Origin of the sequence: Shewanella kaireitica (assembly GCF_023284045.1) — a bacterium.
Lineage (GTDB): Bacteria > Pseudomonadota > Gammaproteobacteria > Enterobacterales > Shewanellaceae > Shewanella > Shewanella kaireitica.
Window position 1 is genome coordinate 1 of the sequence record NZ_JAKIKQ010000024.1, and the last position, 57,671, is coordinate 57,671.

General features: G+C 43.4%; 48 protein-coding genes (1 of these 48 running past the window's edge). 27 read left to right on the plus strand and 21 right to left on the minus strand.

Translation table 11 applies throughout. From position 1 onward, the window contains the following. Positions 1-220: 220 nt before the first annotated feature. Entirely contained in the window at positions 221-2,266 is a 2,046-nt protein-coding gene (locus L2730_RS20280) for a putative bifunctional diguanylate cyclase/phosphodiesterase (RefSeq protein WP_248976242.1), read from the minus strand. 198 nt (positions 2,267-2,464) lie between these two features. Here L2730_RS20280 and pnp point away from each other — a divergent pair, with 198 nt between their 5' ends. The 10 genes from pnp (at position 2,465) to deoD (ending at position 16,239) form a co-directional block, all read left to right on the plus strand. Further along, a complete protein-coding gene (pnp, locus tag L2730_RS20285; protein WP_248976243.1) occupies positions 2,465-4,570 on the plus strand; it encodes a polyribonucleotide nucleotidyltransferase in 2,106 nt (701 codons plus the stop codon). A 203-nt stretch (positions 4,571-4,773) separates the two neighbouring features. After that, positions 4,774-5,667, plus strand: a complete 894-nt coding sequence (nlpI, locus tag L2730_RS20290) for a lipoprotein NlpI (RefSeq protein ID WP_248976244.1) — start codon at positions 4,774-4,776, stop codon at positions 5,665-5,667. Positions 5,668-5,820: 153 nt separating this feature from the next. Then, complete coding sequence (gene prfC / locus L2730_RS20295) at positions 5,821-7,401, plus strand: peptide chain release factor 3 (protein WP_248976245.1); 1,581 nt, start codon at positions 5,821-5,823, stop codon at positions 7,399-7,401. Positions 7,402-8,006: 605 nt separating this feature from the next. Further along, entirely contained in the window at positions 8,007-8,771 is a 765-nt protein-coding gene (locus tag L2730_RS20300; RefSeq protein WP_248976284.1) for a TatD family hydrolase, read from the plus strand. Between the two features lie 177 nt (positions 8,772-8,948). Next, the gene (locus tag L2730_RS20305) at positions 8,949-10,223 is read left to right on the plus strand and encodes a NupC/NupG family nucleoside CNT transporter (RefSeq protein ID WP_248976246.1); all 1,275 of its coding nucleotides are present in this window, start codon (positions 8,949-8,951) and stop codon (positions 10,221-10,223) included. 340 nt (positions 10,224-10,563) lie between these two features. Further along, entirely contained in the window at positions 10,564-11,412 is an 849-nt protein-coding gene (locus L2730_RS20310; RefSeq protein ID WP_248976247.1) for a nucleoside-specific channel-forming Tsx family protein, read from the plus strand. Positions 11,413-11,925: 513 nt separating this feature from the next. After that, positions 11,926-12,699, plus strand: coding sequence for a deoxyribose-phosphate aldolase (gene deoC, locus L2730_RS20315; protein WP_020911401.1), 774 nt, complete (start codon positions 11,926-11,928; stop codon positions 12,697-12,699). Between the two features lie 163 nt (positions 12,700-12,862). Beyond that, entirely contained in the window at positions 12,863-14,194 is a 1,332-nt protein-coding gene (gene deoA, locus L2730_RS20320; protein WP_220735940.1) for a thymidine phosphorylase, read from the plus strand. 13 nt (positions 14,195-14,207) lie between these two features. Further along, the gene (locus tag L2730_RS20325; protein ID WP_248976248.1) at positions 14,208-15,425 is read left to right on the plus strand and encodes a phosphopentomutase; all 1,218 of its coding nucleotides are present in this window, start codon (positions 14,208-14,210) and stop codon (positions 15,423-15,425) included. A gap of 103 nt (positions 15,426-15,528) precedes the next feature. After that, positions 15,529-16,239, plus strand: a complete 711-nt coding sequence (deoD, locus tag L2730_RS20330) for a purine-nucleoside phosphorylase (RefSeq protein WP_020911404.1) — start codon at positions 15,529-15,531, stop codon at positions 16,237-16,239. 122 nt (positions 16,240-16,361) lie between these two features. Here the strand turns inward: deoD and L2730_RS20335 are convergent, their stop codons facing one another. Then, the gene (locus tag L2730_RS20335) at positions 16,362-17,066 is read right to left on the minus strand and encodes a YtjB family periplasmic protein (protein ID WP_248976249.1); all 705 of its coding nucleotides are present in this window, start codon (positions 17,064-17,066) and stop codon (positions 16,362-16,364) included. A gap of 78 nt (positions 17,067-17,144) precedes the next feature. On the opposite strand from L2730_RS20335, the gene serB reads away from it, so the two are divergent. Continuing rightward, complete coding sequence (gene serB, locus L2730_RS20340) at positions 17,145-18,116, plus strand: phosphoserine phosphatase SerB (protein ID WP_248976250.1); 972 nt, start codon at positions 17,145-17,147, stop codon at positions 18,114-18,116. Positions 18,117-18,362: 246 nt separating this feature from the next. Next, positions 18,363-19,271, plus strand: a complete 909-nt coding sequence (locus tag L2730_RS20345; RefSeq protein ID WP_248976251.1) for an alpha/beta fold hydrolase — start codon at positions 18,363-18,365, stop codon at positions 19,269-19,271. Here L2730_RS20345 and L2730_RS20350 read toward each other — a convergent pair. Next, complete coding sequence (locus L2730_RS20350; protein ID WP_248976252.1) at positions 19,268-19,876, minus strand: response regulator transcription factor; 609 nt, start codon at positions 19,874-19,876, stop codon at positions 19,268-19,270. The two genes, L2730_RS20345 and L2730_RS20350, sit on opposite strands and share 4 nt — an antisense overlap. Positions 19,877-20,033: 157 nt before the next feature. Between L2730_RS20350 and L2730_RS20355 the strand changes: the two genes are divergently transcribed. The 4 genes from L2730_RS20355 to nrfD all read left to right on the plus strand — a co-directional run bounded on the left by L2730_RS20355 (position 20,034) and on the right by nrfD (position 26,043). Then, a complete protein-coding gene (locus L2730_RS20355) occupies positions 20,034-21,818 on the plus strand; it encodes a sensor histidine kinase (RefSeq protein WP_248976253.1) in 1,785 nt (594 codons plus the stop codon). Between the two features lie 419 nt (positions 21,819-22,237). Further along, positions 22,238-24,514 (plus strand): thiosulfate reductase PhsA, encoded by a 2,277-nt coding sequence (phsA, locus tag L2730_RS20360; RefSeq protein WP_248976254.1) that lies wholly within the window; start codon positions 22,238-22,240, stop codon positions 24,512-24,514. 12 nt (positions 24,515-24,526) lie between these two features. Further along, positions 24,527-25,099 carry a 4Fe-4S dicluster domain-containing protein gene (locus L2730_RS20365; protein ID WP_248976255.1) on the plus strand — a complete coding sequence of 191 codons (573 nt, stop codon included), beginning with the start codon at positions 24,527-24,529 and terminating at the stop codon, positions 25,097-25,099. Then, complete coding sequence (gene nrfD, locus L2730_RS20370; RefSeq protein WP_248976256.1) at positions 25,096-26,043, plus strand: NrfD/PsrC family molybdoenzyme membrane anchor subunit; 948 nt, start codon at positions 25,096-25,098, stop codon at positions 26,041-26,043. The genes L2730_RS20365 and nrfD overlap by 4 nt, the downstream gene beginning before the upstream one ends. Before the next feature lie 60 nt (positions 26,044-26,103). On the opposite strand, the gene L2730_RS20375 is transcribed toward nrfD, so the two are convergent. Continuing rightward, entirely contained in the window at positions 26,104-28,512 is a 2,409-nt protein-coding gene (locus L2730_RS20375) for a PilZ domain-containing protein (RefSeq protein ID WP_248976257.1), read from the minus strand. A gap of 152 nt (positions 28,513-28,664) precedes the next feature. Here L2730_RS20375 and radA point away from each other — a divergent pair, with 152 nt between their 5' ends. After that, positions 28,665-30,038: a DNA repair protein RadA gene (gene radA / locus L2730_RS20380; RefSeq protein WP_248976258.1), complete on the plus strand. Its 1,374-nt coding sequence runs from the start codon at positions 28,665-28,667 to the stop codon at positions 30,036-30,038. A gap of 51 nt (positions 30,039-30,089) precedes the next feature. Here radA and L2730_RS20385 read toward each other — a convergent pair whose 3' ends face one another. The 3 genes from L2730_RS20385 to L2730_RS20395 all read right to left on the minus strand — a co-directional run bounded on the left by L2730_RS20385 (position 30,090) and on the right by L2730_RS20395 (position 32,470). Then, complete coding sequence (locus L2730_RS20385; protein WP_248976259.1) at positions 30,090-30,461, minus strand: PilZ domain-containing protein; 372 nt, start codon at positions 30,459-30,461, stop codon at positions 30,090-30,092. Positions 30,462-30,592: 131 nt separating this feature from the next. Then, entirely contained in the window at positions 30,593-31,138 is a 546-nt protein-coding gene (locus tag L2730_RS20390) for a YgjV family protein (RefSeq protein ID WP_248976260.1), read from the minus strand. Positions 31,139-31,282: 144 nt separating this feature from the next. Next, a complete protein-coding gene (locus tag L2730_RS20395) occupies positions 31,283-32,470 on the minus strand; it encodes a BamA/TamA family outer membrane protein (protein ID WP_248976261.1) in 1,188 nt (395 codons plus the stop codon). A 161-nt stretch (positions 32,471-32,631) separates the two neighbouring features. Between L2730_RS20395 and L2730_RS20400 the strand changes: the two genes are divergently transcribed. Then, entirely contained in the window at positions 32,632-33,861 is a 1,230-nt protein-coding gene (locus tag L2730_RS20400) for a DEAD/DEAH box helicase (protein ID WP_248976262.1), read from the plus strand. 103 nt (positions 33,862-33,964) lie between these two features. Here the strand turns inward: L2730_RS20400 and L2730_RS20405 are convergent, their stop codons facing one another. From L2730_RS20405 to L2730_RS20425, 5 genes are all read right to left on the minus strand, one after another. Then, entirely contained in the window at positions 33,965-34,423 is a 459-nt protein-coding gene (locus L2730_RS20405; protein WP_248976263.1) for a hypothetical protein, read from the minus strand. Positions 34,424-34,689: 266 nt separating this feature from the next. Then, positions 34,690-35,151, minus strand: a complete 462-nt coding sequence (locus tag L2730_RS20410; protein ID WP_248976264.1) for a lipoprotein — start codon at positions 35,149-35,151, stop codon at positions 34,690-34,692. A 151-nt stretch (positions 35,152-35,302) separates the two neighbouring features. Then, positions 35,303-36,460, minus strand: coding sequence for a BamA/TamA family outer membrane protein (locus L2730_RS20415; RefSeq protein ID WP_248976265.1), 1,158 nt, complete (start codon positions 36,458-36,460; stop codon positions 35,303-35,305). Positions 36,461-36,510: 50 nt separating this feature from the next. Continuing rightward, the gene (locus tag L2730_RS20420; RefSeq protein ID WP_248976266.1) at positions 36,511-36,864 is read right to left on the minus strand and encodes a YMGG-like glycine zipper-containing protein; all 354 of its coding nucleotides are present in this window, start codon (positions 36,862-36,864) and stop codon (positions 36,511-36,513) included. Positions 36,865-37,127: 263 nt separating this feature from the next. Beyond that, positions 37,128-37,307 (minus strand): hypothetical protein, encoded by a 180-nt coding sequence (locus L2730_RS20425; protein WP_248976267.1) that lies wholly within the window; start codon positions 37,305-37,307, stop codon positions 37,128-37,130. A 385-nt stretch (positions 37,308-37,692) separates the two neighbouring features. Here L2730_RS20425 and L2730_RS20430 point away from each other — a divergent pair, with 385 nt between their 5' ends. Further along, complete coding sequence (locus L2730_RS20430; RefSeq protein ID WP_248976268.1) at positions 37,693-37,899, plus strand: hypothetical protein; 207 nt, start codon at positions 37,693-37,695, stop codon at positions 37,897-37,899. Between the two features lie 62 nt (positions 37,900-37,961). On the opposite strand, the gene L2730_RS20435 is transcribed toward L2730_RS20430, so the two are convergent. Continuing rightward, positions 37,962-38,834, minus strand: a complete 873-nt coding sequence (locus L2730_RS20435) for a LysR family transcriptional regulator (RefSeq protein WP_248976269.1) — start codon at positions 38,832-38,834, stop codon at positions 37,962-37,964. Positions 38,835-38,939: 105 nt separating this feature from the next. Between L2730_RS20435 and L2730_RS20440 the strand changes: the two genes are divergently transcribed. Together L2730_RS20440 and L2730_RS20445 are read left to right on the plus strand one after the other, a co-directional pair. Continuing rightward, positions 38,940-39,629 carry a hypothetical protein gene (locus L2730_RS20440; RefSeq protein WP_248976270.1) on the plus strand — a complete coding sequence of 230 codons (690 nt, stop codon included), beginning with the start codon at positions 38,940-38,942 and terminating at the stop codon, positions 39,627-39,629. A gap of 409 nt (positions 39,630-40,038) precedes the next feature. Then, positions 40,039-41,397 carry an NCS2 family permease gene (locus L2730_RS20445; RefSeq protein WP_248976271.1) on the plus strand — a complete coding sequence of 453 codons (1,359 nt, stop codon included), beginning with the start codon at positions 40,039-40,041 and terminating at the stop codon, positions 41,395-41,397. An 84-nt stretch (positions 41,398-41,481) separates the two neighbouring features. On the opposite strand, the gene olsF is transcribed toward L2730_RS20445, so the two are convergent. From olsF to L2730_RS20465, 4 genes are all read right to left on the minus strand, one after another. Next, positions 41,482-43,221, minus strand: a complete 1,740-nt coding sequence (olsF, locus tag L2730_RS20450) for a bifunctional ornithine lipid synthase OlsF (RefSeq protein WP_248976272.1) — start codon at positions 43,219-43,221, stop codon at positions 41,482-41,484. 29 nt (positions 43,222-43,250) lie between these two features. Then, positions 43,251-44,174 (minus strand): UDP-2,3-diacylglucosamine diphosphatase, encoded by a 924-nt coding sequence (locus tag L2730_RS20455; protein WP_248976273.1) that lies wholly within the window; start codon positions 44,172-44,174, stop codon positions 43,251-43,253. A 140-nt stretch (positions 44,175-44,314) separates the two neighbouring features. Then, on the minus strand, positions 44,315-45,670 hold the full coding sequence (locus tag L2730_RS20460) for a YjiH family protein (protein ID WP_248976274.1): 1,356 nt from the start codon (positions 45,668-45,670) through the stop codon (positions 44,315-44,317). Positions 45,671-46,035: 365 nt separating this feature from the next. Then, complete coding sequence (locus L2730_RS20465; protein ID WP_248976275.1) at positions 46,036-47,580, minus strand: methyl-accepting chemotaxis protein; 1,545 nt, start codon at positions 47,578-47,580, stop codon at positions 46,036-46,038. Between the two features lie 380 nt (positions 47,581-47,960). Here L2730_RS20465 and L2730_RS20470 point away from each other — a divergent pair, with 380 nt between their 5' ends. After that, the gene (locus tag L2730_RS20470; protein ID WP_248976276.1) at positions 47,961-48,650 is read left to right on the plus strand and encodes a DUF998 domain-containing protein; all 690 of its coding nucleotides are present in this window, start codon (positions 47,961-47,963) and stop codon (positions 48,648-48,650) included. On the opposite strand, the gene L2730_RS20475 is transcribed toward L2730_RS20470, so the two are convergent. Continuing rightward, positions 48,647-49,513: a U32 family peptidase gene (locus L2730_RS20475; RefSeq protein WP_248976277.1), complete on the minus strand. Its 867-nt coding sequence runs from the start codon at positions 49,511-49,513 to the stop codon at positions 48,647-48,649. The two genes, L2730_RS20470 and L2730_RS20475, sit on opposite strands and share 4 nt — an antisense overlap. A 28-nt stretch (positions 49,514-49,541) precedes the next feature. Continuing rightward, entirely contained in the window at positions 49,542-50,543 is a 1,002-nt protein-coding gene (gene ubiU / locus L2730_RS20480; protein ID WP_248976278.1) for a ubiquinone anaerobic biosynthesis protein UbiU, read from the minus strand. A 133-nt stretch (positions 50,544-50,676) separates the two neighbouring features. Here ubiU and ubiT point away from each other — a divergent pair, with 133 nt between their 5' ends. Beyond that, entirely contained in the window at positions 50,677-51,189 is a 513-nt protein-coding gene (gene ubiT, locus L2730_RS20485; protein ID WP_248976279.1) for a ubiquinone anaerobic biosynthesis accessory factor UbiT, read from the plus strand. A 65-nt stretch (positions 51,190-51,254) separates the two neighbouring features. On the opposite strand, the gene rdgC is transcribed toward ubiT, so the two are convergent. Continuing rightward, on the minus strand, positions 51,255-52,166 hold the full coding sequence (gene rdgC / locus L2730_RS20490; protein WP_020911434.1) for a recombination-associated protein RdgC: 912 nt from the start codon (positions 52,164-52,166) through the stop codon (positions 51,255-51,257). A 291-nt stretch (positions 52,167-52,457) separates the two neighbouring features. Between rdgC and L2730_RS20495 the strand changes: the two genes are divergently transcribed. From L2730_RS20495 to L2730_RS20510, 4 genes are all read left to right on the plus strand, one after another. Then, positions 52,458-53,408: a porin gene (locus L2730_RS20495; protein ID WP_248976280.1), complete on the plus strand. Its 951-nt coding sequence runs from the start codon at positions 52,458-52,460 to the stop codon at positions 53,406-53,408. Positions 53,409-53,855: 447 nt separating this feature from the next. Further along, positions 53,856-54,545, plus strand: coding sequence for a phosphate regulon transcriptional regulator PhoB (phoB, locus tag L2730_RS20500; protein WP_020911436.1), 690 nt, complete (start codon positions 53,856-53,858; stop codon positions 54,543-54,545). A 69-nt stretch (positions 54,546-54,614) separates the two neighbouring features. Further along, on the plus strand, positions 54,615-55,937 hold the full coding sequence (gene phoR, locus L2730_RS20505) for a phosphate regulon sensor histidine kinase PhoR (protein WP_248976281.1): 1,323 nt from the start codon (positions 54,615-54,617) through the stop codon (positions 55,935-55,937). 189 nt (positions 55,938-56,126) lie between these two features. Beyond that, positions 56,127-57,098 carry a PstS family phosphate ABC transporter substrate-binding protein gene (locus L2730_RS20510; RefSeq protein ID WP_248976282.1) on the plus strand — a complete coding sequence of 324 codons (972 nt, stop codon included), beginning with the start codon at positions 56,127-56,129 and terminating at the stop codon, positions 57,096-57,098. 52 nt (positions 57,099-57,150) lie between these two features. Here L2730_RS20510 and L2730_RS20515 read toward each other — a convergent pair whose 3' ends face one another. Then, positions 57,151-57,671, minus strand: the 3' portion of a protein-coding gene (locus tag L2730_RS20515; RefSeq protein WP_428848480.1) for a collagenase. The gene runs 328 nt beyond the window's last position; only the last 521 of its 849 coding nucleotides appear in the window; the start codon falls outside the window, past its right edge — the gene reads right to left on this strand; the stop codon is at positions 57,151-57,153.

Here is a 57,671-nt window from a genome sequence, read left to right on the forward strand (position 1 = left end):
TAGAATAATGCAGGAGCAATTATCGAGAGCGAAGCAGGATGCCAGAGCCGAGAATAACTATTAGCTCAAATTCCACTACTTGCCTACAGCGTTTTGAATTCCCGCTGAATGATCAAATACTTAATGCAATTGGTATTATACTGCTAGCGCAAAATGAGTGTTTATACAGATCAGTATAAACTCTTGTTGCAGCTGCGAGAATTTATACTGATGGGTATAATTAGCTTACCGTTTTCGCCTCAGCGCTATATTGCTTAACATATTTATCTTCAAATATTTCTAGCGGCAGGGGTTTACTGAAGTAATAGCCTTGTCCAATTAAGCAGTCGCGTTCTTGCAACCACTCTAGCTGAGCTTCGTTTTCAATGCCTTCAGCGACTATCTTCAAATCCAGTTGTTTTCCTAACATCAATATTGTTGAGGCTATAGCACTTTCTTGTGGAAGATCAGAGACAAAACAACGATCTATTTTCATAGTGGTGATTGGTAAATGACGTAGATATGACAATGAAGAGTAGCCAGTGCCAAAGTCATCTACAGCAATGCCAAAACCAGCTGCACGTAACTCTTCTAGCTTCTTTATCGCTAATTGAACGTCATCCATTAATGAGGTTTCAGTGATCTCAATCTCCAATAGCTCTGGTGCTATTTGATAGCGCAGTGCTGCCTTTTTAATATCGGGTACTAGGCTTGAATGTTCGAACTGTTGTGAAGCAACATTGACAGCAATAGGTAAAGAAAAGTTGTATTCATTTTGCCATTTCTTGATGGTACGACAACTCTCTTCTATTACCCATTGCCCCAGTGGGATAATAATACCAGTCTCTTCTGCGACAGGTATAAATGACATAGGGCTAATTAATCTGCCATCTTTCTGCCATCTTATTAAGGCTTCACAGCCAATTAGTTGCCCTGTTTGAATGTCGAGCTTAGGCTGAAAGTGTAGAACGAACTCGTTATTTACTAGCGCATCATGCAGTGATGCTTCGGTTCTTAATCGCACTGCAGCGCGCTCAGTCATCTGCTGCTTGAAAAAGGCCCACTGGTTAGTTCCTGCCGCTTTGGCGCTATACATGGCGATATCAGCGTGGCGAATAAGATCTTCTGCTGCTAGGCCATCATCAGGAAAAATAGAGATACCTATAGATGCTGCAGGATGGATTGCATGCTCATTCAACTGCATTGGTGTGTTGAGTTTTAGCAATAATTTACTCACAAAATCGGCGGCTTGACATGGTGTGGTCAGGCCGTCAGCTAGAATAACGAACTCATCCCCTCCTAAGCGGGCCACAGTGCCTTTTTCAGCTACAGAATCTTCTAAAATCCGAGCTATCCTCACCAGAAACTGGTCACCTAAGGCATGCCCAAGGGAGTCATTGATATTTTTAAACCTATCCAAATCAATAAATAACAATACAAACTGCCTTTCTTGAACTTTAGCTCTTTGTATCGTAACCCCAATGGTTTCAAGTAGTAGTGCTCTATTAGGTAAGCCTGTTAACGCATCTCTTGTCGCCATCTTTCTAAGCTTGTTTTGTGTTCTAGAGAACTGTACCAATATTTGATTAAGCTTGCTGGTTACTAGGCCAAGTTCGTCGTCTCTATGAGCTCGTGATGTTGGAAGCAGGTTTTCAGCTGGCGATTCGGGATCTATTCTATCAATTGCTTCACTTATCCTAGCAATCGGTTGAGTTAGAAATCGATGGAAAACAATTGATAGTAACAGCGTAAGTAGAAAGGCGCGGGTTAAGGTTGCCCACAAACTGTAGCGTAAAGTTGAAAATAACGAGAGGGTTAACTCTTGTACATCATAATGGACCGTTAGCTGGCCTATTAGCTCTTGTTTATAATCATTGTTTGTGAAAATAGGTCGGTATAATAAACGGGATACTTGGCTTAAGTCGCCAAACAGTTCTGTGCTTATTTTTGTGAACAATCCAGAAACTTCCATATCGTTCGAATTTTTGACTGCAACAAAAAGGCTTTTATCATCAAGCTCAATGGTTGCTGAACCAATATTATCAACCTTTAATAAACCTTGTATGGTTTGAGCTGCTAATGTCTCGTCCATCGCCCAGACCGCATTTGTTGCTGGTTGTTCAACAGAGTTAAGTAATTCTTGCTGAGTGGAGATCAACTGTTGGCGTTCATTGACAAAAACTAGCGAGATTTCAACTAGAAAAATTGCAACCGCAAAAAATAACGTTGAAGAAACAACAAGAATTGTTTGCTTCCACGTTAGTGATTTAAAATTTTCCTTTCTCAACTTTATTCCTTTATTTTAATAGCTTATACATGCTTAGGTAGGTATTTAGTTGTGTTTAGGGAAGCATTGGTATCGTAATATGCCCACTTTAGAGAAAAGATTCGGCTTTGTCATTAATCTATTCTCTTTATCTATTGAATAAACTTGCAGTATACTTACGCGCGTAATTAAGGTAATTAAATTTAAGGAATGGTTCACGTGAATCCAATCGTAAAGAGTTTTGAATATGGTCAGCACACAGTTACATTAGAAACTGGTGTTATCGCACGTCAAGCAGACGCTGCTGTTTTAGCAAGTATGGGTGATACAACAGTCCTTGTTACTGTTGTCGGAAAGAAAGCTGAAGAGCCAGGTCGTGACTTTTTCCCGCTAACCGTTAATTACCAGGAAAAGACATACGCTGCTGGTAAGATCCCGGGTGGATTTTTCAAACGCGAAGGTCGTCCTTCTGAAAGCGAAACATTGATTGCACGCCTAATTGACCGTCCAATTCGTCCACTATTCCCAAATGGTTTCAAGAATGAAGTTCAGGTAATTATCACAGTAGTTTCTGTTGATCCTGAAATCAATCCGGACATTATTTCGATGATTGGTACTTCTGCTGCACTAGCAATTTCTGGTCTGCCTTTTAACGGCCCATTGGGTGTTGCGCGTGTTGGTTACACAAACGGTGAATACGTTCTTAACCCGGATGTCACTCAGCTCGTTGATAGTGAGCTAGATCTAGTTGTTGCGGGTACTGAAGGCGCGGTTCTGATGGTTGAATCAGAAGCGGCTTCTCTACCTGAAGAAGTGATGCTTGGTGGTGTTGTTTATGGCCATGATCAACAGCAAGTTGTTATCAATGCTATTAGTGAATTAAAAGCTGAAGCTAGCAAGCCAGCGTGGGATTGGACTGCTCCAGTTCAAGATCAAGAGCTTGTCGCTAAAATTAAAGACTTGGCTGAATCAGGTCTTACTGAAGCTTACCAAATCGAAGTTAAGCAAGATCGTTACATTCAAGTAGGCGTTGTTAAATCTGCAGCTAAAGAAGCATTACTGGCCGAAAATCCAGACGCTGATTTGCGCGAAATCGACGGCCTTCTTGGTAGCTTAGAGAAGAAAGTTGTTCGTAGCCGCATCATTGCGGGTAACCCACGTATCGATGGTCGTGAGCCAGATATGGTTCGTGCACTAAACGTAATGGCTGGTGTACTTCCACGTACACACGGTAGTTCACTGTTCACTCGTGGTGAAACTCAAGCACTTGTTACTTGTACTCTTGGTACAGAACGTGATGCACAGAAAGTTGACAGCATCATGGGCGAATACACAAACCGCTTTATGCTGCACTATAACTTCCCTCCATACTCAGTGGGTGAAACTGGTTTTGTTGGTTCACCTAAGCGCCGCGAAATCGGTCACGGTAAACTCGCATGGCGTGGTATTAACGCTGTTATGCCTTCAGCAGAAGAGTTCCCTTACAGCGTTCGTGTTGTATCTGAGATCACTGAATCAAATGGTTCAAGCTCTATGGCTTCTGTATGTGGTACTTCACTTGCGCTTATGGATGCAGGTGTACCGATCAAAACATCGGTTGCAGGTATCGCAATGGGTCTAGTTAAAGAAGGCGACGACTTCGTTGTTCTTTCTGACATCCTAGGTGATGAAGATCATCTTGGTGATATGGACTTTAAAGTAGCGGGTACTCGTGACGGTATTACTGCATTGCAGATGGATATCAAGATCGAAGGTATCACTAAAGACATCATGCAGATTGCTCTACAGCAAGCCTATGGCGCGCGTGTACACATCCTAAACGTAATGGACCAAGCGATTGGTTCACATCGTGAAGATATCTCTGACCACGCACCACGTATCACTACTCTTAAGATTAACCCTGAGAAGATCCGTGACGTTATTGGTAAAGGTGGTGCAACAATTCGTGCACTTACTGAAGAGACTGGCACTACGATTGAACTTGAAGATGACGGTACCGTTAAGATTGCTTCTTCAAATGGCGAAGCAACTAAAGAAGCTATTCGTCGTATTGAAGAGATCACTGCTGAAGTTGAAGTTGGCACTGTTTACAACGGTAAAGTTGTTCGTATCGTCGATTTCGGTGCATTCGTGACAATTCTTCCTGGTAAAGATGGTCTAGTACATATTTCTCAAATCGCTGAAGAGCGTGTTGCGAATGTGTCTGACTACCTAGAAGTTGGTCAAGAAGTAAAAGTTAAAGTTATGGAAGTTGACCGCCAAGGTCGTGTGCGTCTTTCTATGAAAGAAGCTGCGCCAAAAGCTGAAGCTCCTGCTGCAGAGTAAACGTTAATCGTTTATTCAAAAGGAGGCCCATGTGGCCTCCTTTTTTGTGGGCGCTAATAACTTCCTCTACTGGAAGTAGAAGGTTTATTGTTGTCGTTGGTAATTATTTACTGTAAATGAGACTATTTTTCAATTCCTTGATAGCAGTAGTAACAGGGGATTGCTATGATTGGAGCTATTGCTGAACTCAAAAGGTTAAATGGATGAATCAAAAGATGCGTACCACTGCAATTGCAGTGATGGCTGGGATCAGTATATTGCTGACCGGATGTGTATCAACCCAAGCAGGTAGTAACCAACCTGAGGCTATTAAAGTCGCTCCAGTTTCCCCCGACTATAAGCTTGAGATAACGTTAGCCAAGCTAAATGAAATCCTATCTAGTGTAGAATTAACCCAGGAGCAGCGTGCGCGTTTCCATTATGATCGCGGAGTTATTTATGACCGAGTTGGCTTACGTATTTTAAGCCGAATCGATTTCCATCAGGCATTGAAGTTACAACCTAACCTTGCCGATGCGTATAATTTTCTCGGTATTTACTATACCCAAGAAAATGAATTCGAAAGCGCTTATGAAGCATTTGATGCAGTGCTTGAGTTGTCTCCCGAGTACGACTATGCCTATCTTAATCGCGGAATCTCGCTTTATTATGGAGAGCGCTCTGAGTTAGCTGTATCAGATATGGATATGTTCTATAAGCGTGACCCATCTGATGGTTATCGCGTGTTATGGCTTTTCCTTGCTGAACGAGAGATCGATGAGCAAGCAGCTACCGTCAGAATGATTGAGAACCGCGCTAAGTTGAACCCCGATGCTTGGTCAAGTACCTTAGTTGATTACTACCTAGGTAAAAAAGATAAAGAAGCGGTATTCGCGTTAGCGAAAGAGGGCTTAAAACATCCGAATGAGTATGCTGAACGTTTATGTGAAGCCTACTTCTATATGGCAAAAATAGCCCAGCAACGTGGTGATAATGCCGAGGCCGCGAATTACTTCCGTTTAGCATTAGCGACAAACATCTATGATTTTGTTGAGCATAGATATGCACGTCTCGAGCTTGCACGAGTAGCCGCTGCAATGGCGCCTGTAGTTAACTAGCTATTATTGATCTTGTGAAAGCCTCCTTTAAGGAGGCTTTTTTATTGCTTGAATGCGATTTTGAATTCGTTTTAAGCTGCCGCACTGGTAGCCAAAATTTAGGTGAACAGCTATAATTGCCGCCTTTGTGAACTCCCAGAATTACAGGTATACATGTCAGGCTATAAAGTTGAGGTCGACAAACGTCGCACTTTCGCCATCATCTCTCACCCAGATGCGGGTAAAACCACCATTACTGAAAAGGTTCTTTTATTCGGCAACGCGTTACAAAAAGCGGGCACAGTAAAAGGCAAAAAATCAGGTCAGCATGCTAAGTCTGACTGGATGGAGATGGAAAAAGATCGTGGTATATCGATTACTACTTCTGTCATGCAGTTTCCATACAATGATGCGTTAGTTAATCTTCTCGACACACCTGGTCATGAAGATTTCTCTGAAGATACCTACCGTACGCTTACTGCCGTTGACTCCTGTCTAATGGTGATTGACTCGGCTAAAGGTGTAGAGCAACGTACCATTAAGCTGATGGAAGTTACTCGTCTGCGCGACACGCCAATTGTCACCTTCATGAACAAACTTGATCGCGATATTCGTGACCCTATTGAGTTGATGGATGAAGTTGAAGAGGTGCTTAACATAAAGTGTGCACCTATTACTTGGCCAATTGGTGCTGGTAAAGAGTTTAAAGGGGTTTACCATCTTTTGCGTGACGAGGTGATCTTGTACCAAAATGGTATGGGTCACACCATTCAAGATTCCAAAATTATTAAAGGCCTCGATAACCCAGAACTTGACGAAGCAATCGGCAGTTATGCTGACGAAATTCGTGATGAGATGGAGCTCGTGGCTGGTGCGTCTCACGAATTTGATCGTGAGCAGTTCCTTAAAGGTGAGTTGACGCCGGTTTATTTTGGTACTGCTTTGGGCAACTTTGGTGTTGACCATATTCTTGACGGTATCGTTGAGTGGGCGCCGATCCCACAAGCGCGTGAAACTGAAGCGCGAGATATTGAACCAACAGAACCAAAGTTCAGCGGCTTTGTATTTAAGATCCAAGCTAATATGGACCCTAAGCATCGTGACCGTGTTGCATTTATGCGGATCTGTTCTGGACGTTATGAGCAGGGTATGAAGATGCATCATGTGCGTTTGGGCAAAGATGTAAACGTCAGCGATGCGTTAACGTTTATGGCGGGCGATCGTAATCGTGCTGAGGCAGCCTATCCAGGTGATATTATTGGTTTGCATAACCACGGTACAATTCGCATTGGTGATACCTTTACTCAAGGCGAGAAGTTACGCTTTACCGGTGTACCTAACTTTGCGCCAGAAATGTTCCGCCGCATTCGCCTTAAAGATCCATTAAAGCAAAAGCAGCTGTTAAAGGGCTTAGTACAGCTTTCTGAAGAGGGCGCTGTACAGGTATTTAGACCATTAGACAGCAATGATTTAATTGTAGGCGCCGTTGGTGTGCTGCAGTTTGAAGTAGTTGTAGGTCGCCTGAAGACTGAGTATAAGGTCGAAGCTATTTATGAAGCTATTAGCGTTGCAACTGCGCGTTGGGTTTATTGTGATGATCATAAGAAGCTGGACGAATTTAAGCGTAAGTGCAGCATGAACTTAGCCCTTGATGGTGGTGATAACCTTACTTATATCGCACCGACAATGGTCAATCTTAATCTTTCGATGGAACGTTATCCTGATATTGAGTTTGCTAAGACACGTGAGAATTAACCTTCGCCACTAATACTCGATACTAAAACCCAAGCCATGGCTTGGGTTTTTTATTGGCTGTTTATTGTTAGGCTGAATGAACTGGAACGATACCCTGCAAGGGGACATGCGCAATCATGTTCAATGAGTAATACCAATTGCATTAAAAGTTTGACCATTCAGCGGGAATTCAAAACGCTGCAGGCAAGTAGCGGGATTTGAGCTAATAGTTATTCTCGGCTCTGGCATCCTGCTTCGCTCTACCTCCTAAATCCATTTAGTCGTATATCCAAATCCCATAGCGAAGCATAAAGCGTTTTGCCAATTTGTTTAACCTCAGCCGCACTACGTGAGCCCCTCAGTCTTTCCACTTCTGCTTTGCATAGGCTTAAAAGGGAATAACCATTTCTTTACCGATGCGCTTTGAATTGAAAAGACTGAGGGGTTCTGAACTGGCCAAATACTTAATGCAATTGGTATAAAAGTTAAATTTGGCAAAGATTTGATTCATGAGAGCGAGTATTACAATAATAGGGGGACTTGTTAAATTGACCTTCGATTGTGAGCGAGCATTGAGGTAAGCCATGACATTATTAGTGAATGATGAGCAGTTTAAAGTATTTCCAATGATAGATAGTCACGCTCATTTGGATTTCAGCGAGTTTGATCACGACAGAGGAGAACTGTTCCAACAGATGAGGGCGCAGGGGATAGAGCAAGTTGTGATCCCTGGGGTTTCAGAAGACAAATGGGAAAACCAAATTCGTATTGCCAAGCAGTTTGATTGCCCTTTTTCTTTAGGTATACACCCCTGGTTTTGTGATTCGATGACAGCGCAAACGTTACCTAATCTCAGGGAATGGTTATTGGGATCGCAGCAAGATGCAAAGCTTGTCGCTATTGGTGAGTGTGGTTTAGATAAGTTACATAAAAGTAATTTCGCAACACAATTATCGGTATTTAGAGCTCAAATTTTGCTCGCTGAAGAGTTTGAGCTACCTCTCATTATTCATTGTGTTAAAAGTCATGAAGAGATGCTTAATTTGCTCAAAGGCAGTGGCAATACCAGAAAAGGGGTGATCCATGGCTTTTACGGAGGACCTGAACTGGCATCACGTTATATTCAGTTGGGATACAAGTTAGGAATAGGTGGATTACTTTTAAATGAGAATGCTCATAAATTGCAACGAACAGTGGCTGAATTACCTCTCAGTGCGTTCGTATTAGAAACCGATTCACCTGCTATGAGGCCTAAAAATAGTGATAATGATCGTAATTCACCACTTATTTTGCCTTTATTACTCAAAAAAATGGCAAGTTTGCAGAAAAAAACTAATGTTCTTGTATCAGAACAGCTGTATTTGAATGTTTCGCAACTCTTTGACCTTTAGTTTTATTTTGTTTGAACAGATGTAACTCGCACCATAATAACTAACGAAATCATTGAAATAAAACTTCAAAAATTTGATCAAGACGACGCTTTTGAGCGTCTGGTCGGGTATAATCGACCGCGGAAAAAGGTTGGTTAACAACATAATTAAAAAGTATTAACAATAGGGTGATGGTTAATGGATATTTTAATGAGTTTAGTAGGGGTGGTCACCTTACTAGCGATCGCTTTCGGGCTTTCAAATAATAAAAAAGCAATTAACAAACGTACTGTTCTAGGTGCACTAGCAATTCAAGCCGCTTTCGGTGGTTTCGTATTGTATGTTCCAGTTGGACAAGAAGTACTTGGTGGCGTTTCAATGGGTGTTGCCAGTGTTATTGGTTACTCTCAAGCAGGTATCGACTTCCTATTTGGTGGTCTAGGTACTGACGCTATGTTCGCAAACGGTGTTGGCTTCGTCTTCGCTATCCGCGTACTTCCAGTTATTATCTTCTTCTCTTCTTTGATTGCTGTTCTTTACTACCTTGGCATCATGCAGATGGTAATTAAGTTCATCGGTGGTGGTCTTCAGAAAGCATTGGGCACAAGCCGTACTGAGTCTATGTCTGCTACTGCAAACATCTTCGTAGGTCAAACTGAAGCGCCATTGGTTGTACGTCCATTTATTGCGACTATGACTAACTCAGAGCTATTCGCTATCATGGTTGGTGGTCTTGCATCTATCGCTGGTGCGGTACTTGCTGGTTACGCTGGTATGGGCGTTAAGATTGAGTACTTAGTTGCTGCATCTTTCATGGCTGCTCCTGGTGGTCTAATGATGGCTAAGCTTATCCATCCTGAGACTGAAGAAACTAAAAACGAAATGGGCGACCTGCCTGAAGACACTGACAAGCCAGCTAACGTCATTGACGCTGCTGCTGCAGGTGCTGCTTCTGGTATGCATTTAGCACTTAACGTTGGTGCAATGCTTCTAGCATTCGTTGGTCTTATCGCAATGCTTAACGGTATGTTGGGTGGCATCGGTGGCTGGTTTGGAATGGAGAATCTTTCTCTAGAACTTATTCTAGGTTACCTGTTCATGCCTTTAGCATTCCTAATCGGTGTGCCTTGGAGTGAAGCGATGGTAGCTGGTTCTTTCATTGGTCAGAAGATCATTGTTAACGAATTCGTTGCTTACCTAAACTTTGCCCCATACCTAAAAGATATTGCTGATGGCGGTATGGTTGTTGCTGAAACTGGTGTTGCTATGACTGATAGAACTAAAGCTATCATCTCATTCGCACTATGTGGATTTGCTAACCTATCTTCAATTGCAATTCTACTTGGTGGTCTAGGCGCTATGGCTCCAAGCCGTCGTCATGACCTTGCTAAGCTTGGTGTACGTGCGGTTATCGCAGCATCGCTAGCAAACCTTATGAGTGCAACACTTGCAGGTCTATTCCTAGCATTGTAAGCCTCAATTAGACTGAGTGGCATGTGTTGCTCAGTCTTGGTTCTGCTCACTCGGAGCAGAACCACAATTAAGTCAATCGTTTTCCAGCTTTAAAGTTTTACGAAATGATCAATAACTAAGATTAGGGATTATTTCGACTTAAATACGACAATAACAATGGTAAGGCAGAATAATCTGTCGATAAATCATGACTTTGTTCTAATGTTAAAACTTAGTGTTCGCATTTTTACATAAATAGTGTTGAAATTTGACTTAAATTAAGTAGAATGCGCGCCATAAAAAAGAAACGCTGACTCTTCATAAAGTAGAGCGGCAAAACCATAAATAAATGGGGTTGATGATGAAAAACGTTAAAACTATCGCACTAGCTACAGCACTAGCAGCTACAGCAACAATGGCAGCACCTACTTTCGCAGCAGATCGTACAGACCTTCGTGCTGGCGATTACAGCTGGATGCAGTTCAACGCTATGTACGCGTTCAACGAATTACCTTCAGACGGTGATGGCGATGGCCATGATTACCTAGAGATGGAATTTGGCGGCCGCGCTGGCATCGTTGACCTTTATGGTTACGTTGATGTATTCAACCTAACTAACAGCAGCTCAGGCGATAAGACTGGCAGCGACAGCAAAATGTTCATGAAGTTTGCTCCTCGTTTCTCTATCGATGCGATGACTGGTTGGGACCTTTCTGCTGGTCCTATCCAAGAAGTTTACTTCTCGACTCTATTTAACTGGGGTGGCGGAGCATTCAACAAAGACGGGAAAGGTGATGTAAACGCTTCTTTCTGGGGTATCGGTGCTGACGTTATGGTTCCATGGTTAGGTAAAACTGGCATGAACTTATACGCTCACTACGACATGAACATTAAAGAGTGGAACGGTTACCAATTCTCTATGAACTGGTTCAAGCCTTTCATGAACTTTGATAACGGTTCATTCGTTTCTTTCCAAGGTTATGTTGACTACCAGTTCGGCGCTGATGAAAAATACGGCAACGAATTTGTACCACAAACTACTAGCGGTGGCGCTGCATACTTCGGTCTACACTGGCATTCAGAGAACTACGCTCTTGGTTACGGTCTAAAAGGCTACAAAGACGTATACCTTCTTGAAGATGGTGCAGGTATCGTTGGTCTAGAAACTACTGGTTGGGCACATTACCTAACTGCTACTTACAAGTTCTAAGCAACGCTTAAAGAACAGTTAAGTATCTGTCAGAGCCGCGAAATATCGCGGCTCTAACTATCTTCTAAATATATTGATGTTGAATCTCTAATTTTTATTTCGATTTTTAGCCATTTGGTAACGCAAACAGATTAATTTTTACTTAAGCATGAACTATATTTAATTAGCTTGTTTAGGTAAGTATTAATTGAAAGTGATATAAGATTTATTACGCGCTAAAAAGGACTTTTCGCGGAAAGGCAGACATAAGCAGTATCTATCTCCCTTCCCGGTCTTCATGGATTCAAGTCGTGACACTAGTGTCAAGATTATTGCGATGCAAAGACGTTGCAATGTTGGATACCTGAATATTGACCTTAAGTTGAGCATCATCAATCGATGCCCATCAATAAGGTTTGGCAATGCTCGAAGGCCCGGCCCATAACTATAATCAAAACCAGCCACCTCTAAGCGCAGCTATACGACAATTTTCTATTAAAATTTTACTATTTGAATATGTCTCGGAGAGCTATTATGAGCGACTTAAAAAAAGCAGCACAACAAGCCATTAATTTAATGGATCTTACTACGCTAAATGACGACGATACCGACCAGAAGGTTATCGATTTATGTCATAAAGCTAAGACGCCAGCTGGCGACACTGCTGCTATTTGTATCTACCCTCGCTTTATTCCTATTGCACGTAAAACGCTAAATGAGATTGGCGGCGATGATATCAAAATCGCAACAGTGACTAACTTCCCACACGGTAACGACGATATTGCGATTGCAGTATTAGAGACGCGTGCAGCTGTCGCTTACGGCGCAGATGAAGTTGATGTTGTTTTCCCATACCGCGCATTAATGGCGGGTAACGAAACTGTCGGTTTTGAGCTAGTTAAAGCTTGTAAAGAAGCTTGTGGCGATGAAGCCATCTTGAAAGTTATTATCGAGTCAGGTGTTTTGGCTGATCCAGCACTTATCCGTAAAGCATCTGAGCTATCAATCGATGCGGGTGCTGACTTCATTAAGACTTCAACAGGTAAAGTTGCTGTAAACGCAACACTTGAAGCTGCTGAGATAATGATGACTGTGATCAGCGAAAAGAACACTAAGGTTGGCTTTAAGCCTGCTGGTGGCGTAAAAGATGCTGCAGCTGCGGCAGAGTTTTTAGGTGTTGCAGCACGTCTTCTAGGCGATGACTGGGCGACTCCTGCTACATTCCGTTTTGGCGCTTCTAGCTTATTAACTAACTTACTTCATACATTGGAGTTAGGTGACGCACCTAAAGGACCACAAGGTTACTAATCTTTACTGATTTAGCTTGTTGTTAAGTGTGATCTAAATCTAATTAGGTGTATCAAAAGTCCGTTATTATGTAACTATATTACGGCTTTTGATTCCCCCTTAGCAGATTGCTAACTGAAAGTTACCTTAAGTGGAAACTCAGTTACATTCTTGGAGGTAGTACATGTTTTTAGCTCAAGAAATTATTCGTAAAAAACGTAATGCTGAAGTCCTTTCAACTGAAGAGATCCAATTCTTCGTTAATGGCATCACCAATAACACTGTATCTGAAGGGCAGATCGCTGCACTAGGTATGGCGGTTTATTTCAACGACATGAACATGGATGAGCGTATCGCGCTTACCACGTCTATGCGTGATTCTGGTACGGTTCTCGACTGGAAATCTCTTGACCTTAATGGTCCAATTATCGATAAGCACTCAACCGGTGGTGTGGGGGATGTCATTAGTTTGATGTTAGGCCCTATGGCTGCAGCTTGTGGTGGTTATGTTCCGATGATCTCAGGCCGAGGCTTGGGTCATACTGGCGGCACACTCGATAAGTTTGACGCCATTCCTGGTTACAATACTGAGCCTGATAGTGCACTGTTTCGCAAAGTGGTTAAAGAGGCTGGCGTAGCAATTATTGGTCAGACAGGTGATCTAGTCCCTGCTGATAAGCGCTTTTACTCTATTCGCGATAATACCGCGACAGTAGAATCTATCTCACTTATTACCGCCTCTATTCTTTCTAAAAAGCTTGCCGCAGGCCTTGATGCCCTCGCAATGGATGTCAAAGTTGGTACTGGCGCCTTTATGCCAACCTACGAAGCATCTGAAGAGCTTGCCCGCAGTATCACTGCTGTTGCTAATGGTGCAGGAACTAAAACAACCGCTCTATTAACTGACATGAACCAAGTTTTGGCTTCATGTGCAGGTAATGCTGTTGAGGTTAAAGAAGCTGTCGACTTCATGACTGGTGCTTACCGTAATCCACGTCTTTACGAAGTGACTATGGGACTTTGCGCAGAAATGCTTACCCTTGGTGGTATTGCAAGCAATGAAGCGGAGGCACGTGCCAAGCTAAATGAAGTGCTCGATAACGGTAAAGCTGCTGAGATATTTGGCCGCATGGTATCAGGTCTTGGTGGACCGACTGATTTCGTAGAAAACTACAGTAAATACCTACCTGATTCACAAATTATTCGTCCTGTTTATGCTGACCAAACCGGTTTTGCAACTGCAATGGATACCCGTGAATTGGGTCTTGCAGTTGTTACCTTAGGTGGCGGACGTCGTAAGCCTGGTGACACACTCGATTACAGTGTTGGACTGACTAAAGTTTGCGCCCTTGGCGATGAAATCAGTGCCGATAAGCCTATCGCATTTATACACGCTCAATCTGAAGGTGCCTTTGCTGAAGCTGAAGCTGCAGTGAAAAAAGCGATTCACATTGGCGATACCAAACCAGAGAAAACTCCTGAGATATATCGTTATATCCGCGAGTCAGATCTGTAACGGAGCACAGTTTATGAAACGTACTATAATCATGATGCTAGATTCATTCGGCGTAGGGGCTGCACATGATGCAGAAGCCTTTGGCGACGTAGGGTCAGACACTTTTGGACACATCGCAAAAGCATGTGCTGAAGGTAAAGCAAATGACGGCCGTGAAGGGCCATTGAAATTGCCAAATCTAGCACGCTTGGGGTTAGGGCACGCATCTAAAGAGAGCACGGGTGAATTCCCTGCTGGTTTTGGTGATGATGTCGAGATTATCGGCGCTTATGGTCATGCCGATGAATTAAGCTCAGGTAAAGACACGCCGAGTGGACATTGGGAAATGGCGGGTGTACCTGTTTTATATGAATGGGGCTACTTTAGCGAGCTGACTAACTCTTTCCCGCAGGAACTTACAGATAAGATACTTGCTCGTGCAGGTTTAACTGAGTTTCTCGGTAACTGCCACTCTTCAGGAACTGTGATCCTAGAAGAGCTTGGTGAAGAGCATATGCGCACTGGTAAGCCTATTTTCTATACCTCTGCCGATTCAGTGTTCCAGATTGCTTGTCATGAAGAGAGCTTTGGACTTGAAAAATTATATGAGCTTTGCATTATCGCTCGTGAAGAGCTAGCTGATTACAATATTGGCCGTGTTATTGCTCGTCCATTTGTTGGTACTGATGCAAGTAACTTTGAGCGTACAGGCAATCGTCGCGACTATGCGGTTGAGCCACCAGCGCCAACAGTACTCGATAAGCTAAAAGCAGCCGGTGGTGAAGTGGTTAGTGTGGGCAAGATTGCTGACATCTATGCACATTGCGGTATTACTCAAAAAGTAAAAGCAACTGGGCTTGAAGCATTGTTTGATGCCACGCTAGAGCAAGTTAAACAAGCGGGTGACAATACGATTGTATTCACTAACTTTGTTGATTTTGACTCTCACTATGGCCATCGCCGTGATGTTGCTGGCTATGCTCGCAGCCTAGAGTATTTCGATGCTCGCTTACCAGAGATATTAGCTCTGTTAGACGAAGATGACTTCTTACTGCTTACGGCAGACCATGGTTGTGACCCAACTTGGCCTGGAAGTGATCATACTCGTGAACGAGTACCGGTTTTAGCATATGGTGCAGGGCTCGAACCTGGATCATTAGGTCTACGTAACAGCTTTGCTGATATGGGCCAATCTATAGCGAGCTACTTTAAGCTTGAGCCTATGGAATATGGCGAATCGTTTGTTCGCTAGTTAAACCGAAACAATTTTTAAATTTGGCGGTTCACTTTGGACCGCTAGCATAAAAAGACTCAAGTATTAACGACGGTCTAAAAATATAAATAGGGGTTTTCTGATGGCTACACCACACATTAATGCCGTAGACGGTGCATTTGGCGATACAGTGCTATTTCCTGGCGATCCACTACGTGCAAAATACATTGCTGAAACATTTCTAGAAAACGTTGAGCAAGTTACTGACGTTCGTAACATGCTAGGTTTTACTGGTACATACAAAGGTGTTCGCATCTCTGTTATGGGTTCAGGTATGGGCATTCCTTCTTGCTCAATCTACGCAACTGAATTGATCAAAGATTACGGCGTTAAAAACCTAATCCGTGTTGGTACCTGTGGTGCAGTTAGCACTGACGTTAAAGTTCGTGACGTATTAATCGGTATGGGTGCATGTACTGATTCACAAGTTAACCGTCTACGTTTTAAAGGCCAAGATTTCGCAGCAATCGCTGACTACAGCCTACTTAGCGCTGTGGTTAAAGCTGCAGAAGAGAAAGGCACTAAGTTCCGCGTTGGTAACGTTTTCTCTGCTGATCTTTTCTACACTCCAGATCCAGAAATGTTTGATGTTATGGAAAAAATGAACATCTTAGGTGTCGAAATGGAAGCTGCAGGCCTTTACGGCGTTGCTGCTGAGTTCGGTGCTAAAGCATTATGTGTTTGTACTGTATCTGATCACATCCGTACTGGTGAAAAGACCTCTTCTGACGAGCGTCAAACTACCTTTAACGAAATGATCGAAATGACACTAGAAGCAGCTATCACTCTTTAATGAGCTTTGTTGCAGTAAACCAGTAACACTGGTTTATAAGTCATTAAAAAGCGGACATTGATTGTCCGCTTTTTTGTGGCTGTTTGTTTCGTGCTGAAATGTATTACTCTATTTATAGCATTTTAAGGTTTATCCACTTTCTCTTCTACAGAGAGTGTTTCATCCGCTTGATTTTCTTGTTCTTCACGTCGATGTTTAGCATTTCTTTTGCTGAGCAGTTGTCTGAACTTTATCTTAGCTTTGCGCCTGTCAAAGTCGGCGCGTTTAAACGATAACGCGCGTGACAATAGCATGCCGATGAGCCCAGCAATGACCAGCATCATCTGCTGCTGTTCCATATTGATCTGGTGCGCTTCTTTAATTTCATTAAAAAAGTACTTTGGCTCTAATCTAACCTCTACATAACCCAAGTTCTGCCCATCTTGCGAAACAGCCTCAACATAAGGAGGATATTGTGCAAGAAGTTGTACCATCTCCTCGGAATCAGCTTCATAGTCCTCTTGGGTGACACTTTGTGCGAAGGACAGCCTAACGCCATCTTCACTAAAAATACTGGCTGACATCACTTTAGGGTCAAGTACCAATGCGGTGGCAAGCCATTGCAACTGCTCATCATTTTCCAACTGCAGGGCTGGAGCGGCGCCATAGGCAGTTTGCTCTACTAATAATCTTGCCATCTTTTCGGTTTGGGACTTTAGAAGCTGTTGCCCTTGTAGTAGGCTAGTTTCCCACAACTGATCCAGACCAATGAATAATGCAATAGCGATAAGGATCTGTAATATCCTGCTTATTCGATGGCTCTTTTTTAGGCCTTTTAAATAAAACACTGAAATCCTTAATTTGTAGTGTACTCACTTAATCATAATTGATTATCTCGGTACTCGGTAGTTGGAGAAACATAACTAATGGAAAATTTGAGTCAATCTACTGTTTTTGAATGGTTAAACAGTGAAAGTAGCATGTCTTACCGCACTGGGGAACAAAGATTTTCTCGCCATGTCGAGACTCATTTTCCATCGACGTCACTGCGTTATCGGATCTTGTTTTCTGAAAATAGCAGTCATGCAGCTATAGAGGATTGGTTGCTGTGCAATACTGCTGAGTTAAGCCTTGCGCTCATTACCCGTAACAACGAGCTGAGTTGTATAGAGGTTTGCGCGGCTGAAGCGTTAAACTTTGCTGCTTTAAAGACCTTACCTAACGTAGAGGTACTCCAGATCAAAGCCGATGCTCCAGTGCTTAATCAACCGGGACTGTTAGTGATGGATATGGACTCGACTGCAATTGAGATTGAGTGTATCGATGAACTCGCTGAGATGGCGGGGGTTGGCGCAGCAGTCGCCGCAGTGACAGAGCAAGCGATGCAGGGTGAGCTTGATTTTGAAGAGAGCTTGCGTGCCAGAGTGGCAAAACTTAAAGATGCCGACGCTGACGTTATTCACCGTTTATGCAGCAAACTGCCGTTAATGCCAGGTTTGACCGAAATGATTGCCGAGTTAAAACAGTATCAATGGCGAACCGTCGTGGCTTCAGGTGGCTTTACTCCTTTTGTTAATCACCTTAAACAGTTGCTCGATTTAGATGCCGCTTTTGCTAATGAGTTAGATATTGCGGAAGGAAAGCTACTCGGCACGGTTTCTGGTCAGGTAGTTGATGCACAGTTTAAAGCTGATACTGTCGAAAGTTGCGCTAAGCAGTGGTCAATAGCAATGGGGCAACGTGTTGCTATTGGTGATGGTGCCAATGATATCCCAATGATTAATATTGCAGACTTTGGTATTGCTTACCATGCTAAACCCAAGCTTGCTGCGGTTGCAGACGTTAATATTGATAAGCTAAACCTTAAAGTGTTGCCCTATCTATTTCAGCTCAAATAGTCTGAAGTAGTCACGCTAGGTAAGCGCGCTCTGAACTAATCATCTATTGACCTATAAATTCACTTTTATGGGTCTTTTTATTTTTGTTTCAAATGTGTCTTATCTTGCTGTTCCACCTATCAGTTCCTTTGTCTTACTGTTTGAAACCTGCTGATTTTGTTGATGTTAGCATTAGCCTTAGAGTTATTACTCTTGTTTTTGTGTGGTTAACTCAGTAACTTAGGTTAAAAAATTGAGCATTACAGCGTGAAAACCCAACAGAAATCTCTCTTCGTGCCCTATAACCACGGCCACCTGCATTTAAGGCAATTATTGCCAGCTAACCCTGATATGAGTAAACCTCCGTTATTGATGCTGCATGGCGCAATGTCCAATGGGCGTGTTTTTTACAGTGAATCAGGTAAAGGGCTAGGCTGCTATTTGGCTGATGCTGGAGTGGTAGTCTATGTATTGGACACGCTTGGGCGAGGCCACAGTACACCGAAACTTGGCCGAGGATTTAGTGCCGGGCAAGGTGAAGTCATCAGAGAGCAATTGCCACTCATTCAACAGTACATTCTTTCTCTGCATCCAAAAGCTGATAGCGTGCATTGGTGTGGTCATTCATGGGGTGGCGTGTTGATGGCCAGCGCTATCGCTCGATATGACAATTTACAGCAAACGGTGGCTTCACTGGTGACCTTTGGCAGCAAACGTCGTATTGAAGTTAAGTCGCTGAGCAAGTGGTTGAAGGTCGATCTGTTCTGGAATCGACTTGCACCTTTTATAGCTTGGCAGCGTGGATATCTTCCTGCTGATAAGTTAAAGGTGGGGATGGATAATGAGTCTCAGGCTTCATTGCTGCAAAGTATCGACTGGGTTCGCGGCCATTGGATCGATCATGACGATGGCTTTAGTTACAGTCAGGCAGCAAAAAATGCAAAATGGCCTAAGTCTTGGTTTATTGCAGGGCAGGGCGATACCGTTTTAGGCAACCCTAGTGATGTACAGCGAATGATTAGCGAGTGTCAAATTCAACAGGTCGATTATACTTTACTCAGCCGTAAACATGGTTTTAAGCACGACTATGACCATGCTGGCATGTTGACCCATAAAGATGCAGTGCAAGATCATTTTCCGACAGTTCGCGATTGGTACCGTCAGTTCAATCACTAATCCTCGAGTTCAATCAAGGGGGCAAGCTTTAATAGTTCAGCTACATTTGCTGCCCCAAGCTTGTCCATCAACTTTGACCTGTGTACCTCAATGGTTCTAATTGCTACACAAAGTACGCTCGACATCTGTTTATTGGTATTGCCTGCAACAATGAGCTTAAAAATTTGTAATTCTCGTTCGGATAAACGCGTTATCAGCTGTTGTTCGGTAAATCGATTATATTTATTAACGCTGTTTTGCAGGCCTTTTGAGATAGATTGCGATAACACTTGGCCTTTAACGGGTTTTTGAAAGAAATCGAAAGCACCATTTTTAAAGGCATCCACAGCCATAGGCACATCACCGTGGCCGGTAAGAAAAATGACCGACAGTGGGCTATTCGCTTCACTAAGCAGCTGCTGGACTTGTGGTCCACTAAGGCCTGGCATACGGGCATCAAGGATCACGCAGCCCGGCTGGCTAAGATCAATGCTGGCTAGAAAATCATTGCCAGAGTTGAAACTTTTAATCTTGTAGCCAAATCCGTCCATAAGAAAAGTGATGGAATCAACGATAGCTTCATCATCATCGACAAGGTAGACAGGGCCGCCAATCAACGCTTGCATGGGTATTCCTCTTTCACTTTTATTAGGATCTAGTAGATAGATATCTCAGTTCCTCACTTAATGCGAACATATTTTTTACAAAGCATGAGACCCATCACGTTGGCTGTACATTAGCCTATCGTAAACTTGAGTCAGCGTTTAATTCGAGGCTAATCGAGTGTATCGGACCTTATTCTGTTTATTACTACTGTGTTGTACATCCAGTGTTTGGGGACAAACTCAATCACTCTATGTTGGCGTATTGTCTAACTGGGGCAACCAACAAGCTATTGAGCGTTGGCAACCTATGATGGAATATCTAAATGAGCAGGTACCGGGCACTGACTTTCATGTTTATCCGGGTAACTTTGAAGCGCTTAATCTGGCCATGGAGCTAGGACAGATCCAGTTTATTATTACTAACCCTGGCCAGTACCTCTACCTATCAAACCAGTATCCGCTATCTTGGCTAGCAACAATGCGCTCTGCACGTCATAACGGCGCCACGTCGGCTATAGGTTCAGCCATTATCGTTAAGGCGGAAAGTGACTATCGCACTCTCTATGAGCTTAAAGGCAAAGTGATTGCTGCAAGTGATCCGCACGCGCTCGGCGGTTATCAAGCAACGGTGGGCTTGATGCATAAATTGGGGATGGAGTCAGAAGATTACTTTAAAGAGGTTAAGTTCCTTGGTTTCCCACTCGATCCTCTTTTGTATCAAGTTCGAGACGGCAATGTTGATGCGGCGATCACGCCACTGTGTACCTTTGAAGATATGATAGCTCGCGGGCTTATCAATGAGGCTGACTATCGCATTCTTAATCCAAGTCGGCCCGATGGCTTTGATTGCCAGTGCAGCACTAATCTTTACCCAAATTGGTCTTTTGCGGCGAGTGAAAGTGTTGATATCGGCTTGAGTAAACAGATCACCCAAGCGTTAATGGAGCTGCCAACGGAACATCCCGCTGCAATTAAAGCGCAGCTTATGGGCTGGACATCGCCCATCAGTCAGCTAGCAGTTATTCAACTTTTTGGCGAACTTCATGTGCATGCTAGCGACGGTAGCCGTTGGGAAAGTGTCGAGAACTGGCTAAAAGATAATCGGCATTGGGGCATGTTCGCTATATTTGTATTTTTGGTCGCAACTATTTATCACCTATGGATTGAGTACCGTTTTCATCAGAAAAGTGAATCGTTAATTGCCACAGAAAGGCAACTTAAACAGCAAGCTATTGCGCTTGAAAAGCTGCAGAGTGCATCGATTATTGGCGAAATTGGTGCAGGCTTAGCCCATGAAATTAATCAGCCGATTGCCGCTATTACCAGTTATAGCGAAGGCGGTATTATGCGCTTAGAGGGAGAGCAAGCGCATGACAGCGCATCAATGATTGAACTATTGCAAAAGATCCACTGCCAGTCGACTCGAGCCGGAGAGGTGGTGCATCGGATCCGCAATCTGCTAAAACGGCGAGAATCGGTAATGAGTGACGTTAATATTCTCAGCTTAGTTGATGAGTGCATATCTTTGTTAAAATTGGAGTCACAGCGCAGAGACATCCAAATCACTAAACGTATTAAAGGCGAGCCTTTCTTCATTAGTGCAGATCGGGTTGGCTTACTGCAGGTACTCATCAATCTGACTAAAAATAGTATCGATGCCATCGCTGAGGCGCCAACTGTAACTGAGGGTAAAGTTGTTATCGAACTTGTTTTCAAAGAGTTTCAAGTTGACGTATTGGTTATCGATAACGGTCGTGGTTTGGTCCAGAGTGCGGACTCGGTGATGGCGACATTCTTTACCACTAAAGAGGATGGTTTAGGCTTAGGTTTAGCTATCTGTAATGAAGTGGTCAATGAACACGATGGCGCATTTTCTCTGAATGACCGTGATGACGGTCAATCAGGTTGTGTTGCAAAAATTAGCTTAAAAAAACGGGGTAGTGAGCGTAGCGTAGAAGTGTGATTAGCGTTTCTATTGCCTATCGCCAAGCCAGTATTTTTAAATTCCGCACTTGTCAAAGCCTGTTAAATATACAGGCTTCCTTTCCTCTACTCTCCCTGTATTTCAGTAACGGCTAAATTAGTTTTACAGCGCTTTTGGGGAAGGTTTTTCTTAAATTTATCGGAAGCTTATCGAAATGTGGTTTACCACAATAGACATATTATATCTGTTTATGTTGGACAAAAACTGAACTGTGAAACAACTCACAAAGCGTAATATGTAAATATTGAAATGTGGTTTACCACAATATTCAGCGTTTAATTCCTAGCAGACAATGGTGAAAAGTTTGGGGCTGCAGTGATTTTTGAGCTTAATAGCTAACTAAAGGTCACCCGCTTCCAACCAAGCACTGAGTTCCAATATCTACTGGGAGAATTATCATGAAACTAGATCGGCGAACCTTTATTAAAGGGGCTGGCGCAACGACAGCAGGCTGCGCACTGGCAAGCTTGCCAGGCTCGTTAGCCGCCTTTGGAGAATCCACATTGAAAGGCAGCGCTGAGTCCGTTGCCAGTATCTGTGAAATGTGTTCTACACGTTGTCCTATCTCGGCTCGAGTTGTCAATGGCAAGAACGTGTCGATATTGGGTAACGTAAACGCAAAATCCTATGGTGGTGCCGTTTGTGCTCGAGGTGGAGCGGGTCACAGTCAACTTTATGACAAGCAGCGCATAGTGAAACCATTGAAACGTATTGGTGATCGTGGTGAAGGTAAGTGGCAAGAGATTGAGTGGGATGAAGCCTATGCGACCATTGCTGAAAACCTTAATAAAATTAAAGCGCAGCATGGCGCCGAATCTGTTGCATTCTCTTCTAAATCGGGCTCTCTTTCTGGCCACCTTTTTCACTTTGCTAAAGCCTTTGGCAGCCCTAATACCTTTACCCATGCATCAACTTGTCCAGCGGGTTATGTGGTTGCTGCCAAAGCCATGTTTGGCGGTAAAATTAAGCGTGATTTGAGCAATTCTAAGTACATCATTAACTTTGGGCATAACCTCTATGAAGGCATCAATATGTCTGAAACCAGAGGCATGATGAATGCACAAATGGAGAAGGGCGCTAAGCTGGTGGTTTTTGAGCCACGCTTTTCGATTGTGGCAGATAAAGCTGATGAGTGGTATGCCATTAAGCCCGGTACTGATGTTGCAGTGGCACTCGCCATTTGTCATACGCTTATTGAAGATGACCTGTACGACAAAGCCTTTGTCGCTGAATTTGTCTCAGGGTTCGCTGAGTTTGCCAAAGAAGTTAAAGCTTATACGCCTGAATGGGCAGAATCTATCAGTGATGTACCTGCAGAAGATATTCGCCGCATTACCCACGAGTATGCAGCAGCAGCCCCACATGCATTAGTTGATTTTGGTCACCGATCTTCATTTACAACCGAAGAGTTTGAAATGCGCCGAGCGCTGTATGCTGCCAACGTGCTAGTGGGTAATATTGAGCGAAAAGGTGGATTGTACTTCGGTAAGAAAGCCTCTAAATACAATAAATTTGCTGGAGAGAATGTCGCGCCTACGTTAGCAAAACCCGGCGTGAAAGATATGCCGAAAATTGATGCTAAACGCATCGACATGGTTGACGAGCAATACTCACTACTGTGGTCATCAGGCGGGATCTACCAAACCATTCTAGACTCCACACTCGATGCCAAGCCTTATCAGCTCCACGGCTGGGTAATGAGCCGCACTAATCCAATGCAGACCATGACTGACAGAGCAAGGATCGTTAAAACGATGCAAAAGCTCGACTTTGTGGTCGCTTGCGATATCTACATTAGCGAAAGTGCAGCTTACGCCGATATCTTCCTGCCTGAGTCAACTTACCTTGAGCGTGATGAAGAGATTGTCGATAAGTCGGGTAAGAATCCTGCTTATTACGTACGCCAGAAAGTGGTGGAAACCATTGGTAATACCAAACCAAGCTGGCTGATTTGGAAAGAGCTCGCCGATAAGTTAGGCCAAGGGCAATTCTTCCCGTGGCAGAACATGGAAACACTGCAGCTATTTCAAGTTGATAAGAATACGCCGCTACTAAACAAGATAAAAAGTGATGGTTGGGTTAGCTATGGTAAGCCGTTATTGCTACGTGAACCTGCAATGGTTAAAGCGTTCAGCGCGAGTTACCCCAATGCCAAACCATTGGATGAAGATGGCACCTATGCCAGTCAGTTAAGCTTCAAAACGCCGTCGGGTAAAATTGAACTGAGTTCGAACAAAGTCGAAAAGATGGCGCCGGGACGCGGCGTAATCCGCTACCGCGAAGTGAATATGAAAAAAGCCGATGAGCTATTTTTTATTCAGGGAAAAGTGGCGGTACATACCAATGCCGCAACGCAAAATGTGCCCATGCTCGCCAACTTGATGTCTGACAATGCTGTGTGGATCCACCCTATTACAGCAGGACTTTTAAGTATCTCCAGCGGTGATGCAATTCGTATCTACAACGATACAGGCAGTGAAGAGGGGCATGCCTTGGTTACGCCAGGTATACGCCCAGATACCGTGTTTGCCTACATGGGTTGTGGCTCTAAAAACAAAGAGCTAGCGCGTGCAACAGGTAAAGGTGTGCATTGCGGTAACTTACTTCCCCACGTTACGTCTCCGGTGACAGGTATGAACCTGCATACCACCGGCGTCAAAATTGCCAAGATTTAATCGGAGACCATTATGACTAAACGTTATGTTCTTGTGCACGATGAAAACAAGTGCATCGGTTGCCAAGCCTGCAACGTAGCTTGCCGCAGCGAAAACAATGTACCAGAGTCGGTGACCCGCATACAGGTGCGCATCGAAGGGCCTTATGGCAACTTCCCCCACTTACATTTTAAGTACAATCGGGTTTCTTGTGAGCAGTGCGAAAACGCGCCTTGTGTCAAGGTTTGCCCGACTGGGGCGGCCTATGTCAATGATGATGGCATTGTTTCTATCAATGAAGGTAAATGTGTCGGCTGCCTCTACTGTGTTGCAGCGTGTCCTTACAAAGTGCGCTTTATTAATCCTGAAACGCGGGTGCCAGACAAATGCGATTTCTGTAAAGAGAGCCGCTTAGCACGAGGCGAACAGCCTGCTTGTGTCAGTGTTTGTCCAACGAGTGCGCTCACATTTGGTGACGCCAACGATTTGAATTCTGAAGTACGTAAGGTGTTAGATACCAAACAGAACTACCAGCAAAAGGTGAACCTTGGCACAGAGCCGAGAGTTTATCGAATTCCAAGTCGTCGAGGGGGGATCAAAGCATGAACAATATTTGGGGCTCTATGGAGCAATATGATCCTGTCGTTTGGAACTGGATCATCGCGGTTTACCTATTCATGGCGGGATTGTCCGCAGGCTCAATGCTGGTGGCAATAGGGCTTAAGTGGTACAAAAATAATCGCGGTTTACCCACCGAAGGTCTGCCAGTGATTAAGGCCGCTGCGGTAATAGGTCCAGTGGCCATCTGTTTAGGAATGGCGCTGCTGGTACTTGATTTAACTAAACCGTTTGAGTTTTATCATATCTTGCTTAACTACAATTTGAGCTCAGTAATGGCTTGGGGAGTAATAGCCTTACTGGTTTATATTCCATTAGTGTTTGTATTTGCGGGGTTAGTGTTCGAAAGGCAAGTTCTGCACTATGCGCCTTGGCTTGCTGGAGTATTAAAGGTATGTCGTCAACTTGAGGGTAGCCTTAACAAGCTTATTTTTGCGCTCGCTTTAGGTGTTGGAGTTTACACCGGCTTCCTATTATCGGCGATGATTAGTTACCCTATCCTAAACACCGCGGTACTACCGGCGCTGTTTTTAGCGTCAGCAATGTCGGTCGGCTCAGCGGGTAATATACTCGTTGCGACACTGTTCTTTAGTAAGAAAGAGTCTGATTGCATTGAGCAGGTGCACCGCATTGAGTATCCCGTGGCGTTTAACGAAGCGCTTTGTCTAGTGTTGTTGTTCGTCGGACTTAACTTCTCCGGTCCAGCTGCACAAGCAGCTACAGCGGCAATTACCACAGGTGCTTGGGCCAGTGTGTTCTGGATTGGCGTGGTTGGTTTAGGGCTTGTTGTCCCTGTACTGGCAAGTACCTTAGCGCCAAAGGCATGGCGTCATACTAAAGGCTTTTTAATCACGGTCTCCTGTAGCACCATTTTAGGAGTGCTAGCACTACGCCACTTTGTTGTGTATGCCGGACAAAGTTATATTAGTTAATTGCTAATGAGCACCAAAAAGGCAGTGCTAGTGAATACTAGGGCTGCCTTTTCTATCGTTTTATCGAGGTTCTGTATACGGCTCAAGTTCTGGAAAACGCAGTATGACCTCGCGAGTCACATCGAGTAGCTCTCCAACACCGATAATTCGCCATAGTTGTTCCTCTAGCTTTTTCCCTTTGTGCTGTGCATGGATCTTTATATATTCTCGTTCTCTACGGATATAGTCTAGATCCGGCTTTCCTACTGCACCTCGATAAATACGTAATGCTAAAAACTCACCGAGGCGGCTACTTTGCTCGATAAACTGTTGTAAGTGGGCGCTATCCTTAATATCTGAATCAGCAATACAGCGAACGTTAATCTTTCCTTGCGAGTGCTGCGATATTTGCAGATAAACTTCGTAAAAAGATAGGCCGTTTTGTGGCTTCATGGTGCGAATCGGGGTCACAATATCGCGTTTTAGCTTGTCATCTTGAAACAATGGCGCTAAATCGTATTCCAATAAGTTATTGGTATTAGAGGCGAAGATATTGGCGATATGATTTTGTTCTTTGCCTACTCCGATGGTCGAGACGTAAGCTGATTTCAATGTTTTTTCTAGATAAAAAGGCACAGATACCAGCTTTCGGATTAATATGTTTTTCATACCATCGGCAAGCTCTTTTACCTCATGATTGTTCTCTGTGAGCTTATCGAATTTATCTTTATTGTGCTCGATTAAACGATTGAGAAATTCAACGCCAATATGCGGGGTATGTCCTATCTGCGCGGCAAGGTGCAATGTTACACCGTTCTTTCTTGTACGTATAAGACGGTAGGGCAGATGTTGTAAAGAGGTTTTCCCTGCGATGGTTTGTAATTTCGGGAAGCTAACCGCAATAGGAGCTGTAGGGCTAAATTCAACCGTGGTTTCAGTGGTAAGTTGCATCCCTTTACTGGAGATATCTTGAGTCAATGCGGTGGCACTGAGGTTTCCTTGAGTTAATAAAACTGGGGTTTTAAATGCAAAGCGCGCTTCATTACGACGTTCGCTGAACTGCATCGAGACCTGCTTCAAATTATGTTTTTTAAGTTTTTTCTGACCAAAAACTTTAAGTTCATTGGCGCTGTTGTTGTTCAACTTCTTCCAAGTTTGATACTGCTCGTTTGCGGCATCATTAGTGACGTCGATCAATTGAACCACATGAGTAAATGCCGCCAGTTGCGTCTCGGTTAATGCGCTATAGCTAGCATCATCCCCAGGTAATAAACTCGCGCGATAAGATTGTTGGTGATCGATGGTTTGCCGAGCAACATGGAAAACACGCCAACTAGGCTTGGTCGCACCAAAGCTTAAAAACAGCGCCTGTAACTGTTTTTCTTTCAATTCAGCCAAGGTTGCCGAGTAATAAAACTTGCAGCCTTTTGCCTGAAAGGTGAAGCAAAAAATCTGGCAGTGAGGGCTGTTATCATCAGAGTTAATGATGGCATTTAAGCGGGATGGAGTGAGCAGTGCATTTATCTGACTGACACCTGACTCATCTTTAAAATACTGTGAAATAGCCTGATTGTCTCGGCCCAAAAAAAGATGGGTTGGCAGATATTGAAGCCCAGCATCACCTTGGCCCTTGTACTCAATAAAGAGAGCAAGGTGCGGTAGATGAGGTAGATAATGACGTTCGAAACCTAAACCTTTGGCGGTGACCAGCACATCATTGACATCAACTTTATATCGGAACTTAAACCCTCTTATAAGCTTACCCAACATTTCGGCCAAAGCTTCACTACCTGAAATTCGTTTTAACCTCAGCCAGTTGTATTCATCGTTGCCCTCGATATCGACAATTTCGTATTCAACCCCTTGTTGAAGATCTCGGTGATAATAGTCATCACTTAGCTCTAGCAGTTTGATTCTAATTGGCTGCTTAGCATTGAGGTTTTGCTTCGCTGGCAGGCGAATTCGCGCGCCACCGACCGATAAGTCTACCGTAATCCCCATGTATTGTTGCATCGCTTGGGATACTTCAATTTTCATGCTGTAGTTCATGCGCTCTTCACTACGCGCAAAGTAGTTACCCAGTACTACACCTTCAGCGACGAACGGCGTTGGCGTATTGTCACCACTGTTTGCACTACTTCGGGACTTTAGTATTCGCGCTTTATGGCCGGCGATGACTTGCTCGTAAACGCCAAGGGTATATTGTTCTCTATATAGCGCTAACGCTTCTTGAAAACTCGCTTTCGCTGGTGGGTCAATAAAGTGAGTTTGTGCGCCAAACTCAAAGGTTTCGCAGTTGAGGTCGGTTTTGTTACGTAGGTCGATAACTCGAGTGCAGCTAGCGGCTAACCTGTTGAGTTCCATTTTAAGCAAAAAACGGGTGGAGTTTGACTCTTCAGCAGTGAGCTGTTCAAACAACTCCTGGAAATCAGGTTCCATGAGTAAGGGTTTTAGCTGTTCAATTAGCGCATTATGCAGATCTAAACTCATCAAATACTTCTTTTTGGATGCTTATTGGACCAATGGCTGATAGGCTCACAGGTAAGTTTTTATAATTATTTCCAGTACTATCTTCCTTGTACTCATAGTTATCGGCTTAAAGTGCCGATACTTTATCGACTTTATACTACCTAGAAAGAATCATGGCAAAGAATAAAACAGCGTACGTATGTAATGAATGTGGTCAAGACTTTCCTCGCTGGCAGGGCCAGTGCAGCGCTTGCCAAGAGTGGAACACCATTAGTGAACTTAAGATCTCTACCATTAAACCGAAAACAGCAACCAGTGCTGGTTACGCTGGCGCTGTAGGTGGTGGTTCAAAAAAGCTCACTGAGATTGAAGAGGTCGAGGCACAAAAAAGACTGACTGGCATCGGTGAGTTAGATAGGGTTTTGTGTGGTGGTTTAACCACAGGCTCGGTCAATATTATCTCGGGTGATCCTGGCGCAGGTAAAACGACCTTGTTGTCTGATCTCGTTGCGCGTATGTCACAGTTAATGCCGTCTCTATACTGTACTGCAGAGGAATCTCTGTCGCAGTTTAAAAACCGCGTTAATCGATTAAAGCTTAATTGCAACGAAGACAATCTTTATCTAATGGCTGAGACCAGCGTAGAGGCTATTATTGCAGAGCTTGAAGCCAAACAGGTAAAATTTGCAGTTATTGATTCTATTCAAGCGGTTGTCACAGATATGGCGAATGGCAGTCCTGGTTCGCCATCGCAAGTTAAAGGCAGTGCTCAAGCGCTGACGCAATACTGTAAGCAAAACAATGTCACCATGTTCTTGGTGGCGCATGTGAATAAAAACAACGAAACGGCGGGCCCACAAACTCTTATTCATATCGTTGATTGTCTCACCCATATTGAGTGCAATGATGGTCAGGTACGTACGCTTAGAGCAAATAAAAACCGTTTTGGTGATGTGGATACCGTTGGTATATTTCGCATGACAGAGCGCGGTATGTTGAGTGTTGATAATCCCAGTGAAATATTTCTCTCTGGTTCGAGCACTGAATCTCCAGGAGCCGCGATCACCTGTATTCGTAAAGGTAATCGCAATCTGCTACTTGAGATCCAATGTTTGACCACTGAAACCGAGGGCGAATTTCCACAGCGGGTATGTGTTGGTCTTAATATGAATCGTATTAAGATGTTAACCGGTATTTTACGCAAACATACCAAGACGAAAATCTTCCACGATACCTACTTTAATTTGGTGGGAGGCTTAAAGATTGATGAGTCTGAAACCTGTATCGATCTGGCCTTAGTGACAGCGTTACTGAGTAGTCTTAATGATTTTGTGGTGCCAAGAACCACCTGCATCATGGGCGAGTTAAGTCTTAATGGCGATGTAAGGCCAATCGATAGCGGCGTGCCTAGAGTGAAAGAAGCGGTGCAGCACGGCTTTACTGAAATCTATATTCCCTTTAGGAATTATCATAAATCGATGGAAGGGTTAGGCGCTAAAGTCCATGCGATTAAAACTGTCCATGAACTTATTGAGCTGATTAACTAATGACAAAAGTTAGCGATAACTATTGAGCCGCTAGCAGGCCCTGGTAGTGAGTTATTTTTCAGGGCTGTGCATATCAATAAATAGCGTCAACTCTCGGTTAAGTAGTGTTGGATCGCCAACATTAAGTTCAACCAGTCGTCTTAAATGGCTAATACTTTCAACATCAATATGCTGACAAGCTAAGCCCAGTTGATTATCTTTTTGATGCACCAGTTCGGTTTCCATCTGAACCTGAATATCAGAGTCTGGGATGGTAAAGCTCAACTGTAGTTGCTCTGTATCGGGGGCAAATTGCGCGGGAGTTTCTACGAGCGCACCATTGAGGCTGATATCGAGCAATGTTGTTTGCCAGACGGCTTCTTGGCAGCGAAGTTGTGCTGGATTGGAAAATAAAACCCTTGAAAACTGTCGGCGTTCATTCATATTGCTTTCCTTGTCTAGCGATCCCTTTATCAACTTCAGTGCATTACATTTTCGTCGCTATAGTAATTTAATGAAGAACTTGAGTAAAATATTCTGCAGATATTAAAATTAATTTAACTGTAAAGTTCTACTTAAGCTGTGCTATCTAGTGCGTAAGACTGCTGCTTTACGGCTGGCAATCCCTTAAGGATAATCGCAATTGTGATTAGCTGATAAGCGATACCCGACCATGAAAGCAGGTGAACTGATAGCATTAGGTTAAGTATGTTACTCAATAGCATGGCGTAGCGTAATCTCAACGAGCTGCAATAAAACAGGGCGTAGCTCATTAAAACTGCGGCAGCAACTGCGCACCATTCAGACCAATGCTCAGCCCAAATAAAGCCTTGTATTAAAGCTAACGCTGAAAACAGCAACGGCAACAATGTTATCCGCCAACCACTGCGTGCTTTTTCGCTTCTACAGCTGCCAAATCGACCAATATTAAGCAGTTGGTTCATCATGCCTAAGGTACTGCCAAGCAGCCCCAAGTGAACCGCTGTTAAGCTAGATGCTAACAGGTTGCCTGAGACAAGTTTAGCATCGCATGACTGAGCATTTGCCCACCAACCGATAGCCATAGACACAAAGCCTATCGCTTGAACCCAAAATAACGCTTGATGAGATAACTCGAACACAGAACGACCAACAATAACGACATAATTAAACCGGCTGCTATTGTCGTTTTTTTAATCATCTGTACCGTGATCTAGTCGTCACTTTAGTGTTTGCTTTATTATGCTTTGCTGTAGTTTGTGACTCAGATCTTGTTTTGCTAGGAATTAAAACCCGGTGCCAACATTTACGTACCAAGCAACATCTTCAGGCCCCTTCGCGACATCAATACCCATATGCAGGCCGTAACGCCTGGCAATGGTGTATCTAAAGCCGACTCCATAGGCATTTTGTTCATCGCTATCCCACATTGAACTGCCCGAGTCTCCAGCCACACCACTGCCTAAAAAGGAGAGTAACATCCAACGCGGAGTGACTTTCCACATAAGTTGTATCTCCGCCGAGCCAACGTTTTCGCCCTGATAGCGATTTTTAGGGATACCACGAAGATCGATATAGGGATAGGCAAAAACTGGCAGGCGATCATCGCTTGTAACAGATTGATATCGGGCTTTTAATCCAAAAGTCAGGTTCTTCGATAGTGCCCAATAGTTGATACCTTCAACATTCAGCGTTTGGTAATCATAATCACTGCCTAGGCTTTCACTAAACCAGTCATATTCAAAAGTGTAATTATAGCCGCTGGTGGGCAGAAAAAAGTTGTTGAGGCTGTCATATTCGATAATAGCGCCGAGCGCCGACACTTTAGGTGAAGTGTTTAATAACCCAGTGAGTCTATCAATGAGTTCAGGTGGAACAGCGCTATTTTCATGCCGATTTGTCATATCAACACTAAGGAATTTTTGTGATACACCGACAAAGAATGCACTGCCAGGAATACGATACTGGAATTTCTGTAATAACCCATAACCTTGCAAGTTAAGATCGAGGGAGAGAGCATCAGCAAAATCGTTTTGACTGTAATAGCTCATATTGATATCGCCATAGCCGCCACCGACCAAGTAACGAATGCTGTCTTTACCCCATGTTTGTCGATGTCCAGCAAAGCCCATTTTTGTACCATTATCTGTGGCACCGACTCCGACCACCGATATGCCCGGTGTGAGTAGCTGCGCACCGCCATCAATAGAATGGGTAGCGACCTCCTTTCGTTTGTCTCTTTGGGCGTCAGTCTCATGCAGGAATAACCCCATCACCGCTAGACCGTTGCCTACTGATGGTTCGGTGATAATGCTAGGAACAGGCAGAAAGCCGTAGGCATTTTCTGCTAGATATTCCCCTGCATCAAAGTAGCCATCAATGGGGTCAAAAAAATCAATTGCGCTGGCACTGCTTGAGAACAAGCTGGAGGCTGCAATGGTTAAGCTGAGCGCAATCTTGTTATTATTTATCACGTTATTCGATCCTTCATAAACGAACTTTGAGTATAGTCCTTGAAACTTAGTATTTTCAAATAGGTCAGCAATGACTGAATGCTCGAGTTAGCCAATAAACAAGCCAGCTGTTTTCTGCTACCATGCGCGCAAGTTCTATAGCGATATTTAGGTACATGCAGGTGTCTTTTTCATCTTTATCATTAAGTGACGAGTTACTAAGCCTTATAAAGCAAAAAGGTTATAACGAGCCTACACCGATCCAAACTGCTGCCATACCGGCTATTTTAAGTGGTAAAGATTTAATGGCGAGCGCTCAAACGGGCACCGGTAAAACCGCGGCTTTTACCCTACCAATACTGCAAAAGTTGGCGATGCAGTCTGCTGGTAAAGAGGCTGATAGCATTCGTGCTTTAATCTTAGTACCGACTCGTGAACTTGCTGTACAAGTGAATAAAAGTGTCACTGAGTACGGGGTTAATACCGCGCTTAAAAGTGTGGTTATTTATGGTGGCGTAAGCATTGATGCTCAGGCAAGTTCGCTGGCTGCAGGCGCCGATATAGTGGTTGCTACCCCAGGTAGGTTACTGGATCATCTGCGCCGTGGTTCATTGTCATTGATGGCGATTGAAACTTTAGTTTTTGATGAAGCTGATAGAATGTTGGACATGGGGTTTATGGATGAAATCAATGCCATTCTAAAGCAGCTACCAACGGAGCGACAAACTTTACTGTTTTCGGCGACCTTTTCAGATGCTATTTACCGCTTAAGTAAAAAGCTACTCAGCAAACCTGAACGCATTGAAGTTGATAAGGCCAATAGCGCTGCAGACAGTGTCGAGCAAATAGTTTATGCGGTAGATAGTGATCGTAAGGCTGCGCTAATTAGTCATCTCATTAACAAGTATGACTGGCAACAAGTACTTATTTTTAGCCGTAAAAAACAAACCGCCGATACTATTACCAATAAGTTAGTGGCAGCAGGCGTTACTGCTAAAGCCTTCCATGGCGATTTAAGTCAAGGCGCGAGAGAGCAAGTTCTCAATGATTTTAAGGCGGGTAATATTAAATCGTTAGTGGCAACGGATGTGGCGGCGCGGGGACTTGATATTGTTGAGCTCAATTATGTGGTTAACTATGAGATCCCATTTGTTGCTGAAGACTATATCCATCGTATAGGGCGCACGGGCAGGGCTGGTTGCAAAGGTAAAGCCATTACACTCTACAGTGAGGATGATGCTCGCTTGCTCGAAGAGCTAGAGTCCTTGCTGGATAAACGTTTACCGCAGCAATGGTTACCTGGTTTTGAGCCAGATTTAACCAAAATGGACGTGCAGCCGCGTAAAAATGGAAAAGCAGCGCAAAGGCAACGTGCTAAAAAGCGAGCTTTGGGCTCAAAGGGGAAGCGTTAACCTATTATAAACGCTGCTTGTTTAAATAGGCGCTGCATTGCGATGACTGCTTTTAGCTTATATGTTTAATATGCTTTCAGCGCTTTTACTGATTAAAGCTTAACTACTTTATTAGCAACTGGGTATTGCGTTGATGTAACAGCTTATCCGTCCTAATTATTGAACGATTTTTTGCTATTAGTGTTTTAATATTCATAGCCTCATGGTTCTGGTTGATGCTGACGGAGACCCTATCGCCTTGTTTAAGGTCACCTGCATAATGGTCTAGTTCCATACTGACAATTTTACCGTCATCAAGCCGAACAGTCACTTCAGATACCTTTTGGAGTGTTAATTCATTAATTGGGTCTTTAGTGATTGCACCGAGGAGCCAGCCAGGTGAAGCAACATTTCGATCGGCAACCATTAGTCTTGCCAACTCATTATTAGCAACTGCTTGCTCATCACTAGGCTGAGTTATTTTGTTTGTGAGTATTTCTCCCTGAACTTCTTGAAAGGCGTCTTTACTAGAGCAACCAACGATGAACAGAGAGAGTAATAGGCTAGTGACTGTTATTTTCATTCTGTATTTTTATTAAGGACTAGAAGATAATTATTATCTATAGAATATAGAGAGAGTTACAATTAGTTAGTATTCGTTTTTTTAGTAGATAGCGAGGGACTTGAGATGAGGAGATTATTGTCAAAAGCAGCTAGTTAAATTGCAACTAGATGTATAGCAAAATAAAAAAGCGTAGCGACCTGGGAGTGTAGTCACTACGCTGCGAAACTATTATCAGTCTCTAAATTTTGTATTGTTGAATCTTGCAGGGTTAACTTGAGTACTGACTATTTAGCTAGCTGAGCTGTATCGTGTTGATGCAAGCCTTTTTCTGATGTTTTAGCTGCATGATTGCTAACCGTTAGCGGCTTAATATCAATTGGCTTTCCATACTTGTTGATGCTTACGTCCACCTTGTCACCCTGTTTAAACGCTTCGGTATAGATGTCGAGTTTAACGCTGACGACTTGACCATTATCAAGACGGATAACCAGTTCAGAAACTTGACCTAAAGTCGCTTCCTCAATCACATGCCCCACTAGCCCGCCGATGATCCAACTCGATAGCCTAGTGTCACTGTCAGATGCGGCAAGTCCAGCTAATTGACCTACTGCCGCTCCACCACCTTCATTATCAGCTTTAGTCATCTGGTTTGCTAAAATTTCCCCTTTGGTTACCCGAGCAACATCGTTGTTGGCACAGCCAGTTAATGCCAGTGTAAAAAGTAGTGCCGTTAATATCTTGTTCATTGCGTTTTCTCGTCATCATTGTTGTGTATGGAGCTAGTATGTACTTACTTTTTGATAGGTTACAGTTAGTAAGTATCTGCTAATCGAATGCATTGTTGGTTGGGCAATAAAAAAGGAGCCTTAGGGCTCCTTTGGTGTCATTAAGTATTCGCTACCATGCGCCACCGAATTGTAGGTACACAGTCCACTCTTCAGGGCCTTTAGCGATATCAATTCCAGTTCTTAACCCCAGCTGACGAGCAACTAGATACCTAAAGCCAGCACCTTGTGCATTTTGCCACTTAGCTTGATTAAAGCTTTGGTCGTTATTGACTGCTTTGCCTGTGCCTGCAAAACCTAAAACAGTCCAGCGGTCGTCTATGTCATAGCTGACCTCTACTTCAGCGAGTGCGGTATTATCTGCTTGGTAACGCATTGCTGCCATGCCGCGCATATCAATAAAAGGTTTAGCATAAAAAGGTGCACCGTCTGTTGTTGATTTAGCATCAAGGCGCATGGCGACTCCCCACTTAGGCGCTACTCGGTGATAGCTCTGAACAAATGCGTGGTAATCTTGATAATCAAAATCTCCGCCGACACCTTTGCCATGCATATTAGCCTTCACACCAGCTTTGGTGCCTTTTCTGGGGGCAAACTGATTGTCTCGACTGTCATAGGTGAGTTTGAGCCCTAAATGAGCGTCTGTACTATCTAATGCCAGGGGGTCAATACCTGGCAGCATAGAAGAGAGGTCAAAAGATGCCTCTGAACTCATATTGACGTAATCGGCACCTATGAAGAAATTACTACTGCCGATCCTAAAGTCGATATCTTGGAAGAAATATAAGCCTTTAATGTTGAACTTATTGGCTTGATCTGAGCCCTCCTGGTAGTACTGTAGGTTGAAGTCAGCGCCGAATATACCGCCCAAGTAACGGATATTGTCGTTCTTCCAATTACCTGAATGGAACACTCCTGCGAGCGAGCTTCCATTGCTAGTGGCTGCACCGACTACACCCGTAACGCTTGGTGGGATCTCAGAGACTTGTTCGGGGTTCTGTTCACGGATAGCTTTCTGCTCCTCCGTTTCATGAAAAAACAGCAAGGCTGCGCCGCCACCAGTACCTACAGCTGGCTCTGTAATAATCAGTGGAATAGGCATAAAGCCAGCTGAGTTATCCAAAATCCATTGACTAGCGTCTATACGCCCATCTATTGGATCTTTAAAGCCATCCATAAAGCTTGCTGATGCAATGTTAGGCAGCATTAACAGTGATAATGCGCCTACCAAGGCCGTTTTTACGGCCGGTTTATTGTTGCTAGTTTTCATGTTCACTCCCCCAAGGATTGCGCGCTGCGTTAAAACAGCGCGCGACAAAACTAATAATCGCTAAAGATGATGTCGTCGGCGATGGCGTCTTCTACTGCCATATCATCGAGTTCATCTATGATTAAACCGTCTTCCAGATCTTGCATGTCACGGTTACAGCGATCTCGCCTGATTTCGCCTTCAATTAGGCCGTCAATCGCTCCGACTGCAGCGCCAATTTGCGCTCCACGTTTAGCGCCCTCTCTGCCGTCGGCAATAGCGCCTAACCCTGTGCCAATCAAGCCGCCCTCTAGTGCACCGCCGACAACATTGCCTAAGGTATCGTCGCAGTAATCAGCAAGTGAGCTTGTGGCTACACAGCTGAGGCTCAGGGTTGCCGTGATCAATAGATGTTTAAGTTTCATAGTGTTACCTCGTCGTAATAGTGTGATTAACTTGAAGGACATTTTATTTGAATATATTCAATACTAAGAGTTAGTTTGTATCGTCAAATCGAATGGGTTGTTTGAGCTTGAATAACAGCGAAGATCTCACTGTTCGGCATAGGCATTTTTCGGCCTGGTCACAGTGGCTTTCTAACTAGGAGGGCGGAAATGGTAGAGAGTGGATCTAGCCCAAGCTAGACCAACTCTATGGTTTAGGGGTAAAGAGAATTACTTTTAGGTCGTTACAACATCAGCTCTGCTGAAGTGATTTTAAAGCTTTGCAGATCTTCCTTTATAGCACGGGCAATTACTTGTCTTTTGGCACCTTGTAGCGTGGTGTCCTTAATGATGACTTTGTCTGTAAAGCGCTTAGTTGTTGCTCCTAATTGGTGATAAAACGAGTAACGGATTAGATAGGTCATAGGTTTCCTAAACTAAAGTGAATTGATTCCCTTTTATAATTTGCGTTTAAAGAGAGGTTTTATCCTTATCCTTGATATTTGTTAATAGCAGTTCAGAATGCTGTGATAGTTGGTTTAATATCATCAACTTCATTACTTACTTAGCTGATTTAACTGATCTTGGATAAGATTTGCCGTTATTTTATAGGAGTATATTGAATAGTAGTTGTTAGTTATTATATGCATAGCGAATAGATTGTAATGGTGAAGAAGAGCGTATAAATATGAGAGATATGTCTTTTTAATGCTAAGCTAGCCACTACCTATTCGAAATGGTTGTACAAAGTCATTAACCCTATAGTTAATTTAGTTGGAAAATAGCCGAAAATTAATTTTGGAGGCTAGCATGCCAATTCAATTGTTAGATAAGTTATTCACTCATAAAGCTGATGGTCTGAATAGTACCGAAGCTCAAGCAGATGTTTCTTTTCTGGATAAAGGAGTGACTCTGGTTTCTACCGTTGCACTAATCGCTCTATTTGTTGCTTATGAAACCTTATTAGATGAACACTTACATATTCAAGTGTTACTTGAAAACCTGTTGAGGTTGTAATTGATGTTATCTAAGTTAGCCTTGGCTATCTAGCTGTTTATAAGATAGCCAAGGTAAAACTATTATCCCTGCATTTGATCCACAATAAACCCCATCGCAGGCCCTTTAGGGCTGTTAGATTTCCAGATCAGGTCAATTGCTGAGTACATTTTAGTTTTATTAAACTCTGGTGTGAATTGACTAATGGTGCCAATTGCCAGCTTTTCATCTAGCATAGTTTTCGGTAAAAAAGCCCAGCCCAAATCTTGTTCAACCAAACGGATCATATCGTCTTGATCTGATGCCTCCCATGTTTCCTGCGATACTAGTGCTGAGTTTTTAAGCAGCTTATGCTGCAACATGCTGGTGCAGGTAATCTGTCTTTCGGTAATCAGCATTTCATTATCTATCACTTCCATATCTGCAAACTTGGAGTCTGGGCTGCAAACACAAACCCACTCGACTTGAGTGATGGTGACGAAATCTAAGTTTTCAGGAATAGCATCCGACGCAATATTGAAGCCAAGGTTAGCGGTCTGCTCTACGAGTGCACGGTTGAGTTCATCGCCAAATAGCTTAATCAGCTTGATTCGGGTAAATGGGAATGCTTGCGCCATTTTTTCAAGTGCTGAATCAAAAACTGACATAGGCACAAGAGGGTCAACGGCAATGACCAACTCATCTTCTACTTCTTCGATTGTACCTTGCGCATAGTTTTCCATTCTATTGGCTTGGCGAATGATAACTTTTGCTTGTTGATAAAGGCGCTCACCTTGCTGAGTCAGCGTCGGGTATTTAGTGCTTCGATCAAATAGATTAACCCCTAAGTCAAGTTCAAGGTTATTCACCCCAATACTGACCGAGCTTTGGCTTTTACCTATGTGTCTAGCAGCGGCCGAAAAAGAGCCTTTCTCAGCAGCTGCTACAAATGCATTAAGTTGTTCTAGATTTAGCATTGGTCACCTATTCGCTTTGTTAATACTATCTGATTTAATCTATTAAACACTTTTTGGGATACTGGCGCCAGTTAATTATTCGAATCAAACCCAAGAGGCTCTATTATGAAAACACTTACTTCAACATTAACTGCACTATCAATCGCAACTTTATTCTCTTTTAATGCTTTTGCTGCAGAGGCTGAAGTTGAGAAAGATGTTAACTACGGTGATCCTACCGCCAGTTTCTCAACCATAGGTATCTCAGCCAGTAAAGATACCACTCAATTAAATGGTATGGCCGGTTTTGGCGCTAATATTTTTCAGCTAGATCTTGCTGCCGACAATAAAACTGGCGATTTAAACGGGCGAGGTCGCTACTTTCATGTGACTGATGGCCTTGGTTACTCCGTTGATGTACTTGCTGATGCGAACTCTCAAACTGTTCTCGGTGGTCTTATTTATAAGTTTCAGTTAACTGACAATATTTCTATCTTTCCAATGCTTAGCGGTGGTGCCACACAGGTGAAACGCCCAGGTGAAGACAACAAATATGACCGTTCAGGTCTTGCTCAGGCCGGCGTATATGCAATGTACGGTTTTGATGCTGGCCACTGGATATATGCTAACCCAAAGACAACTTACCACCTGAAGAACAAAGAGTTCATTAACCAGATAGAGGTTGGTGGTGGTTTCATGGTGAGCAGTAATATCTCTGTCGGCGCCAAGGTTGAGTATACCGCCGAGCACAAAAACCAGTTTGGCACCATGAAAGCTGACACTGTGACTTGGTTACAAGCAAACTACTATTTCTAGGAGGGGAGTGTTGAAGTTGGTCTTCAGCTTAATCAGACCAGTTATTAACGCAACAGAGCAAAATTTAATTGCACTCTGTTCGCCATAGAAAACACCGCTACTTAAAATAGCGGTGTTTTTACATATGTAACTCAAAACTGTTAGCTGTTTCGTATCTCAGCGCACTATATTACGGTACACTCCGCGCCAACAAAGGTTATGTTGGTAAGAGTAAATTTTACCAGATAATGTTTGTCAGCAATTGACAGATAAGATTGCTGACAGCAAGACTCGCAGGTCACTGACGCAAGCAGCGTTTCGTGGATCTCTCACCCAAGTTTAATCACTTTGGGGCTCTACCTGCCGTAGCCATGTCGCTAATGAATCGTCATTAGTTAACTGATATTTAAGAGATCAAGGTAAAATAATTATGAAGTCTGCACAGACTCTTTCAAACTCGACTGTCCCTGCCGATTCATTCTTGGATCGATATTTCAATATTTCAGCCCGTGGAAGTACCTTAAAGCGTGAAGTTATCGCTGGCTTTACTACGTTTTTAGCCATGGTTTACTCCGTTATTGTGGTACCTAACATGCTAGGCACTGCCGGTTTTGACCCCGCGGCTGTGTTTATTGCGACCTGTTTAATAGCCGCTTTTGGCTCCTTACTTATGGGGCTATGGGCTAATCTGCCAATGGCGATTGGCTGCGCAATCTCCCTCACAGCATTTACCGCTTTTAGTATGGTGTTAGGGCAGGGAATTTCAATTCCAGTTACACTTGGCGCTATCTTTTTAATGGGGGTCGTATTTACCCTTGTTAGCGTGACTGGTATACGCCAGTGGGTATTGACTAATCTGCCCAAGGGGATAGCTCACGGTACGGGAATTGGTATCGGCTTATTCCTATTACTTATTGCGACCAATAGCGTGAATTTGATTGTATCGAATGACGCTGGTTTACCGGTAAAACTTGGCGATATTAATAGTCTACCTGTAATAGCGACGATTGTTGGCCTCGCAGCCACAATCGGGCTTGAACGCCGTGGCATGCCGGGCGGGATCTTGTTAGTAATTATCGCATTGTCTGTGTTTGGTCTAGTGTTCGACCCGAGCGTGACATATCAAGGTTTGTTTGCACTGCCTGACTTAATGTCTGAAACCTCACTCATCGGTCAGCTTGATGTGATGGGCGCACTCAACCCAGTGGTATTGCCTATTGTGTTGGCGTTAGTCATGACGGCGATTTTTGATGCAACAGGTACCATTCGCGCGGTTGCAGGGCAAGCTGAATTGCTGGATGAAAAAGACAATATTGTCGGTGGTGGTAGAGCACTGACATCAGATTCGGTCAGTAGTATTTTTGCAGGTGCTGTCGGCGGCGCTCCAGCAGCAGTTTATATTGAGTCGGCTGCGGGCACTGCGGCTGGCGGAAAGACGGGTCTTACGGCGACTATTGTTGGTGTACTGTTTTTGCTGATGATGTTCTTAGCACCTCTGAGCTATTTAGTTCCCGCTTACGCGACTGCGCCAGCATTAATGTATGTTGGACTGCTCATGTTAAGTAACGTCACCAAGCTTGATTTTGACGATAAAGTCGATGCGATGGCAGGTCTAACTTGTGCGGTATTCATTATCTTAAGCTGTAACATTGTTACTGGGATTATGCTTGGTTTTGTTACGTTAGTTATAGGTAGAATTTGTAGTGGTGAGTGGCGTAAATTAAAGCTAGGCGTAATAGCGATTACTCTTGGTCTGGTCGTCTTTTATATGGGTGGCTGGGCGATTTAAAGCTAGATCTACTGACAAGATAAAGCAGATTTTAACTTAGCGCCAACCATACTGTTGGCGCTATTTTTTTGTGAATTGTTAGGGCTATTTTATTGTGCCTATTTCTGGTCGGTGGCAATCAAAATAGCGGCTGCGTTTTTTGTCTTTTAGCTTATGAGTATCAACAAGCACTAGCCCATCGATACAATCACCAAATTCAGCATCTATGCCGAAATCTAGAAAACTAACGCCATCGTCATTACATAGTTCGCCATATTGCTTATAAAGCGCCGGTACAGAAGCGCCCATACTGGCCATGGTTTGTTTTAGCTGTTTAAAGCCTTGAGCATAATCCAACTGAGTGTACTGTTGATTGAGCTGATGCAGTTTGTCTTCATTAAATGTATAGGGGCTAAACGAACGGGCAAGAGATTGCTCATTAGAAAATTTTGTTTTATAGAAATGGATTAACCGCTCTTTAGCAGGTTCCGGTAAATGATCGCTTAATGAGACTGGGCCAAAGAGATATCGATATTGTGGATTTTTAACTAGAAACGCACCAATCCCAACCCAGAGGTAATCTAAACTACGTTTGCCCCAATATTTAGGCTGTACAAAACTGCGACCAAGCTCAAGCCCTTGTTCAAAGTAGGGCGCGAAGTCGGGTTGATATTCAAATAAAGACTGACTGTAGAGTGCATTACTTCCCTGTTTTTGATGTACCTCTTTGGCGCCTGCGAAGCGGTATGAGCCGACGATCTCTAAGCCGATGGGATCCCACAATACTAAGTGTTGATAGTAGCGGTCGTATTTATCAGTGTCTCTGCGCTTTCCTGTGCCTTCGCCTACTGCACGGAAAGCTATCTCTCTAAGCCGACCAATTTCACGCATAATCGGATTACTTGTTTGGTGTTGATACAGAAAAATCTTCTTTTTGTCACTGGTCTCTCCAAGGAGTTCACACTGTAACAGTGCCGTTTGTAGTTCACTTCGTGACTCAGGGTGGGCGATTGCACTTTGAGTGGTGAACAGCGGACTGCGATTTTTACCAATGCGATAAAGATGATTCTTAAGCAGCTTAACTTTTGTTTTAAGTGGAAAATCAGAACTGTTTACCACCTCCTTTGGGATCAACTCTCCAATACGTACTGGCATGGTTTTCTTAGCTTGTTTAAACATCTCTTTGACCAGCATCAAACTGGCTAATGGTTTATAAAGCATTGAAGCACCGTAAAAAGCGGCCGAGTTTTTAGCATCCGCATGCATAGGTAATAACGGCGCATTACAGGCTTTAGCTATTTTCAAAAAGCCACTGTGCCAATGAAGATCGATAACACCAGTGGGACGTAGGCGTGAAACCTCTCCACTAGGGAAAATTAGCACCGCACCTTCATCGCGCAAGTGTTTGTGAATATTATCTAGATGCTGTTTGGGGGTACCGCCTGTCATATTGCGCACGGGCAACAATATTGAATGTAGCGGTTCTAACGTCATCAACAGTTCATTGGCGACCACTTTTATGTCAGGCCTCACTTTGCTAATCAGTTTTATCATGGCTAAAGCATCCAGCGAACCAATTGGGTGGTTCGCATAGATAACTACACGTCCCTCAATTGGAATATTCTCAACTTCATTGTTAGGAACGCTGTAACTGAAATTAAAGCTGTTGAGTACTTGCTCAACAAAATCGACGCCCTGTAAAAATGAAAATTTGTTGGCAATGTCATTGCACTCTTTTTCTTTAAGTAGATAACGAAGCATTGCTTTAGTGGGGGTTGCTAACCATGGGCTCTTATCGAGCAATGGTAAGTTCTTTTCAACGACATTATCGACGGTAAAAATCATAATCAAGCCCTTATATGGCTGCTAAGAGGTTAGGCTACACGCCTAGTTTTTGGCGAATCGCGCTGCTGACTAAATTGAAAAGCGCTAATCAGTCGGGCGCTTGCTGTCGATTCTTGCCATTTTAAAAGTTGAATATCACCGGACTGAGATTCTGCAATAAAAGTACAGTTCTCCACCCAATCTCCATCATTGGCATAAATGATATTGTTTGTGAGGCTGAGCTCAGGTTGGTGGATATGGCCACAGACAACCACGTCAGCCCCTTTAGACTTTGCGTAGCGTATGACGGCGCTTCGGTAATTTTTGATGGCTTGTTGGGCTTTGCCGACTCTTAGTTTCACGTAACTTGCTAGCGACCAATAAGGGTAACCCAAGTGGTTACGGACTCTATGTAGTTGTCGATTTAGAAATAACAGTAGATCATACAGGTGGTCACCTAATTTGGCGTAGGCACGGCCAATGCACACCTCAGAATCAAACTGATCGCCATGTACCATCAATACTTTGCGGTTAGAGGCTGTGATGTGAATGTGCTCTCGACTGACGGTGAGCTCCCAAAGATGGAAGCCATCATAAGGCTTTAATACCTCGTCATGATTACCGGGAATATACATAATACTGGTACCTTCACGAGCCATTTTGAGTAGTTTTTGTAAGACTAGGTTGTGGCTTTGTGGCCAGAGGAATTTGCGCTTAAGTGCCCAAATGTCGATGATGTCGCCAACGAGAAATAGCTTTTCGGTGTGCAGTGAATTTAGTAGTTGTAGCAGATACTCAGCCTTACAGTCTTTGCTGCCGAGGTGAACATCTGACAACCAGATAGCATTAAAGTGTCTCTCAGTACGACTTTTCTCGGTGCTGTTGATTGGCGATATACTATCAATATTGCTTGAAAGCACACTGCTTAAAAGTTGCTGTTGAGCGTTTGCTAATCCTTGCCGTTTCTCTTTCATTGTCCTGCCAGTTAACGCTGGGGGATGCCGATAGAGTAAAAGCGATAGTTGACTGTAAGATGAACATTTTATGGCAGGTTAATGACGGCCATAAAAAAGAGCGCCTAAGCGCTCTTCTTGATGTTGTTGAGATAATCTTATTAGAAGATAAGGTGTGCAATACCAGCGATTACAGGCAAAGTAACCAAAGTTCTTAAGATAAACACAACTGCAAGCTCAAGGAAGTTAACAGGGATTTTACTGCCCATTAGTAGTGCACCAACTTCACTCATGTAGATAAGCTGTGTGACCGACAGGGCTGCAATAATAAAGCGAGTCATGTCAGATTCAATTGAGCTGGCAAGAATCGCCGGAATAAACATATCCGCAAATCCAACCACAATTGTTTTAGAGGCTTCAGCCGCTTCAGGCACTTGTAGCAACTCGAGTAGCGGAATAAACGGCATGCCTAGGTAGTTAAATATCGGTGTGAACTCGGCAATCATTAAGGCGATGGTACCGATCCCCATGACGACGGGGATTACACCAAAAATCATATCAACAACGTTTTTAACACCGTCAGTTAAAGTATGTTTGATACCGCCTGCACGTGAGGCTTTTGTTAAAGCTTGATCGAGTCCCCAAGAGAGCACACCGTGACCCGCTGGGATAACTTCATCATCTTTATGACGTGGCGTTTCATCAATGTAGAGATCTTTCTTCCAAGACAGTGGTGGTAGCTTAGGTACGATTATCGCAGCGACAAAACCGGCAAAACACACTGTTAAATAGAAGGGAACAAATAGATGCTCTAGCTGCACCTGTGAAATAACCACCAGTGAGAAAGTAATAGATACTGCTGAGAAAGTCGTTCCAATAACAGCGGCTTCACGTTGGGTATAGAAACGTGCTTCGTACTGCTTGCTGGTCATTAAGATCCCAACACTACCATCGCCTAACCAAGATGCCATACAGTCAATTGCACTGCGTCCCGGCAGGTTAAAGATAGGACGCATAATCTTAGTTAACAGGGTACCTAATAGTTCTAGTAAACCAAAATTAAGTAAAAGTGGTAGTAGCATTCCAGCAAATAAAAACACCGAGAACAATACAGGTAAGAGGTCGTTCAATACCAGTGCTCCGGTATCGCCTGAGCGAATCGCTTCAGGACCAATACCAAAAAAGGTAAGGCTGATAAATATAGCACCAAGGATACGGATGACTAACCAAACTGGTGTGACATTAAACAGTGAATTCAAGAAGCTGTTTTCGATGACAAACTTAGGTTTGATTGCTTTAACCAGCGCGGAGACTATCGCAGTAAAGATAACAATACCTGTCACGATCCCAACAAGCGCGTCACCGAGGAAACTCTGTAAAGCTTTAGAGATGATCGCAATAGGAATGGTGATCGCATCTTGATAGCTGATAGGGGTCATGAATAACAGCAGACCGATCAGCGATGGCACAATAAACGTGAGTATTGTTTTAATGTTGTGGGTTTGTTTTTCTGACACTTTTTTCTACCCTAAATATCGAGTTCTGCTTTGCAGCCTAAAAATGGCGTTTGTACTTAAGCAAAAAATGTATTGAATATTCATTCAACTGCTAACAGGCGAGGTTACCGCCTTAAAACATCTATGTAAAACGATTCTACTGATATAGAGAATATATCAAGCTGTGCGAATAGTTATTAACTCTAAATGACTAAATATATTGTATAGGAAGAAGTAGTGAAAAAACAAAATTATTTTTTGTTTAATTCTATTTAAAACAGTGTATTAAGTTTGTTTTGTGAGTGTTGAGGTTTGGTGTGTTTTATGTGGTTTTTTAGTTGTCGCCACTAATGCTTGTAACGACAACTACTTTAAATTACTGCAAACTAACTAAATGTTTTCCTCAAAGATTTTGCTTTTTCAGCGTTAATTTTTAGCTCTTTAACTGCTAATTCCACCACATCAATCGCGCCTAAATTTTCTGCTGAGGCCTGGCTAATGTGGCTGATATTTTGGTTTATTTCACCAACAACCAGTGTTTGTTGCTCTGCAGCAACTGCATTTTGTTGCGCTAAATCATGAATATTTCTGACAGCCTCATAGATGGTGTCGACTTTTTGAGCAGAATTCTGTGCATCTTCGGTGCATAGCAATGCTTGAGATTTGCTTTCATCCATCTGCTGCGACCATTGCGTTAGCATCGAAAACATCTTGTCGACGCTTTTTGAGATGCTTTCTGTAGACTGTTGAGTGCGACTTGACAGTGCACGAACTTCATCAGCAACGACGGCAAAACCACGACCTTGTTCGCCTGCTCTAGCCGCTTCAATCGCCGCGTTGAGGGCGAGTAGGTTTGTTTGCTCTGCAATCCCATCAATCTCGGTCATGGCACTGGCGACACGTTCTGCTTCTTTATTGAGTAATAAAGCATTAGCTGCAGCCTCTGAAACTGACTCTGTAAGTTCATTAATACTGCTGGCACTCTTTTGCATCTTTTCCCGACTTTCATCACAAAGAAGATAAGTGTCTTGAATGCTGTCAGAAGTTGACTGAATATTACTGGCGACTTCGGTAATTGTGGCAGCCATCTCCTCGGTAGCACTCGCGATTTGTTCTATCTGTTGGCTCTCAACATCGAGACCGACATGCGCTTGAGTTGCTGCGGTGACTAACTGATTTGAGATGTCATCAATGTGTTCGGCATTATCTTGTGAGCGGCCTAGCACCCCTTGTAACTTGGCATCTTTCATCATCAATTGGAATTCGAGCAGTGAGGAGGTGTCACGCCCACAGTAGATAAAGCGGCTAACTGAGTCGTGTTGCTGCTTCATTTGCATTAAGCGGGCTGGTATACGAAAAGCTTCATCGTAGAAAATCGCCAAGTTAATGCTCATTAGTATTATTCCGGCAAGTATTACTCCCCAGCCCCAAATGTAGCCTGCTGCAGCCAAACCTATACTGGCACATATGGCAGACAGTAAACGTTTATTGGTTAAGCTGATGGGATCGTCAACGGCCTTGCCATTGTTGAGTCGTTGATAAATTTTCTGTGCTTGGCTGACGTACTCGGCTTTCGGGGCTACACGCACTGATTGATATCCGACGAGTTTTCCTTGCTCGAATAGAGGGGAAACAAAGGCGTCAACCCAATAGAAATTGCCATTTTTACAACGGTTTTTAACGATACCACGCCATGATTGACCCGCCTCTAGTTTCTCCCACATCTCTTTAAAGGCCGCTTTAGGCATATCGGTGTGTCGGACTAGATTATGGTTTTGGCCGATGAGCTCCTGCTCTGAATAGCCAGACACTTCAATAAAACGTGGGTTGGCATAGGTGATAACACCTCGCTTGTCGGTGCTTGATATTAATTGATCTGAATTGGTGAGCCTAACTTCCTGGTTGGCTGTGTTTGCATTGTTTGTTGTCATTATTATTCCATGTGACTGCAAATGGCATTACGAGGTTTATGTCGTCAATGTACTAATGGGTATAACCACTTGGCTGAAATATAACATTAATACACCCACTTTTAATCAGGTTTTTCTAATTTTTTTAACTAAATATTAGCTAAAAGCACATTGCGCTTTTTTGTTGTAACTTTCTGGGTTTATTCTCTTTTTATCCTGAGCCATCTTCACTGTTTTGGATATTAAGCTTGAAAAAGTGAGCGGCAAACGATAAGAATAACATGTGTGCTACATTTGATGGGGTTGTAAAGCTTGTTAAAAATCTGAGCTAGACCTCTTTAACTAGGGCTAAATCGATATATATTTGGTGATGCCATTAGAAATTATAAAAATAGGAATATATGGTAGCTCGGATAAAGAATAAGGTTTCTACGCTCGCATTTCGCTTTGGCATGCTAGGAGTCTTCGGATTATTGCTAGGCCTAGTGATGTCTGTGCTGACATTTGAGCAGTATGACGGTAAAGGTTTTAGTTTTTTGAACCATACGCTCAGTGAGTTGGGTAATTATGGCCATTCCTATTTTGCAGTGATCATTAATGGCGGCCTATTTTTTGGTAGTTTGAGTGTGGTGCTGTTTTGTTTGTTCTCTTTGCAAATTGCAGACTCTCCTTGGTCTTATCCGTTTTTTGCCTGTTTAGCGCTGACATTTTTTAGTCTTGCCGCAATAGGCCTGTTCCCAATCAATGTTTATCACTTGCATACAACAGCTGTGCAATACTTCTTCATTTTCGGTTGTGTGAGTTCAGTCTTATATGGGCTGTATTTGTTAGTTGGTAAAGGACGATTGTTCTCACGGACTACCAGTATTTTGGCATCCTGCTCATTCTTCAGCATGGCAGCATTTCTCATTGCACCTTTGCTAGGGTTAGAGTTGACTGAAGGTGATAGAGCGTTCTATCAGGAGATGCTGGTTGAGATGCACCGTCCTGATATTTGGTGGCCCGCGGTGTTTGAATGGGTAGGGCTGGGCTGTTTTGTAACTTGGACCACCAGTGTTATGCTCAATTTAAGGCCAACATTTAAGTCTTAGTTAACCTGCGCTAACCCTGAAGTTTGATGCCAATATCCGTTGCATGATAGAGGCTCAGGCAGTTGCGGCTTAGTCAAAATATTCTCTGCAACTTCGATACTCTTTAAACTACTTGGTGACACTCTAAAGTAGCTGACTCCCATCTGTTGCATCTGGGCAATATCAGCTGAAAGATCTATTTGACTGGCTGATTGAGTTTGAATGCCGTTAACCCTTAATAGAGGCTGTTGATCTTGGGTTTGAGCAAGTAATCCTTTTGAGTGTGACAAGCACACCGTTTGGCAGTTGTCTTTAGGCAGTCCTTGCTGCTTGGCGGTGAAACAGCGAGCTGAGTGCGCTAATGGTAAATATCCATGGGCAAATACTTCTATTTCATAGGGTAATGTCGCTCCGTTAGCTGCCACTTCTGCAGCAATCACATTTGATAACCACGTTTTAGATAGCTCAATTGGCATCACAAATCGCTGCATGCCCCATTGGTGCAGCTTATTAAGCGTTGCTAAGTTGTAGTTATTGATAGTGGGACCACAGACAAAGGGTAAGCCAATCTCTTTGGCTGCTTGAACTGCACCTATATCATTAGCCTCGATAATGAATTCCCCATTGTTAACCTGCTTTTTTAGTTCCGTGTATTCTGATGGCGCTTCTAATAACGCTAGCGTCGATAGAATTACTTCTTTACCTGAATCTCGCAGCATGTGCGCTAGCGCTAAATAGTCGCTAAATTTTACTTGTCTGCGTCTACTACAAACCGTTTCACCAAGATAGACGACGGGAATATTACTTTCAGCCACCTGCTGATAGAACTGGCTGACTGTTTCTTTTGACCAGCAATACTGTATTGGCCCGAGCGATGTTTTCATTATCTTTCCTTTAAAATAAGCTGAGCGGTTACTGCCAAGTTCGCTCATAGGCGCCGAGTGTGGTGGTTTGTCCTTCGGAGACTTTGTTTAAAGCTGCATTCCACTCTTGCTGGGTTTGGTATTTCTCAGGCGCTGACTGGTAACTATCGATCGCAGCGCGCCATACACGTGTCACTTGCTCAACATAAGCAGGGCTGCGTTGACGGCCTTCTATTTTTAGAGACACAACATTCGCTTTGGCAAGTTCAGGCAATAGACTTAAGGTGTTTAAACTGGTTGGCGCCTCAAGAATATGGCTAGCGGTACTGTTTTCATCTGTGGTGTAGCGACCTTTACAGACGACTGGGTAGCCCATCTGTTCATCAATACCAGACTTATCAATAAGCACATCGTTTAACCAAGTAAGCCTATTGCTGCCATCCTCTTGCCAGCGTACATGCTTTGCCGGTGAGCAGGAGCCACCAGTATTAGGAGATTGGCCGGTGACGTATGAAGATAAATGACAGCGACCTTCAGCCATAATGCATAAACTGCCGAATGCGAAAACTTCTAAGTCTACAGGGGTGACTTTTGACAGGTCTCTGACCTGTTTCATCGATAATACCCGTGGTAATACCGCCCGTTCGATATTAAACGCTTCTTTATAAAGCGTTAGCGCTCCAAGATTAGTGGCACTGGCTTGTACCGATAAATGCAACGGCAAATGTGGATAGCGGCTATGGGCATAATCGAGCAGTGATATGTCCGCCATAATGAGTGCATCAACACCGGTAGCCGCGGCTAAATCAATGGCTTGATACCAGCGAGTCTCTTCGCCTGGTTTTGGAAAGGTGTTAATGGTTAAGAATACTTTTTTGCCGCATTTTTTAGTGTACTCAACAGCCTGTTGCAGTTTTTTGGGAGTAAAGTTTAAACCAGCAAAAGAACGGGCATTGGTATCATCTTTTAATCCTAGATAGACCGCATCGGCACCAGCATTTAGCGCAATTTTTAATGATGCGAGATTACCCGCGGGGCACAGCAGTTCCATATATTTGGCTCCAATAATAAGGAATCAGGAGTTTAAAAGGGAATGAAGATCAAATTTTTGATGTAAAACAGGTTTGTGATCATAAAAGCTAGGTAAGATCACTTTCTTTGTATCAATGCTGGAGCATTTTTAAATGCAAGGTTTACTTCCCAATAGTTTGGCTAAAAAAATTCTGAATATTGGCCCTAAAGCGCTATCACAACCGTTAGCATTTATCCCGTTCTCTTTAAAGGCTGATCTATTAAAACGGATACTAGGCTTGATGCTTGCTGAGCAAGCAAAGGATGATGAGCTGGAATTTTTACTGGATCGTTGGGTGGCTATCGAAGTTGAAGATTTAGCTTTAACCTTTGAGGTGAGTTACAACGGTAGTTGGTTAGTCCGCCCATTACAAAATGCAGAAGTGACGTTTAAGAGTGACTCAAAAGCGTTGCTTTTAGTTGCTGCGGCGAAAGAGGATCCCGATACACTATTTTTTCAACGTAAACTCAGTATCGAAGGTGATACGGAGCTTGGGCTTGAAGTGAAGAACTTATTACTTGGTGTGGAGTTTGACTCAATGCCGACAGCGATCAGTACTGCAGTAACAAAGCTGGCGGAAGCGCTGCAATCATTACAAAAACGCGCCGAGCCGCAAATCGCTTAAATAAAATGAACATAACAAAAAAGGCGCCGTTGGCGCCTTTTTGTTATGCAAACAAGAAGCAGTAATTAAATGCTGTCTTCTAGTCCACCAAGCGCTTCTACGACGGCGTTTACCAAGGCAATGAGTTCGCTTCCCATTAAGGCAAAATCTGCATCTAAACGCGCCATTGGATCTTCATTACCTAAGTCGTCATTACCCGCTCTGAACTCTTCGGAGAACTTAAGACGTTTAATCGCGGCATCAGACTGAAGTAAAAACGCCACTGATTGACCAAAATGTAATGCTAGCTTATGAACCTGCTTACCGACTTCAATGTGCGCTAGTACTTCATTTTCACTCAAATCTTGCTGCTTAAAGCGAACAATTCCACCTTCATCTGAATCGCTTTTCAACTCAGCTTCATCTTGCATCTCGAAAGGTGCGGGCGTTTTGCTCTCTTTTAACCATTCCGTTAACTGCGTTTCAATCGGCGTTTTAAAGCTCATTGGAATGATAGGTAAAGTCCCAATGGCTTTACGCAATAGCGCCATTAGCTCTTCAGATTTAGCGGCACTTGAGCTATCGACCAAGATCATCTGGATCTCAGGTAAGATCAGTGCGCGAATTTGACTGCGACGAGAAAACGCCCTTGGTAGTAGCGTGGTGGTTATTTCGTCTTTTAGCGCGTCTTTCTCTTTTTTTGCAAGTTTACGACCATCTTCAGATTCAAGTAGTGCAACTTTTTCCTCTAATGCTTCTTTTATGACTTGAGCGGGGAGGATTTTTTCCTCTTTGGTTGCGCAGATAAGGTGTCTGTCTGCTGCGGTATGGACCAAAGTGTCGCCATGCTTACCAAATGCGTTAGAGAAGCCAAACTTGCTGATATCTTGGCTTGAGCATGGAGAGAAGGTGAAGTCTTCCAGTGATTTTTCCATTGATTCAGTGTCAACAGAGAAGGGCTTGTTAAAGCGGTAGACAGTTAGATTTTTAAACCACATAGATTAAGTGCTCAGTCAAAATTAAAGCCGCAGTGTAAGCCATTGTCTGGTTCGGGTAAACCGCTTAGGTGTGTTGGTGTTAGATGCGATTGTCACATTTAACCAAACTGTCATATTTCAACAGGGATGCTTGAAAGCCCCGTTTTCAAAGGCTTTCTAGAATAAAAATTACAACTTACCAACAATTCGAACTCGATTTAGTATTTGCTGAAATAAAAATGCAACAAACGATCTTCATTATGGCGCTCGTCCAAACCAATAACCAAGACGAATAAACGTCGAAAGGATTAAATGATGAACGTTTTTTGTAAAACTCTACTGACCTCAGCTCTAGCTACTGCAACTCTTGCTTCCGCTCACGCGGCAGACCCATTAACAGTTTACGGTAAGCTAAATGTGACTGCGCAGTCTAATGATGTGAATGATGAAGCAACAACGACGATCCAATCTAATGCTTCTCGTTTTGGTGTTAAAGGCGCTTTTGAATTAAGCAGCTCGCTGGAAGCTTTTTACACGGTTGAGTATGAAGTTGATACTGGCGATGAAGAAAAGGAAAACTTCAAAGCCCGTAACCAGTTTGTTGGCCTAAAAGGCAACTTTGGCGCATTCTCTGTTGGTCGTAACGACACCATGCTTAAGATTTCTCAGGGTAAAGTTGACCAGTTCAATGACCTTTCTGGTGACTTGAAAAACCTATTTAAAGGCGAAAACCGTATTGAGCAAACTGCAACATATGTCACTCCATCATTTAGCGGTTTTAAAATGGGTGTCACTTATGCTGCAGAGGGCGCTAATTCACAGTACGCACAAGACGGGTTCAGTGTTGCAGCTATGTATGGTGATGCAAAACTTAAGAAATCACCTATTTACGCCGCTGTTGCCTATGATGCAGATGTTAAAGGCTACGAAGTTGTTCGTGCAACTGTACAAGGTAAAATCGCAGGTCTTAAGTTAGGCGGTATGTACCAGCAGCAAGAAGCTACTTATGACTCAGATGGTAATCCACTTGTTGATCAAGAAAGCAAAACAGGTTACCTATTAAGCGCTGCCTACACTATAGATGCAGTCGTGCTAAAAGCTCAGTACCAAGATATGGAAGACAAGGGTGATACTTGGTCAGTAGGCGGTGACTATAAGCTAGGTAAGCCAACTAAATTATTCGCGTTCTACACTAATCGTTCATATGAAAAAGTTGAAAATGATGATAAGTACTTTGGTGTTGGTCTAGAACACAAGTTCTAAATCACAGTAAGGTTATAAAAAAGGAGGCGAATGCCTCCTTTTTACGTGTAATACCAATCAGTATAAAGGTTTGATCGCTCAGCGAGAGTTTAGCGGCTTTGAAGCAAGGCGATGAATGAAGAGCATAGTTATTCTACGCTCAAGTTCATTAACGCAGTATCAGAGCCGCTAAAACTCGCCAGTAGGAGTGTTTTGGGCTTGCTACTTCTACGTTGAATAAACTCATAAGGGAATAACCATTATGTCATTTATCCGCCTTGAATTAGCTTGCCAAAAACGCTCTGAGTAGATCAACTTCTTATACTGATTGGTATAAAGTGAGAGCAACTAATTCTGCTTTATGACAATAATTCTGTTTATTATGTCAAAATGGTACTTCGTTTAATATTAATGTAATAAAACTGACCAATAATAGACTCGTAGAAATTCACTGACAGAAGATCGATTATGACAGCAAGGATATTGATAGTTGAAGATGAGTTAGCGATCCGCGAGATGCTAACTTTCGTGTTAGAGCAACATGGTTTTACCACCACCGCGGCTGAAGACTACGACTCAGCGCTTGATATGTTAACCGAGCCTTATCCTGATCTAGTGCTACTCGATTGGATGTTCCCAGGCGGCAGTGGCATTCAGTTAGCTAAGCGATTACGCCAAGATGAGTTCACACGTCACATCCCAATTATTATGCTAACCGCTCGCGGCGAAGAGGAAGATAAAGTCAGAGGGCTTGAAGTTGGCGCCGATGATTTTATTACTAAACCGTTTTCTCCAAAAGAATTGGTAGCACGTATTAAGGCGGTTATGCGCCGAGCTGCTCCTACCTGCCTTGAAGATCCTATTGATGTTCAAGGCCTGCAGTTAGACCCTGTCAGCCATCGCGTCACTGTTGGTGAGCAAGTGCTAGATATGGGACCGACTGAGTTTCGTTTATTACACTTCTTTATGACGCACCCTGAGCGCGTGTATAGCCGAGAGCAACTTCTCGACAACGTGTGGGGGACGAATGTTTATGTTGAAGATAGAACGGTTGACGTACATATCAGACGCTTACGTAAGGCGGTTACCCTTTCTGGGCATGATCGCCTGATCCAAACCGTTCGTGGCGCAGGCTATCGTTTCTCGACGAGACTTTAGTTAAACATCTCATAGGCACAAGGTGGCTTTTACGCTATCTTGTGCTCAGTTCTTCCATATGGTCGGTCTATGTTTGATTCATATTCTGGGTATCGTCTAATTTCTCGATTGGTGATCTATCTACTACTTTGTCTGGTGGTAGGCCTACTGATTGGTGAAGTCTTTTGGATACTTTTACTCGGTTGTATCGGTTTATTGCTGTGGCATTACCGTCAATTATCTCGGTTGAATTTCTGGTTGTGGCATGACCGTCGCTTAACGCCGCCAAATGGCAGCGGCAGTTGGGAAGGGGTGTTTAACGGTATCTATCGCTTGCAAGGTAAGAATCGTAAGCGTGTGTCCCAATTAGCATTTCTATTAGGGCGTTTCAGGCAAGGTGCAGAAGCATTACCCGATGCTGCAGTGGTGCTTGATTCAGAGCATAATATTCTCTGGTGTAACAAGTTAGCGCAGCTGCTTCTAGGTTTCGTTTGGCCGCAAGATAATGGCCAACGTATTGATAACCTAATTCGTCATCCTGATTTCTCAAATTACTTGAAGTTAGCTGAGTATCAAGAGCCGCTGGAGCTCGCCGCGCCATTATCTGAAGGACGTTTGCTTGAGATCCGCATTATGGGCTACGGCTCAGGTCAGTTGCTGCTAATTGCACGGGACATTACCCGTGTGCGTCAGTTAGAGGGGATGCGCAAAGAGTTTGTTGCCAATGTATCCCATGAACTAAAGACCCCGTTAACTGTACTTCAAGGATACTTGGAGATGATGCAGTCGATGGAGGAGCCCGGTTCGCCTAATGTGAGAGCGCTTGATCAAATGCAGCAGCAAACCTCGCGAATGCGCTCTATGGTTGAGCAGTTGTTGGCGTTATCAAGAATCGAGGACTCGGGTGATGTGGATCTTGAAGTCAAAGTGAATATGTCGCAGATGATGGATATATTACGTGATGAAGCACTGGCGCTCGCTCAAAAGCAGTATGATGTGACTTTGTACTGCGAGCCAGGGCTAGATATGTACGGTAATGAAATTCAGCTTAGAAGTGCTTGCACAAACCTTATCTCTAACGCGATTAGGTATACTGAACCGGGTGGCAGCATCGATATTAGCTGGCGTAAAATTGCCTCCGGTGGCGAGTTTAGTGTCAGTGATAGTGGTGAAGGTATAGCGCCGCAACATATTAGCCGTTTAACAGAGCGTTTCTATCGCGTTGATAGTGCTCGTTCTAGACAAAGTGGTGGCACTGGTCTTGGGCTTGCAATTACTAAACATGCGCTCAATCATCACCAAAGCGAGCTCATGGTATCGAGCCAGTTAGGTAAAGGCAGTACATTTAGCTTTGTTATTCCGCCTAATTTAATTGAATATTCACAGCCAGAGACGGAAAAAGTTACTGAGTGATATTTTGGCTGAAAAATAGATGACATAAAAACAGGCGCTTAGCCTGTTTTTTCATTTAAGCGACATAAATTTTTCAAATAAAGCCGCTCTGTCATCGAAGTGTCACTTTGTAGTAATAGACTTGTCATCATAGAAGTTAATACTGACAGCGTTTTAAGAAACCAAGATATTTAAACACTGGAGCAAAGAATGAAATTGAAACAACTTGTTGGCGCAGTAAGCTTAACTGCAGCAACTGTATTTTCTGCAGCATCAATGGCAGCAATCGATCAGTCTTTACCAACTTATGAAAAAACAAGTGGTGTGTCTGGTAACTTATCTTCTGTTGGTTCAGACACTCTGGCTAACATGATGACACTTTGGGCTGAAGATTTTAAACAACTGTACCCTAATGTAAATATTCAAATTCAAGCCGCTGGTTCATCTACAGCGCCACCAGCGTTGACTGAAGGTACTTCACAGTTTGGCCCAATGAGCCGCAAGATGAAGCCAAATGAAGTTGAAGCTTTTGAGAAACATTACGGTTACCAGCCAACCGCTATCCGTGTTGCGATTGATGCGTTAGCGGTATTCGTGCACAAAGATAACCCTATCAAAGGCATGAGCATGGAGCAGATCGACGGTATCTTCTCTTCTACAAATAAGTGTGGCGGCGAAAATATTAAACGTTGGGGCGATGTTGGCCTAACGGGTAGCTGGACTGGCCGTGATGTGCAGTTATATGGACGTAACTCAGTATCTGGTACTTACGGTTACTTCAAAAAGAAAGCACTTTGTAAAGGTGATTTCAAAGCTAACGTCAATGAACAGCCTGGTTCTGCTTCAGTAGTACAGTCAGTATCTCAGTCACTTAACGCGATTGGTTACTCAGGTATTGGTTACAAAACTGCGGGTGTTAAAGCGGTTGCGGTATCTAAGAAAGGCACTAACTACATCGCGGCATCTGCTGAAAATGCGGCAAGTGGTAAGTACCCACTTTCACGTTACCTATATGTTTATGTGAACAAGCATCCGAATAAAGACCTTGCACCAATGGACCGTGAGTTCATCCGTTACGTTCTGTCTCAGCAAGGACAGCAAATTGTAGAGAAAGACGGTTATGTCGCGCTTCCTCGCAGTGTGATTGCAAAAGATTTAGCTAAAGCCGGTATCCGTCTTTAAGTTCAAATCTATTTAGAAAAAGGCCTCGATTGAGGCCTTTTTTGATTCTGCTTTACGACTCGTTTGTTTTGGCAAGCTCAGTTAACCAAGTTTGAAACTCTGCATCCATTGAGGTTCCCCATTGGCTCACTAATGCTTGGTACCTTGGGAAATCTCCTTTTCGAGTAAAGATAAGCATCTCATCGACTTTATCTTTATGTTGTTCAAGCATGAACCTAACGGCCAAATAACCCCAGCGGTAGACTCTATCGCCGCCACCATTTTGCTCATAGCTGGTATTAAACAACTCGCTCAACTGCAGATTACTATCGCCTATAACTTTTAGTGCGTTTGGATTATTGTCAGCAAGAGAGATGTACTCGGCGATGCCTTCGCTCCACCACACTAAGTGAGGATACAAAGGCGTAGGTTGGGGGCAGAACTCTGGTGCGCTATGTGAGTCATGTAATGAGGCACAAAAATCACCATAAAGATTAAAGCGACCATCAAGATAATGCACATACTCATGGGCTAGATTCCACACTTGGCCCTTTTTCTCGTAAGCAACAAACTCGGCTTGGTTGTCTTCTTCCC

Bases quoted from the DNA above. Each gene is read 5' to 3' on its own strand.
- L2730_RS20430 (WP_248976268.1), top strand. From the start codon at position 37,693: ATGCCAATTCAATTGTTAGATAAGTTATTCACTCATAAAGCTGATGGT.
- phoR (WP_248976281.1), top strand. From the start codon at position 54,615: ATGTTTGATTCATATTCTGGGTATCGTCTAATTTCTCGATTGGTGATC.
- L2730_RS20475 (WP_248976277.1), bottom strand. From the start codon at position 49,513: ATGAAAACATCGCTCGGGCCAATACAGTATTGCTGGTCAAAAGAAACA.
- L2730_RS20425 (WP_248976267.1), bottom strand. From the start codon at position 37,307: ATGACCTATCTAATCCGTTACTCGTTTTATCACCAATTAGGAGCAACA.
- L2730_RS20365 (WP_248976255.1), top strand. From the start codon at position 24,527: ATGACTAAACGTTATGTTCTTGTGCACGATGAAAACAAGTGCATCGGT.
- deoD (WP_020911404.1), top strand. From the start codon at position 15,529: ATGGCTACACCACACATTAATGCCGTAGACGGTGCATTTGGCGATACA.
- L2730_RS20325 (WP_248976248.1), top strand. From the start codon at position 14,208: ATGAAACGTACTATAATCATGATGCTAGATTCATTCGGCGTAGGGGCT.
- L2730_RS20305 (WP_248976246.1), top strand. From the start codon at position 8,949: ATGGATATTTTAATGAGTTTAGTAGGGGTGGTCACCTTACTAGCGATC.
- L2730_RS20510 (WP_248976282.1), top strand. From the start codon at position 56,127: ATGAAATTGAAACAACTTGTTGGCGCAGTAAGCTTAACTGCAGCAACT.
- phoB (WP_020911436.1), top strand. From the start codon at position 53,856: ATGACAGCAAGGATATTGATAGTTGAAGATGAGTTAGCGATCCGCGAG.
- L2730_RS20435 (WP_248976269.1), bottom strand. From the start codon at position 38,834: ATGCTAAATCTAGAACAACTTAATGCATTTGTAGCAGCTGCTGAGAAA.
- L2730_RS20385 (WP_248976259.1), bottom strand. From the start codon at position 30,461: ATGAATGAACGCCGACAGTTTTCAAGGGTTTTATTTTCCAATCCAGCA.
- rdgC (WP_020911434.1), bottom strand. From the start codon at position 52,166: ATGTGGTTTAAAAATCTAACTGTCTACCGCTTTAACAAGCCCTTCTCT.
- L2730_RS20410 (WP_248976264.1), bottom strand. From the start codon at position 35,151: ATGAACAAGATATTAACGGCACTACTTTTTACACTGGCATTAACTGGC.
- radA (WP_248976258.1), top strand. From the start codon at position 28,665: ATGGCAAAGAATAAAACAGCGTACGTATGTAATGAATGTGGTCAAGAC.
- L2730_RS20405 (WP_248976263.1), bottom strand. From the start codon at position 34,423: ATGAAAATAACAGTCACTAGCCTATTACTCTCTCTGTTCATCGTTGGT.
- ubiT (WP_248976279.1), top strand. From the start codon at position 50,677: ATGCAAGGTTTACTTCCCAATAGTTTGGCTAAAAAAATTCTGAATATT.
- nrfD (WP_248976256.1), top strand. From the start codon at position 25,096: ATGAACAATATTTGGGGCTCTATGGAGCAATATGATCCTGTCGTTTGG.
- olsF (WP_248976272.1), bottom strand. From the start codon at position 43,221: ATGATTTTTACCGTCGATAATGTCGTTGAAAAGAACTTACCATTGCTC.
- ubiU (WP_248976278.1), bottom strand. From the start codon at position 50,543: ATGGAACTGCTGTGCCCCGCGGGTAATCTCGCATCATTAAAAATTGCG.
- deoC (WP_020911401.1), top strand. From the start codon at position 11,926: ATGAGCGACTTAAAAAAAGCAGCACAACAAGCCATTAATTTAATGGAT.
- L2730_RS20415 (WP_248976265.1), bottom strand. From the start codon at position 36,460: ATGAAAACTAGCAACAATAAACCGGCCGTAAAAACGGCCTTGGTAGGC.
- L2730_RS20465 (WP_248976275.1), bottom strand. From the start codon at position 47,580: ATGACAACAAACAATGCAAACACAGCCAACCAGGAAGTTAGGCTCACC.
- L2730_RS20455 (WP_248976273.1), bottom strand. From the start codon at position 44,174: ATGAAAGAGAAACGGCAAGGATTAGCAAACGCTCAACAGCAACTTTTA.
- phsA (WP_248976254.1), top strand. From the start codon at position 22,238: ATGAAACTAGATCGGCGAACCTTTATTAAAGGGGCTGGCGCAACGACA.
- L2730_RS20440 (WP_248976270.1), top strand. From the start codon at position 38,940: ATGAAAACACTTACTTCAACATTAACTGCACTATCAATCGCAACTTTA.
- prfC (WP_248976245.1), top strand. From the start codon at position 5,821: ATGTCAGGCTATAAAGTTGAGGTCGACAAACGTCGCACTTTCGCCATC.
- L2730_RS20470 (WP_248976276.1), top strand. From the start codon at position 47,961: ATGGTAGCTCGGATAAAGAATAAGGTTTCTACGCTCGCATTTCGCTTT.
- L2730_RS20375 (WP_248976257.1), bottom strand. From the start codon at position 28,512: ATGAGTTTAGATCTGCATAATGCGCTAATTGAACAGCTAAAACCCTTA.
- serB (WP_248976250.1), top strand. From the start codon at position 17,145: ATGGAAAATTTGAGTCAATCTACTGTTTTTGAATGGTTAAACAGTGAA.
- deoA (WP_220735940.1), top strand. From the start codon at position 12,863: ATGTTTTTAGCTCAAGAAATTATTCGTAAAAAACGTAATGCTGAAGTC.
- L2730_RS20350 (WP_248976252.1), bottom strand. From the start codon at position 19,876: ATGCAAGCGTTGATTGGCGGCCCTGTCTACCTTGTCGATGATGATGAA.
- L2730_RS20300 (WP_248976284.1), top strand. From the start codon at position 8,007: ATGATAGATAGTCACGCTCATTTGGATTTCAGCGAGTTTGATCACGAC.
- L2730_RS20420 (WP_248976266.1), bottom strand. From the start codon at position 36,864: ATGAAACTTAAACATCTATTGATCACGGCAACCCTGAGCCTCAGCTGT.
- L2730_RS20445 (WP_248976271.1), top strand. From the start codon at position 40,039: ATGAAGTCTGCACAGACTCTTTCAAACTCGACTGTCCCTGCCGATTCA.
- nlpI (WP_248976244.1), top strand. From the start codon at position 4,774: ATGAATCAAAAGATGCGTACCACTGCAATTGCAGTGATGGCTGGGATC.
- L2730_RS20310 (WP_248976247.1), top strand. From the start codon at position 10,564: ATGAAAAACGTTAAAACTATCGCACTAGCTACAGCACTAGCAGCTACA.
- L2730_RS20495 (WP_248976280.1), top strand. From the start codon at position 52,458: ATGATGAACGTTTTTTGTAAAACTCTACTGACCTCAGCTCTAGCTACT.